Source organism: Amycolatopsis jiangsuensis (assembly GCF_014204865.1).
GTDB classification, from domain to species: Bacteria; Actinomycetota; Actinomycetes; order Mycobacteriales; family Pseudonocardiaceae; genus Amycolatopsis; species Amycolatopsis jiangsuensis.
This window is the reverse complement of the sequence record NZ_JACHMG010000001.1, coordinates 286,375-344,045: the sequence shown is the minus strand read 5'-3', so window position 1 is coordinate 344,045 and position 57,671 is coordinate 286,375. Positions and strand designations below refer to the sequence as shown.

Annotated in this window: 50 protein-coding genes and 1 riboswitch (2 of these 51 only partly in view); of the genes, 11 read left to right on the top strand and 39 right to left on the bottom strand. The window is 72.3% G+C overall.

What is annotated here, in order from left to right; genetic code table 11:
• From BJY18_RS01475 to BJY18_RS01445, 7 genes are all read right to left on the bottom strand, one after another.
• Positions 1–17: the start of an RluA family pseudouridine synthase gene (locus tag BJY18_RS01475; RefSeq protein ID WP_184777003.1), read on the bottom strand. Its footprint begins 913 nt before the window's first position; the window shows 17 of its 930 coding nt (coding positions 1–17); it begins with the start codon at positions 15–17; its stop codon lies off the left edge, out of view.
• Positions 14–568, bottom strand: a complete 555-nt coding sequence (lspA, locus tag BJY18_RS01470; protein WP_376774749.1) for a signal peptidase II — start codon at positions 566–568, stop codon at positions 14–16. The genes BJY18_RS01475 and lspA overlap by 4 nt, the downstream gene beginning before the upstream one ends.
• A 214-nt stretch (positions 569–782) precedes the next feature.
• On the bottom strand, positions 783–2,105 hold the full coding sequence (locus BJY18_RS01465) for an aminotransferase class V-fold PLP-dependent enzyme (protein WP_184777002.1): 1,323 nt from the start codon (positions 2,103–2,105) through the stop codon (positions 783–785).
• Between the two features lie 39 nt (positions 2,106–2,144).
• Positions 2,145–2,259, bottom strand: a riboswitch (SAM riboswitch).
• Positions 2,260–2,358: 99 nt separating this feature from the next.
• Positions 2,359–3,837, bottom strand: a complete 1,479-nt coding sequence (locus BJY18_RS01460) for a potassium/proton antiporter (RefSeq protein ID WP_184777000.1) — start codon at positions 3,835–3,837, stop codon at positions 2,359–2,361.
• A 101-nt stretch (positions 3,838–3,938) separates the two neighbouring features.
• Positions 3,939–5,546 (bottom strand): penicillin-binding transpeptidase domain-containing protein, encoded by a 1,608-nt coding sequence (locus BJY18_RS01455; protein WP_184776998.1) that lies wholly within the window; start codon positions 5,544–5,546, stop codon positions 3,939–3,941.
• 89 nt (positions 5,547–5,635) lie between these two features.
• A complete protein-coding gene (ileS, locus tag BJY18_RS01450) occupies positions 5,636–8,815 on the bottom strand; it encodes an isoleucine--tRNA ligase (RefSeq protein ID WP_184776996.1) in 3,180 nt (1,059 codons plus the stop codon).
• Positions 8,816–9,048: 233 nt separating this feature from the next.
• A complete protein-coding gene (locus BJY18_RS01445; protein ID WP_221457477.1) occupies positions 9,049–10,392 on the bottom strand; it encodes an MFS transporter in 1,344 nt (447 codons plus the stop codon).
• Between the two features lie 67 nt (positions 10,393–10,459).
• Here BJY18_RS01445 and BJY18_RS01440 point away from each other — a divergent pair, with 67 nt between their 5' ends.
• Positions 10,460–11,200, top strand: coding sequence for an ArsR/SmtB family transcription factor (locus tag BJY18_RS01440; protein ID WP_184784344.1), 741 nt, complete (start codon positions 10,460–10,462; stop codon positions 11,198–11,200).
• A 46-nt stretch (positions 11,201–11,246) separates the two neighbouring features.
• On the opposite strand, the gene BJY18_RS01435 is transcribed toward BJY18_RS01440, so the two are convergent.
• The 11 genes from BJY18_RS01435 to BJY18_RS01385 all read right to left on the bottom strand — a co-directional run bounded on the left by BJY18_RS01435 (position 11,247) and on the right by BJY18_RS01385 (position 20,533).
• On the bottom strand, positions 11,247–11,861 hold the full coding sequence (locus BJY18_RS01435) for a hypothetical protein (RefSeq protein ID WP_184776992.1): 615 nt from the start codon (positions 11,859–11,861) through the stop codon (positions 11,247–11,249).
• A gap of 158 nt (positions 11,862–12,019) precedes the next feature.
• A complete protein-coding gene (wag31, locus tag BJY18_RS01430; protein ID WP_184776990.1) occupies positions 12,020–12,871 on the bottom strand; it encodes a DivIVA-like cell division protein Wag31 in 852 nt (283 codons plus the stop codon).
• Between the two features lie 55 nt (positions 12,872–12,926).
• Positions 12,927–13,202 (bottom strand): YggT family protein, encoded by a 276-nt coding sequence (locus BJY18_RS01425; protein WP_098515255.1) that lies wholly within the window; start codon positions 13,200–13,202, stop codon positions 12,927–12,929.
• A gap of 115 nt (positions 13,203–13,317) precedes the next feature.
• The gene (locus tag BJY18_RS01420) at positions 13,318–13,905 is read right to left on the bottom strand and encodes a cell division protein SepF (RefSeq protein ID WP_184776989.1); all 588 of its coding nucleotides are present in this window, start codon (positions 13,903–13,905) and stop codon (positions 13,318–13,320) included.
• A 72-nt stretch (positions 13,906–13,977) separates the two neighbouring features.
• Positions 13,978–14,709, bottom strand: coding sequence for a YggS family pyridoxal phosphate-dependent enzyme (locus BJY18_RS01415; protein ID WP_184776987.1), 732 nt, complete (start codon positions 14,707–14,709; stop codon positions 13,978–13,980).
• A gap of 166 nt (positions 14,710–14,875) precedes the next feature.
• Positions 14,876–15,589 carry a peptidoglycan editing factor PgeF gene (pgeF, locus tag BJY18_RS01410; RefSeq protein ID WP_184776986.1) on the bottom strand — a complete coding sequence of 238 codons (714 nt, stop codon included), beginning with the start codon at positions 15,587–15,589 and terminating at the stop codon, positions 14,876–14,878.
• 25 nt (positions 15,590–15,614) lie between these two features.
• A complete protein-coding gene (gene ftsZ / locus BJY18_RS01405) occupies positions 15,615–16,934 on the bottom strand; it encodes a cell division protein FtsZ (RefSeq protein ID WP_184776985.1) in 1,320 nt (439 codons plus the stop codon).
• Positions 16,935–17,174: 240 nt separating this feature from the next.
• Complete coding sequence (locus tag BJY18_RS01400) at positions 17,175–17,945, bottom strand: anti-sigma factor (protein WP_184776984.1); 771 nt, start codon at positions 17,943–17,945, stop codon at positions 17,175–17,177.
• On the bottom strand, positions 17,942–18,547 hold the full coding sequence (gene sigK, locus BJY18_RS01395; protein ID WP_184776983.1) for an ECF RNA polymerase sigma factor SigK: 606 nt from the start codon (positions 18,545–18,547) through the stop codon (positions 17,942–17,944). Before sigK ends, BJY18_RS01400 begins: the two co-directional genes overlap by 4 nt.
• Positions 18,540–19,274: a DUF1365 domain-containing protein gene (locus tag BJY18_RS01390; protein WP_184784343.1), complete on the bottom strand. Its 735-nt coding sequence runs from the start codon at positions 19,272–19,274 to the stop codon at positions 18,540–18,542. Before BJY18_RS01390 ends, sigK begins: the two co-directional genes overlap by 8 nt.
• A complete protein-coding gene (locus BJY18_RS01385; protein ID WP_184776982.1) occupies positions 19,268–20,533 on the bottom strand; it encodes an NAD(P)/FAD-dependent oxidoreductase in 1,266 nt (421 codons plus the stop codon). The genes BJY18_RS01390 and BJY18_RS01385 overlap by 7 nt, the downstream gene beginning before the upstream one ends.
• Before the next feature lie 98 nt (positions 20,534–20,631).
• On the opposite strand from BJY18_RS01385, the gene BJY18_RS01380 reads away from it, so the two are divergent.
• Entirely contained in the window at positions 20,632–21,894 is a 1,263-nt protein-coding gene (locus BJY18_RS01380) for an SAM-dependent methyltransferase (RefSeq protein WP_184776981.1), read from the top strand.
• Complete coding sequence (locus BJY18_RS01375) at positions 21,885–22,679, top strand: DUF1295 domain-containing protein (protein WP_184776980.1); 795 nt, start codon at positions 21,885–21,887, stop codon at positions 22,677–22,679. The genes BJY18_RS01380 and BJY18_RS01375 overlap by 10 nt, the downstream gene beginning before the upstream one ends.
• Here BJY18_RS01375 and BJY18_RS01370 read toward each other — a convergent pair.
• Positions 22,666–23,139: a DinB family protein gene (locus BJY18_RS01370; protein WP_184784342.1), complete on the bottom strand. Its 474-nt coding sequence runs from the start codon at positions 23,137–23,139 to the stop codon at positions 22,666–22,668. The genes BJY18_RS01375 and BJY18_RS01370 overlap by 14 nt on opposite strands.
• Positions 23,140–23,367: 228 nt before the next feature.
• Here BJY18_RS01370 and BJY18_RS01365 point away from each other — a divergent pair, with 228 nt between their 5' ends.
• Entirely contained in the window at positions 23,368–23,802 is a 435-nt protein-coding gene (locus BJY18_RS01365) for an OsmC family peroxiredoxin (protein WP_184776979.1), read from the top strand.
• A 91-nt stretch (positions 23,803–23,893) separates the two neighbouring features.
• Here BJY18_RS01365 and BJY18_RS01360 read toward each other — a convergent pair whose 3' ends face one another.
• The 13 genes from BJY18_RS01360 to mraZ form a co-directional block, all read right to left on the bottom strand.
• Positions 23,894–24,727: an NAD(P)H-binding protein gene (locus tag BJY18_RS01360; RefSeq protein ID WP_184776978.1), complete on the bottom strand. Its 834-nt coding sequence runs from the start codon at positions 24,725–24,727 to the stop codon at positions 23,894–23,896.
• A 79-nt stretch (positions 24,728–24,806) separates the two neighbouring features.
• Complete coding sequence (locus tag BJY18_RS01355; protein WP_184776977.1) at positions 24,807–25,667, bottom strand: cell division protein FtsQ/DivIB; 861 nt, start codon at positions 25,665–25,667, stop codon at positions 24,807–24,809.
• Entirely contained in the window at positions 25,664–27,088 is a 1,425-nt protein-coding gene (gene murC / locus BJY18_RS01350; protein ID WP_184784341.1) for a UDP-N-acetylmuramate--L-alanine ligase, read from the bottom strand. Before murC ends, BJY18_RS01355 begins: the two co-directional genes overlap by 4 nt.
• A gap of 64 nt (positions 27,089–27,152) precedes the next feature.
• Complete coding sequence (gene murG / locus BJY18_RS01345) at positions 27,153–28,274, bottom strand: undecaprenyldiphospho-muramoylpentapeptide beta-N-acetylglucosaminyltransferase (RefSeq protein ID WP_184776976.1); 1,122 nt, start codon at positions 28,272–28,274, stop codon at positions 27,153–27,155.
• The gene (gene ftsW, locus BJY18_RS01340) at positions 28,271–29,746 is read right to left on the bottom strand and encodes a putative lipid II flippase FtsW (RefSeq protein ID WP_184776975.1); all 1,476 of its coding nucleotides are present in this window, start codon (positions 29,744–29,746) and stop codon (positions 28,271–28,273) included. Before ftsW ends, murG begins: the two co-directional genes overlap by 4 nt.
• Complete coding sequence (murD, locus tag BJY18_RS01335) at positions 29,733–31,148, bottom strand: UDP-N-acetylmuramoyl-L-alanine--D-glutamate ligase (protein ID WP_184776974.1); 1,416 nt, start codon at positions 31,146–31,148, stop codon at positions 29,733–29,735. Before murD ends, ftsW begins: the two co-directional genes overlap by 14 nt.
• A gap of 7 nt (positions 31,149–31,155) precedes the next feature.
• Positions 31,156–32,238, bottom strand: a complete 1,083-nt coding sequence (gene mraY / locus BJY18_RS01330) for a phospho-N-acetylmuramoyl-pentapeptide-transferase (protein ID WP_184776973.1) — start codon at positions 32,236–32,238, stop codon at positions 31,156–31,158.
• Positions 32,235–33,770 carry a UDP-N-acetylmuramoyl-tripeptide--D-alanyl-D-alanine ligase gene (locus BJY18_RS01325; RefSeq protein ID WP_184776972.1) on the bottom strand — a complete coding sequence of 512 codons (1,536 nt, stop codon included), beginning with the start codon at positions 33,768–33,770 and terminating at the stop codon, positions 32,235–32,237. The genes mraY and BJY18_RS01325 overlap by 4 nt, the downstream gene beginning before the upstream one ends.
• Positions 33,767–35,335, bottom strand: coding sequence for a UDP-N-acetylmuramoyl-L-alanyl-D-glutamate--2,6-diaminopimelate ligase (locus BJY18_RS01320; RefSeq protein ID WP_184784340.1), 1,569 nt, complete (start codon positions 35,333–35,335; stop codon positions 33,767–33,769). The genes BJY18_RS01325 and BJY18_RS01320 overlap by 4 nt, the downstream gene beginning before the upstream one ends.
• Positions 35,336–35,570: 235 nt before the next feature.
• On the bottom strand, positions 35,571–37,490 hold the full coding sequence (locus BJY18_RS01315; protein ID WP_184776971.1) for a peptidoglycan D,D-transpeptidase FtsI family protein: 1,920 nt from the start codon (positions 37,488–37,490) through the stop codon (positions 35,571–35,573).
• Positions 37,490–38,191 (bottom strand): cell division protein FtsL, encoded by a 702-nt coding sequence (gene ftsL, locus BJY18_RS01310; protein ID WP_184776970.1) that lies wholly within the window; start codon positions 38,189–38,191, stop codon positions 37,490–37,492. The genes BJY18_RS01315 and ftsL overlap by 1 nt, the downstream gene beginning before the upstream one ends.
• Positions 38,188–39,138, bottom strand: a complete 951-nt coding sequence (gene rsmH / locus BJY18_RS01305; protein ID WP_184776969.1) for a 16S rRNA (cytosine(1402)-N(4))-methyltransferase RsmH — start codon at positions 39,136–39,138, stop codon at positions 38,188–38,190. Before rsmH ends, ftsL begins: the two co-directional genes overlap by 4 nt.
• A 184-nt stretch (positions 39,139–39,322) precedes the next feature.
• Positions 39,323–39,754 carry a division/cell wall cluster transcriptional repressor MraZ gene (gene mraZ / locus BJY18_RS01300; protein WP_184776968.1) on the bottom strand — a complete coding sequence of 144 codons (432 nt, stop codon included), beginning with the start codon at positions 39,752–39,754 and terminating at the stop codon, positions 39,323–39,325.
• 736 nt (positions 39,755–40,490) lie between these two features.
• Between mraZ and BJY18_RS01295 the strand changes: the two genes are divergently transcribed.
• On the top strand, positions 40,491–41,675 hold the full coding sequence (locus BJY18_RS01295; protein ID WP_312873698.1) for a glycosyltransferase 87 family protein: 1,185 nt from the start codon (positions 40,491–40,493) through the stop codon (positions 41,673–41,675).
• A 4-nt stretch (positions 41,676–41,679) separates the two neighbouring features.
• Here BJY18_RS01295 and BJY18_RS01290 read toward each other — a convergent pair whose 3' ends face one another.
• The 4 genes from BJY18_RS01290 to BJY18_RS01275 all read right to left on the bottom strand — a co-directional run bounded on the left by BJY18_RS01290 (position 41,680) and on the right by BJY18_RS01275 (position 43,872).
• The gene (locus BJY18_RS01290) at positions 41,680–42,387 is read right to left on the bottom strand and encodes an ESX secretion-associated protein EspG (RefSeq protein WP_184776966.1); all 708 of its coding nucleotides are present in this window, start codon (positions 42,385–42,387) and stop codon (positions 41,680–41,682) included.
• Complete coding sequence (locus BJY18_RS01285; RefSeq protein ID WP_184784339.1) at positions 42,384–42,908, bottom strand: PPE domain-containing protein; 525 nt, start codon at positions 42,906–42,908, stop codon at positions 42,384–42,386. The genes BJY18_RS01290 and BJY18_RS01285 overlap by 4 nt, the downstream gene beginning before the upstream one ends.
• A 69-nt stretch (positions 42,909–42,977) precedes the next feature.
• Positions 42,978–43,520, bottom strand: coding sequence for a DUF3558 family protein (locus tag BJY18_RS01280; protein WP_312873697.1), 543 nt, complete (start codon positions 43,518–43,520; stop codon positions 42,978–42,980).
• On the bottom strand, positions 43,513–43,872 hold the full coding sequence (locus tag BJY18_RS01275) for a hypothetical protein (RefSeq protein WP_184776965.1): 360 nt from the start codon (positions 43,870–43,872) through the stop codon (positions 43,513–43,515). The genes BJY18_RS01280 and BJY18_RS01275 overlap by 8 nt, the downstream gene beginning before the upstream one ends.
• 269 nt (positions 43,873–44,141) lie before the next feature.
• Here BJY18_RS01275 and BJY18_RS01270 point away from each other — a divergent pair, with 269 nt between their 5' ends.
• The 3 genes from BJY18_RS01270 (at position 44,142) to BJY18_RS01260 (ending at position 49,554) form a co-directional block, all read left to right on the top strand.
• Positions 44,142–45,200 (top strand): AAA family ATPase, encoded by a 1,059-nt coding sequence (locus tag BJY18_RS01270; RefSeq protein ID WP_376774630.1) that lies wholly within the window; start codon positions 44,142–44,144, stop codon positions 45,198–45,200.
• Between the two features lie 30 nt (positions 45,201–45,230).
• Positions 45,231–46,496, top strand: a complete 1,266-nt coding sequence (locus BJY18_RS01265; protein ID WP_184776964.1) for a DUF58 domain-containing protein — start codon at positions 45,231–45,233, stop codon at positions 46,494–46,496.
• A 469-nt stretch (positions 46,497–46,965) separates the two neighbouring features.
• Positions 46,966–49,554 carry a transglutaminase TgpA family protein gene (locus BJY18_RS01260; protein WP_184776963.1) on the top strand — a complete coding sequence of 863 codons (2,589 nt, stop codon included), beginning with the start codon at positions 46,966–46,968 and terminating at the stop codon, positions 49,552–49,554.
• Between the two features lie 776 nt (positions 49,555–50,330).
• Here the strand turns inward: BJY18_RS01260 and BJY18_RS01255 are convergent.
• From BJY18_RS01255 to BJY18_RS01245, 3 genes are all read right to left on the bottom strand, one after another.
• Positions 50,331–50,735 (bottom strand): SCO2097 family morphological protein, encoded by a 405-nt coding sequence (locus BJY18_RS01255; protein WP_184776961.1) that lies wholly within the window; start codon positions 50,733–50,735, stop codon positions 50,331–50,333.
• A gap of 899 nt (positions 50,736–51,634) precedes the next feature.
• Positions 51,635–52,852 (bottom strand): DNA polymerase IV, encoded by a 1,218-nt coding sequence (gene dinB / locus BJY18_RS01250; RefSeq protein ID WP_184784336.1) that lies wholly within the window; start codon positions 52,850–52,852, stop codon positions 51,635–51,637.
• A gap of 110 nt (positions 52,853–52,962) precedes the next feature.
• Positions 52,963–53,694, bottom strand: coding sequence for a methyltransferase domain-containing protein (locus BJY18_RS01245; protein WP_184776960.1), 732 nt, complete (start codon positions 53,692–53,694; stop codon positions 52,963–52,965).
• Between the two features lie 112 nt (positions 53,695–53,806).
• On the opposite strand from BJY18_RS01245, the gene BJY18_RS01240 reads away from it, so the two are divergent.
• The 3 genes from BJY18_RS01240 to BJY18_RS01230 all read left to right on the top strand — a co-directional run.
• Positions 53,807–54,655 (top strand): ParA family protein, encoded by an 849-nt coding sequence (locus BJY18_RS01240; protein WP_184776959.1) that lies wholly within the window; start codon positions 53,807–53,809, stop codon positions 54,653–54,655.
• A gap of 3 nt (positions 54,656–54,658) precedes the next feature.
• Positions 54,659–55,459 carry a DNA-formamidopyrimidine glycosylase family protein gene (locus BJY18_RS01235; protein ID WP_184776958.1) on the top strand — a complete coding sequence of 267 codons (801 nt, stop codon included), beginning with the start codon at positions 54,659–54,661 and terminating at the stop codon, positions 55,457–55,459.
• Between the two features lie 1,512 nt (positions 55,460–56,971).
• Positions 56,972–57,671, top strand: partial view of a quinone-dependent dihydroorotate dehydrogenase gene (locus tag BJY18_RS01230; protein WP_184776956.1) — the 5' portion only. It continues 332 nt past the right edge of the window; only the first 700 of its 1,032 coding nucleotides appear in the window; it begins with the start codon at positions 56,972–56,974; its stop codon lies beyond the right edge, outside the window.

Sequence of the window (57,671 nt, the reverse complement as noted above, 5' to 3'; positions counted from 1 at the left end):
AGCATGCGCGCGCTCACGCGGCGTCCTTCTTCGTGCGCGTGGAGGTGCCGTCGTAGTCCTTGCCGAGCAGGGACAGCAGCACGATCAGCGCACCGCCGACGCAGATCGCGGAGTCGGCGATGTTGAAGATCGCGAAGCCCTCGCCGTTGGGCGCGAAGGCGGAGATGAAGTCGACGACATGACCGCGCAGCGGGCCCGGCGCACGGAAGATGCGGTCGGTCAGGTTGCCGAGCGCTCCCGCGAGCACCAGGCCCAGCCCGATCGCCCAGCCGACCGAGCGCAGCCGGCGCGACAGCCAGATGATCGCCACCACCACGGCCGTGGCGACCAGCGCGAGCAACCACGTCATGCCGGTGGCCATGGAGAACGCGGCACCGGAATTGCGGATCACCTGCAGGTAGATCAGGCCGCCGAGGACACGCACCGGCTCCTTGCCCTCGATGTTGGCCGTGACCAGGTTCTTCGACACCAGGTCGATCACCCAGAGCACCACGGCGACGGCGAACACCAGGCCGATCCGCCGCTTGGGCAGGGCGGGCGCGGGAGCCGCGGACGCTTCCGGCTCCACCCCGCCAGGCTCGGACACAGCAGGTTCGGACCCCGCGGGTTCGCTCGCAGCGGACTCCGACACACCGGACTCGGGCACAGCGGGCTCGGGCACAGCGGGCTCGGACCCGTCCGGCACGGACACAGCAGGCTCGGACACGTCGGATTCGGACGAGGGCTCGGTGCTCACTCCCCCATTGTCCACGTCCTGCTCCGGGCGGGTCCCGGCACCGCCGTCAGACGCAGAACGGGGGCAGTTCGCGGGGGTCGCCGATCGGGGCCCAGCGGCCGTCGGCCTTCGCGTACTCCCAGCGGGCGCCGCGGGCGATGATCTGGCGCAGCGCGAGCAGGAGCCGGTCGATGTGCTCGGCGGTGCTGCCCAGCCCCAGGCTCACGCGTACCGCCTGCTGTCCCTCGGCGCCCACCTCGCGGATGAGCCGGCGCGTGGCCACGTGCGCGCAGAACGCGCCGTCACGGACCCCGATGCCGTACTCGGCCGACAGCACCGCGGCGAGCCAGCCAGGGTCGAACCCGTCGACCACGAAGCTCACCGTGCCGACGCGGTCCACCGGGGCGTCGAACAGCCGCAGTTCCGCACAGCCGGGCAGACCGGCAAGCCCCTTGCGCAACCGTTCGAGCAGCTCGGCCTCGTGCGCACCGACCGCGTCCCAGTTCGCGGCCAGCTGCGCGCAGGCGACACCCAGCGCGTACACACCGACGGTGTTCGGCGAACCGGCCTCGTGCCGCTCCGGCCCGGAATTCCAGACCACGGCGTCTTCGGTGACCAGCTTCGACGCACCGCCACCGGCGAGGTACGGATCGGCCGCGCGCAGCCAGTCGCTCCGGCCGATCAGCGCGCCGGCGCCGAACGGCGCGTAGAGCTTGTGCCCGGACAGCGCCACGTAGTCCACGTCGAGCTCACGCAGCGAGATCCGCCGGTGCGGCGCGAGCTGGGCGGCGTCCAGCGCCACCCGGGCGCCGTGTTCCCGCGCCACCGCGGCGATCTCGGCCACCGGCAGCAGCTCACCGGTCACATTGGACGCTCCGGCGACGACCACCAGCCGCGGCCCCTGCGGGCACGCCGCGAGTGCTTCGTCCACAACGGACACCGCGGCCAGCCGGGTGCGTGGCAGCCGCACCCGGCGCACGTTCGGGCCGCGCCACGGCAGCAGCGCGGCGTGGTGCTCGGTGTCGAACACGACCACGGAAGTCGTGCGCGGCAACGCTTTCGCCAGCAGGTTGAACGAGTCGGTGGTGTTGCGGGTGAACACCACGGTGTCGGTGCCGCGGGCGTCGACGAACCGGCGCAGCACGTCGCGGGTGCGCTCGTACAGCTTCGTGGAGACCTGGGAAGCGAAGCCCGCGCCGCGGTGGACGCTGGCATACCAGGGCAGGAATTCGTCGACCGCGGAGCGAACGGCGTCGAGACACGGCGCGCTGGCCGCGTGATCGAGGTTGGCGTACCCGATGTCTCCGCCGGTGACCAGCGGCACCCGCAGTGCGGCACCGGCCACCGGGGGAACCGGGGTTTCCGTGGTCGGTTCGAGTGCGAGAGTCATGACGCTGCCTCCTCGGCATTCCGGGGGACCCCGGCGAGGGGCCCGCGCTTGCCTGCCGCACTGCGCGACCGGCCCGGTCCTCACCCGGGGCACCCCACCGCGGTAGGAGGGTTGCCGGCCAGCAAGCCGGGGCTTCGCGCTGGCACTCATGACCTGACGACGAAGGTAACCGATCACCCGGCCGTGGCGCCAGTGCCGTCCCGTGATCTGAGACGTCCGTCACCGACTTCGTCCACAGTGGACGGCCGAAGGGTCAGCGGCCGGATTCCCCGCGCCAGCGCGCCAGCCGGCCGGCCCGGTCCACCGCGCGGATGCGCCGCTCGGTGGCCTCGCGCACGCGTTCGGTGGTGACCACGAGCAGCTGGTCGTTTTCCTGCAGCCGGCTCGTCTTCTGCGGGGTGAACCCGGCCCCCTCGCGGACCACGAGGCTGACCGTGGCACCCGTGGGCAACCGCAGTTCGGACAGGTACACGCCGTGCAGCTTCGAGCCTTTCTGGATGCGGACCTGCAGCAGCTCCGCGCCCAGCTCGTCGAGCGGGGCCGCGTCGACCTCGATCTCCTGGGGCTGCGCCGACCGGTCCAGCCGCAGCAGCCGGGCGAGCGGGCCGAGGGTGGAACCCTGCAGCAGAGTCAGCACGATGACGAGCACGAACACCGCGTCCACCAGCCGCTGCGCGCCCGGCACGCCCTGGGACAGCGGAATCATCGCCAGCACGATCGGCACCGCGCCGCGCAGCCCCGCCCAGGACAGGAACGCCTGGTCCCGCCAGGGCAGACGGAACGGGAGCAGGGACAGCGCCACCGACAGCGGCCGGGCGAGCAGCAGCACCACCGCGCCCGCGACGAGCCCCGGCACCAGTGCCTCGAGCAGCCGGCTCGGCGAGGCGAACAGGCCCAGCAGCACGAACAGGCCGATCTGCGCGAGCCAGCCCAGTCCCTCGGCGAAGGAGAGGGTGTCCGACCGGTGCGGCAACTTCGCGTTGCCGAGCACCAGCCCGGCGACGTAGGTGGCGAGCAGGCCGGAGGCGTGCGCGAGCTGCCCCGAGGAATAGGCGAGCACGCACACCGCGACCGTGGCGAGCGGGTAGAGACCGGTCGCCGGCAGTGCGGCCCGGCGCAGCGCCTGCGCGCCGAGCCAGCCGAACGCCAAGCCCAGCACCAACCCGACGGACAGTTCGTAAATCACCACCAGTGGCAGCGACCAGTCAACGGCTTCCCCCGACGCGAGCACCACCACCGCGATGTAGGCGGGTGCGTCGTTGATCCCGGACTCGAGCTCCAGCGTGCCGGACAGCTTGCGGCCGATCCCGGCCGAACGCAGCACGGAGAACACCGCCGCGGCGTCGGTGGAGGCGAGCACCGCGCCCCACAGCAAGGCCAGCCGCCAGTCGAGGCCGAGCAGCCAGTGCAGGGCGGCGCCGGTGACCGCGACACTGATCACCACGGCCACTGTGGACAGCGCGATTCCGGGCCCCAGCGAGGCTTTCACCGACGGCCACCGGGTGGTGAGCCCACCTTCGGTGAGGATCAGCACCAGCGCGGCCAGGCCGAGCGACTGGGTGAGCGACGGATTGTCGAAGTGGATGCCGAGACCGGACTCCCCGAGCGCGACGCCGATCGCGAGGTACAGCAGCAGCGAGGGAAACCCGAGCCGGATGGACACCCGGACCGCGAGCACGGAGGAGAGCAGGACCAGGCCGCCGATGCCGAGAAGCACGGGAAGTTCGTCCACGTCCGCCTCCCCTCCCGCGATCCCCAGTGCACCCAGGATAGTGGGAGGGCGGTGCGGCCACGCGCACCGGGCCGGACCGTCCTAACCGGACAGTGCGGTGCTCACCGCAGCTCGGCGACGAATTTCGCGCCGACGGCGACCGCCGGGCCGGAATCGTTCGCGCCCTCCAGGAAGACCGAGAACGCCACGTCGCCGCGATAGCCGACGAACCATCCGTGCGCCTCGGCCCCGTCGCCGAACTGCGCGGTGCCGGTCTTGCCGAAGACCGTGCCGGAGTGCGCGAGCCCGGTGGCGGTGCCGCCGGTGACCACCTCGCGCATCATCGTGCGCAGCGGCGCCAGCACCGAGCCGGACGGCGCGGAGTAGGGCGTGGTGACGGTGGTGCCGCCGTCCGCCCACAGCCGCGGTGTGATCGCGTGGCCACTCGCCACGGTCGCCGCCATGACCGCCGCACCGAACGGGCTGACCTGCACGGTGCCCTGGCCGATGCCGTCCTCGACCTGCTCGTCCGCGCTGCGCGGCGGGTCGACGCGGCCCAGTTCCGTGCTCAGGCCGGGAAGGTCGAAGTCCGCGTTGAGCCCGTACTGCCCGGCGGCCTTCACCAGCCCGTCGGAAGGCAGCTGCGAGGCAAGCCTGCCGAAGGTGGTGTTGCACGAGCGCGCGAAAGCGCGGTGCAGCGTGGTGGTGCCGAGGCCGAAGCCCTCGTTGGACAGCGTCCGCGTGCCGATCCGATCGGTGAGCGGACAGGCCACCGGCGAATCCACCGTGACCAGGCCGGCTTCGAGCGCGGCGGTCGCAGTGACGATCTTGAACGTGGAACCGGGGGCGTACTGGCCGCTGAAGGCCGACGCCGCGTTGTCCACCCTGCTGTTCTGCGCCACCGCCAGCACGTCGCCGCTGGAGGGCTGGAGCGCGACCAGTACGGCCTTGCCGCGGTAGCCGTCGACCGCGGACTGCGCGGCGGTCTGGACAGCCGTACTGACGCTGCTGGTCACCGGCTTGAGGGTGGCGCCGGTGTGCCCGAACAGGGTCTCGAGGTTCTTGCCGGAACTGTCCACTCGCTCCACCGCGAACGCGTCCCCGGACGACGACTGCGCGTGCGAGGTGAGCGCCGAACGCAGGAGCGGGAAAGCCTGGTCGTCGGCCGGGTGCAGACCGCCGGCCCCGGACAGCACGACCGGCTTGCCGTCGCGGTCGAGCACGGCCGGAACGTCCGAGGCCGCGGTGGCGGCCACCAGCCGCTGCCCGGCCTGCAGCTTCGGATGCACCACGGAGGGCGCCCAATGCACACGCCAGCCGTCCGGCCCACGAACGATGTCGAAGCTTCCCGGGTACGACCACACCCGGCCGGGCCCGAAGGTCCAGGTGAGTGTGTACGAGGCGGCCGCGCGCTCCCCCGCCGGTGTGCCGATCTTGTCCAGCTTCGCGCTGACCTCGCGAGGCTTAAGCGTGGACCAGACGTCGCGCACCGCGGACAGCGCGGCTTGCGGTGCGTCGGTCAGCGCGCTCGCGCTGTCCGCGTCGCCGGCGGCAAAGGCGGCGAGGTACCGGCGCGCCGCCGACCCGGGATCGACCGGCCCGGCCTGCGCACTCCGGCCCGGAGCCGGCGCCGGCGAACCACCGGCCAGCACCACGACGGCGGCCGCCACGATGGCGACCACAGCCAGCGCGCCCCCGATCAGGACGCCCTTCTTCGCGGCAGGACTCACCGGCGTCCCCTCCGGGCCCCGCGGCACACCCGCGCCCGGCCCAGCTTGCTCATCGCAAGCCGGCGCCGGGCGTTACCGGGAAGCAGGCCTCAGGCCTTCGCGACCGCCACGCGGACCTTCACACCCTCGCCCACGGTGCCCTCGAAGCCGTCGGTCACCTCGCCGTAGGACACGGCGGTGGCGAGCGTTTCCGCGGCGATGAACTGCTCGTGCTTGCGCGCCGCCGCTGCCACCCCGGCGGGCGCGTCGGCCACCAGGGTGATCCGGTCCGCGACGTCGAGACCGGCGTCCCGGCGGGCCTGCTGAACGACCCGGACGAGGTCGCGGGCCACGCCCTCGTCGGCCAGGTCCGCGGTGACCTCGGTGTCGAGCACGACCAGTCCGGTGCCGCCGGGCAGCTCCGCCGCCGCGCCGCCGCCCGCGGCGACCAGGCGCCGTTCGTACTCGCCCTCGGCCAGCTCGACCCCGGCCGCGACCACGGCGCCCGACTCGTTCGTGGTCCACTCCCCGGCCTTGACCGCCTTGATCACCTGCTGCACGGCCTTGCCCAGCCGCGGCCCGGAGGCCCGCGCGTTCACCGCCACCTCGAACGTGCCGTGCGCGGCGACGTCGGTGGTCAGCTCGACCGCCTTCACGTTCACCTCGTCGCGCAGGATGTCGGTGAACTCGCTCAGCGGCGCCACATCCTCGGCGTCCCCCACGGCCACCAGCAGCTTCGCCAGCGGCAGCCGCACCCGCAGCTTGTTCGCCTTGCGCAGCGCCAGCGCCGACGACGCCACCTGCCGCACTCGGTCCATCGCGGTGACCAGCGCCGCGTCCGCGGGCAGGTCGAGCGCGTTCGGCCAGTCGGTCAGGTGCACCGAGCGCGCACCGGTCAGGCCGCGCCACACCGTCTCGGTGGTGAGCGGCAGCAGCGGCGCGACGACCCGGCAGGTCACCTCCAGCACGGTGTGCAGCGTGTCGATCGCGTCCTGCTCGCCGACCCAGAACCGGTCCCGGGAGCGGCGGACGTACCAGTTGGTGAGCACCTCGAGGAAGTCCCGGACGGTCTGGCAGGCGCCCGCGATGTCGTAGCCGTCCAGCGCGGACTCGACGTCGGTGACCAGCTCGTGCGTCTTCGCCAGGACGTAGCGGTCGAGCAGATGCTTCGAATCCGTGCGCCAGACGCCCTGCTTGCCTTCGGCGTTCGCGTACAGCGCCAGGAAGTAGTACGAGTTCCACAGCGGCAGCACGGCCTGGCGCACCGCGTCCCGGATGCCCCGGTCGGTCACCACCAGGTTGCCGCCACGCAGGATCGGGCTCGCCATCAGGTACCAGCGCATGGCGTCCGAGCCGTCGCGTTCGAAAACCTCGTTGACGTCCGGGTAGTTGCGCAGCGATTTGGACATCTTCTGCCCGTCCGACCCGAGCACGATGCCGTGCGACACGCAGTTGCGGAACGCGGGCCGGTCGAACAACGCGGTGGCCAGCACGTGCAGCAGGTAGAACCAGCCGCGGGTCTGGCCGATGTACTCCACGATGAAGTCGCTCGGGTAGTGGTGCTCGAACCAGTCGGCGTTCTCGAACGGGTAGTGCACCTGGGCGTAGGGCATCGAGCCGGAGTCGAACCACACGTCCAGCACGTCCTCGACCCGGCGCATGGTGGAGCGCCCGGTCGGGTCGTCCGGATTGGGCCGGGTCAGCTCGTCGATGTGGGGACGGTGCAGATTGTCCAGCCGCACGCCGAAATCACGCTCCAGCTCGGCGAGCGAGCCGTACACGTCGATGCGCGGGTGGGCCGGGTCGTCCGAGCGCCACACCGGGATCGGCGAGCCCCAGTACCGGTTGCGCGAGATCGACCAGTCCCGCGCGTTCTCCAGCCACTTGCCGAACTGGCCGTCCTTGACGTTCTCCGGGTACCAGGTGATCTGCTGGTTCAGCTCGATCATCCGGTCCTTGAACTGGGTGACCGCGACGAACCAGGACGACACCGCGCGGTAGATCAGCGGATTGCGGCAGCGCCAGCAGTGCGGGTACGGGTGTTCGTAGGTCTCGTGCCGCAGCAGCAGCGCACCCTGGCGGGCCGCGGAACCGGTGCCGTTCTTGAGGTCGCGAATGATGTTCGGGTTCGCGTCGAAGACCAGCTGGCCCTCGTAGTCCGGCACGGTGGCGTCGAAGCGCCCCTGCGCGTTCACCGGCGTTACGGGGGTGATCCCGGCCGCGTCGGTGACGACCTTGTCCTCTTCACCGTAGGCGGGCGCGATGTGGACGACGCCGGTGCCGTCCTCGGTGGTGACGTAGTCCGCGGACAGCACGCGGTGCGCGTTCTCCGTGCCGGTGAAGTACGGAAACGGTGGGGCGTAACGGGTTCCGAGCAGTTCGCCGCCGGTGTACCGGGCGACGACGGCGGGCTCCTCGCCCAGCTCGCGCGCATAGGCGGCCACGCGGGCCTCGGCGAGCAGGAACCGCTCGCCGGGGAAGTTCTCGCTCTCCACCACGACGTAGCGCACCTCGGGGTGCACCGCGGTGGCCAGGTTCGACGGCAGCGTCCACGGCGTCGTCGTCCAGATCAGCAGGTAAGTGCCGTCGAGCTCGTTCCCGTTGCCCTGCAGGCGGTATCCCACCGTGACCGCGGGATCCTGGCGGGTCCGGTAGACGTCGTCGTCCATCCGCAGCTCGTGGTTGGACAGCGGGGTCTCGTCGCGCCAGCAGTAGGGCAGCACGCGGTAGCCCTCGTACACCAGACCCTTGTCCCACAGCTGTTTGAACGCCCAGATCACCGACTCCATATAGGACACGTCGAGCGTCTTGTAGTCGTTTTCGAAGTCCACCCAGCGGGCCTGGCGGGTGACGTAGTCCTGCCATTCGTCGGTGTAGCGCAGCACGGCTTCGCGGGAGGCCGCGTTGAACTCGGCGATTCCCATCGCCTCGATCTCGGCCTTCTCCGTGATGCCGAGCTGGCGCATCGCCTCCAGTTCGGCGGGCAGCCCATGGGTGTCCCAGCCGAACCGGCGCTCGACACGGCGGCCCTTCATCGTCTGGTAACGCGGGACGATGTCCTTGACGTATCCGGTGAGCAGGTGCCCGTAGTGCGGCAGGCCGTTGGCGAAGGGCGGGCCGTCGTAGAAGACGTACTCGTTGTCCCCGCGCTCGCCCGCGGCGCGCGCGTCGATCGAGGACTGGAAGGTGCGGTCGGTCTCCCAGTACTCGAGGACGTGCTTCTCCAGCACGGGAAACGACGGCTGGGCCGGGACCGAAGCCTGCCCGTCCAGCGAAACCTGGGGGTACATCCGGGTGCTCCTCGCATTCGTCGCGCGCGTACGGGCGACCGGCCGGTCACCCGCACGGGGACGAGACGCTCGCGCGTCACGCGGTACCACCCCGCTTGCCCGGACAGCGCGCCCGGGCCTCTCGTTCGGCGGCGATGACGGGCCGCACCCGTCCGGTTCTACTGGGGGCCTGCGGCCCTGTTCTTCCGGAAGCTCCCCGGTGATGGCCGGATCGACGCTGTGGTCTCACCAGGTTAACCCGCTGCCACGGACGGGTTCCGCGAGCCCCGGCGGCGCGTGCACACCACCGCCAGAACCACGCCCGCCAGCCACAGTCCCGCGGCGAGTGAGCCGAGCAGGTGCAGGCCGTGCACGAATCGTACGGGCGCGTCCGGTTCCCCGGTCACCGCACCGAACACCGCCACGCCGAGCGCACCTCCGGCCTGCCGGGCGGCGTTGTTCATCCCCCCGGCGATGCCCGCCCGCCCGGCCGGCGCGCCGTCGACCGCGGCCGTCACCACCGCGGCGGTCAGCAGGCCCATTCCGAGGCCCAGCCCGAGCAACGTCGGCAGCACCTCGGCGTACCCGCCGGACGGGGCCAGGCGCAGCAGGTTCAGCATGCCGAGTGCACCGAGGACGAGTCCGGCGAGCATCGGCGGAAGCGGGCCGAACCGCGCGGTGAGCCTGCCGCTCACCGGACCCAGTACCGCCAGCGGGACGAACAACGGGAGCAGACCGGCCGCGGCGTTCATCGGCGTGGCCCGCAGGACACCCTGGAGATACAGCGTGAGCACCAGGATCGAGCCGAGACCGACGAAGTTCATCGCGGCGGACACCACGTTCGCGCCCGTGGTCTGCGGGGATCGCAGCAACGCCGGCGGGAGCATCGGCTGGGCGGACCGCCGTTCCACGACCACGAACGCCACCGCCGCAGCCACCGCGAGCAGCGCGACCGGGATCGTTCCGCCGATCACCGCGTACACCCCGGCCCCGAGGGCGACCGCCGCGCTCACCGCTCCGGGAACGTCGATGCGGCCCGGTTTCCGGACGTCCGGCGGCACCAGCCGGAGCGTCGCCACGGCGGCCGCGGCGACGATCGGGACGTTGAGCCAGAACACCGGACGCCAGCCCACCGCGGTGACCAGCGCGCCGCCGAGCAGCGGGCCGGCCGGCAGCGCGAGAGCCGACGTGCCCGCCCAGATCCCGAGCGCACGGGCCCGTTCCCTGCGGCCACGGAACGTTCCGGTGAGCACCGCGAGCGTCCCCGGCAGCACCAGCGCGGCACCGATCCCCTGCGCGACCCGGGCTCCGACCAGCCAGCCCGCCGACTGCGCCAGCCCGCACGCCGCGGAGGCGGCGCCGAACACGGTGAGCCCGGCGAGCACCACGCGGCGGTGACCGAGAACGTCACCGAGTGCTCCGCCGGTCAGCAACAGGGCAGCCAGCACCACGGAGTAGCCGTCGACCACCCACTGCAGGCCGGCGAGATCGGCGTGCAGCTGCGTGCCGAGCGTGGGAAGGACGACGTTGACGACCGTGACGTCGAGCTGCACCAGGAACATCCCGGCGCACAGGGTGAACAGGACCGCGGAGCGCATGCCTCCAGCAGACCCTGCGGACATTTCCGTCGCGGTGGAAGTGTCCACGGGGCATGCTGGGCACGTGCTGGAAGGAGACGCCGACATCGCGCGGACCGCGGCGCTGTTCGCCGACCCGGCCCGGGTGCGGGTGCTGCTCGCGCTGGGCGACGGCCGGTCACTCGCCGCCTCGGTGCTGGCGGGCGAGGCCGGGCTGTCCGCGCAAGGCGTGAGCGCGCATCTGGCGAAGCTGCGGGAGGCCGGGCTGGTGACCGCCGAACGTTCCGGCCGGCACCGGTTCTACCGGCTGGCCGGCGGGGCGCCGGAGCTGCTGGAGACCCTGGCGCGACATTCACCGGCCCGGCCGGTGCGCTCGTTGAAGGAAGGCACCCGCGCGGAGGCCCTGCGCACCGCCCGCACCTGCTACGACCACCTCGCCGGAAAGCTCGGTGTGATGATCACCACGGCGCTGCTGGAGCGCCGCGCACTGGTCACTGTGGATGGTGAGCCGACCACCCGCCGTCGCGAGCGGGACCGGATTTCCGCACCGCTGCGGGACCATCCGTACGAGCTGGGGCCACGAGCGTCCGAAGTGTTCGGTGCGCTCGGCGTGGATCTGGCCGCCGCGCGCGCGAACCGGCGTCCGCTGCTGCGTTTCTGCCTCGACTGGAGCGAGCAGCGCCACCACCTCGCCGGCGCACTCGGCGCGGCCCTCTCGGACCGTCTGCTCGCCGAGGGCTGGCTGCGCCGCCGCACGACCGCGCATCGCGCCGTCCAGGTGACCGAAGCCGGCCGCTCCGGACTTCGCGATGTTCTCGGCATCACCTGACGACGCCGCCGCGCGCTCGGAACGGCCGTGAAGGTCCGAAGCGGGGTCAGCGGTGCGCGGCAGCCAGTACGGCGTCCGGTCCGCAACGGGCGCACGGGCTGAAGCCCAGCTGCCGTGCCTCGCCGACGGCGATCGGGATCGAGTCGCGGCCGGAGAGCCAGCCGCAGTCGACCAGATGGTAGCGCGGGTACTCGTCGACGACCACGACCTCGTCCTCGAGGTCCCTGACCAGCTCGAGATCCTCCTCGGCGGTGTCCTCCTCGCCGGGCGGGGTGTCGCGGACGGCTTTCGCCTCCGCCTTCGCGTCCTCGGGGGCCGGACCCGGTTCGGCGTCCGGCTCTCCGGCCGGCGCCGGGTCGCTCAGCTCACCCGTCGCGGGCAGCAGTTCGGTCTGCTCGGCAGCTTCCTCGCCGTCATCCTCCGGCTCGGTGTCGCTCTCCGACTCGGCGTCACGGTCCGGCTCGCCCGCTTCGGCCTCGTCCGCGGGCGGCTGCTCCGGCCCGCTGGAGCGCCGGCGCCGAATCCAGTCGACGAGCAGCAGCAGGCCGGCCAGTACGGACAGGCCGATCGAGATCCAGGCCCACAGCGAGGTGGCCGTGATGAGGGCCGTGACGAGCAGCGCGAGCGCCGCCACCACCAGTACGAGGACGATGTAGAGCACGCTGAATTACAGCACGGGGACGCCGGTTCGGGCGCACGACCCGCCCACGCGGCGTACCGTGACGGCTCCCGAGCGTGGCGAAAGATCACCGGGCACGCCGATGCCCCGCCGGTCGCTGACGCATCCGGCGGGGCGGGACGGACTTCGGCGCCCGGGGCTCAGCCCGCTTCGGCGCGCGGACCGAAGGAGTAGCCCTGGCCGCTGCTCGACGAGGAGGCCTGGCCCGATCCGGACGAGGCTGTGGCCGGGGCGGCCGACCCTCGATCGTCGAGCTCACGCAGCTGGGACTCCAGGAATCCACGCAGCCGCGTGCGGTACTCCCGCTCGATCGTGCGCAGCTCCTCGATCTTCTTGCCGAGAGCGCCCTTCTCGGCGTTCAGGCTGTTCATCGTCTCGGTGTACTTGCGCTGCGACTCGCGTTCCATGGTGGTCGCCTTGTCGCGGGCCTGGCGCTCCAGCGTCTCGGCCCGGGTGCGCGCGTCGTTCAGCATGGTCTCGGCACGCGTGCGGGCCTCGTTGACCATCGAGTCGGACTTGGCACGAGCGTCGGAGAGCAGCTGCTCGGACTTGGTCCGGGCCTCGGCCAGCATGCCGTCGGACTCGGTCTTGGCCTCGGCGGTCAGCCGGTCGGCCATCTCCTGCGCGAGGCCGAGGACCTTGGCGGCCTGCACGTTCGGCTCGCTGCTGTCCGCACCGACCATCGAGTGCGCCTGGGTCTGTTCCATCGCCGACGCGGGCGGCGGAACCGGAGCCAGCCGGCGCGAGGGCTCCTCGCGGGCGGGCGGCGGGCCGGCCACCTTGGCGCTCTCCAGCTCGGAACGGGTCGACTCGAGTTCCGTGTCGAGCTGCTCCATCTGCTGGCGCAGCTCGTTGTTGTCCTCGATCAACCGGGCAAGCTCGGTCTCCACCAGGTCGAGGAACGCGTCCACCTCGTCCTCGTTGTAGCCCCTCTTGCCGATGGGCGGCTTGCTGAACGCGACGTTATGCACGTCAGCGGGGGTCAACGACATCAGATCACCTCACGCACTCCATGGCCTGCAGGTTCCACCCGGGTGTCCCCGATCATCACCTGGGTGTCGCCAGCTGCATCCCGAAGAACACAACCAACAGCAGCACCATAATCGACAAGTCCAGTCCCATCCCTCCGATGCGAACCACGGGAATGATTCGCCGGAACAGCCGCACCGGTGGGTCGGTCACTGTGTAGATGGTCTCGAGTGTCACCGCAACCCCTCCGGCAGGGCGCCACTCCCGTGCGAACGTCCGCACGAGCTCGATCACGATACGGGCGGTCAGCAACAGCCAGAACGCGAACAGCACGTACCAGACGACCAGCCACACAGCATTCACGGCGACCACTCTAGCGGGGGACGGCGGCGAAGTGGGCAGCCCACGGCGTGCCGCGGCGATGAGTCGACAAAATCACGTCTGCGTGCGCTCAACGGTCCGGTGTGCTTCAGCCGCGCAGGAACAATCCGCCCTCGGCGATCCGCCTGCGGTCCTCCGCCGTCACGTCGACGTCCGGCGGTGAGAGAAGGAACACCTTGTTGGTGACCTTGTCCATCGACCCGCGCAGCGCGAACGCGAGCCCGGCGGCGAAGTCGACGAGCCGCTTGGCGTCCGCGTTCTCCATCTCGGTGAGATTGATGATCACCGGGATGCCCTCGCGGTAGTGCTCGCCGATCGCCCGCGCCTCGACGTAGCTCGTCGGGTGCAGCGTGGTGATCCGGCTGAGCGGATCACGCACCGCCGGCTCGGCCACCGGGCGCAGCCGGGCCACCGGGTCCGGCTGCCGGTCCACGGCGAGCGCGCCGTGCGTGGCCGGCTCCGCCGCGGTCACCGAACGTGACCGCAACCGGGGCGCGGGCTCATCGTAGGTGTCCGCGGGCTCGCGGTAGCGTCCGCGGGCGCGAGCCGGGGGCTCCTCGTAGCTGTCGTACTCGTCCTCGTAGTCACGGCGGTAGTCGTCTTCGTCGAGGTCGTAGCCGTCCTCGTCCGCGGGCACCATCCCGAAGTAGGCCTTCAGCTTCTGCAGCGCGCTCATGCCTTCCCCTTTGCCCTCGCCACTCCCGCTCCAAACCCGGCCGGACACGATCCGTGACCAGCGGGCGCTCCCTTAGGGCGAGGCTAAACCGCGCCCGCCGAGCAACGCGGTTCCGACACGCACACAGGTGGAGCCGTAGGTGATCGCCGATTCCAGATCATGGCTCATGCCGGCGGAGACTTCCACCGCTTCGGGATGATCCGCGCGCACTTCCTCCGCAGCTCGGGCCAGCCGCTCGAAGGCGGCGCCGGGATCCTGTCCGAGCGGCGCGACGGCCATCACGCCCCGCAGTCGCAGCTCCCCCGTGTGGGTGAGGTGGTCGGCAAGGGCGGGAAGCTCGGCCACCGGGATGCCGCCGCGGGCGGGATCCGCGTCGAGGCTCACCTGGATCAGCACGTCGAGCGGGCCGGTGCGCTCCCCCGCTTCCCGGGCGGCGGCCACGGCGCGGTCCAGCGCGTCGGCCAGCCGGATCGAATCGACCGACTGGACCTCGGCGGCCCAGCGCACGACGGACCGGGCCTTGTTCCGCTGCAACCGCCCGACCAGATGCCAGCGCGGCGCCGCGTCCGGACGCAGCGTGGTCACCTCGGCGACCTTCGGCCCGGCTTCCTGGTCCCGGTTCTCGGCGAGGTCGAGCAGACCGAGGTCGGTGAGCGCGGCGGCGTCGGCGGCCGGGAATGTCTTGGTCACCCCGAGCAGCCGCACCTCCTCCCGAGCCCGCCCGGCCGCCTCGCAGGCCGCGGCGATCCGCTCCCGCACGGCCGCCAGCGAAGCGGCGAGTTCTTCCCGCCGGTCGCCGGTCACGCGGTACCCCGGGTGTCGAGGGCTCCCGCGGGAGCCGGGGCTCGGCCGAACCGGATCGCCGGCCGCGCGCCCACGCGGCGCCGGACTGCCCGCCACGCGCCCACGCGACCGAGCCGGATCGCCCGTCGCGCGCTCACGGGACCGGACCGGACTGCGCGCCACGCGCTCACGCGGCCTCCTCTTCGAGCCAGGTGATCCCGGCGATGCGGCCGGTGGTGCCGTCGCGGCGATAGCTGAAGAGGGTCTTGTCCTCGGCGGTGCAGCGCGGGTCGGCGCCGATGCGGCCGACGCCCAGGCCGGCCAGCTGGCGCCACAGGCCGGCACGCAGGTCCAGGCCGGTACTGCCGGTCCGGGTGCGTGACGTGCTGCCGGGCAGGTGCCGTTCGACGTCGGCGGCCATCGCGGCCGGGACCTCGTAGCACTCGCCGCAGATGGCCGGGCCCAGCAGGGCTTCGACACGGGCCGGGTCGGCGCCCAGGTCACGCATCGCCTCGATCGCCGCCGGGACCACGCCGACGCGCGCACCCACGCGGCCGGCGTGCACCGCGGCCGCGACGCCTGCTTCCGGGTCGGCCAGCAACACCGGGACGCAGTCGGCGACCAGGACGACCAATGCCAGCCCGGGACGGTCGGTGACCAGCGCGTCGGTCGCCTCGGCAGCAGCGGTCTCGCTGCCGTCGACGACCGTCGCGGTGCGGCCGTGCACCTGTTCCATCCACGCCAGCCGCTGCTCGGTCAGTCCGAGCTCCGCGGCGAGCCGCTTGCGGTTGGCGTACACGTCGCCCGCGTCGTCGCCGACGTGGTCACCGAGGTTGAAGCTGTCGTACGGCGGGCGGGAAGCCCCGCCGGCCCTGGTCGTGACGATCCGTCGTACTCGCACCCCGCCATCCTGCCAGGGCAGGTGCTCAGCGCCGCATGAACGGCGGGACGTCGACCTCGTCGTCGTTCGGATCGTCGTGCACCGTCGCCGGACGGCTGGGCAGCCCGCCGGACGCCGACCCGGAACCGAGCGGCGAGTAGCCACGCGAACCGCCACCGGGCTGCGGCAGCCCGCCCGGCGGAGTGCCGCCCGCACCGGGCTGCGGCAGCGGCGGCCGGGGCGGCACCGGCGGGTAGCCGTTGCCGCCCGCCGGCGGTACCGGCGTGGCACCCCCGGCCGGCGGGGCCGGCGGTGGCGCCGGGGCCGAGCCGCCGACCTGTCCGGCCGCGGCCGAGGCGGTGCCGCCGCCGTTCTGCCGGGAGCCGAACGCGGGCGGGTCCAGCTTCTTGTGCGTGGGCGCGCCGGCGTCGAAGCCGGCCGCGATCACCGTGACCCGGACCTCGTCGCCGAGCGAATCGTCGATGATCGTGCCGAAGATGATGTTCGCCTCCGGGTGCGCGGACTCCTGCACCAGCGAGGCGGCCTCGTTGATCTCGAACAGTCCCAGGTCCGACCCGCCGGCGATGGACAGCAGCGCGCCGTGCGCCCCGTCCATCGAGGCCTCCAGCAGCGGGGAGTTGATCGCCTTCTCCGCGGCCTGGATGGCCCGGCCCTCCCCGCGTGCGGAGCCGATGCCCATCAGCGCGGAGCCCGCGCCGGACATCACGCTCTTCACGTCCGCGAAGTCCAGGTTGATCAGCCCGGGCGTGGTGATCAGGTCGGTGATGCCCTGGACACCGGAGAGCAGCACCTCGTCCGCCGAACGGAACGCGTCCATCAGCGACACGCCGATGTCACCGAGCTGCAGCAGCCGGTCGTTCGGGATCACGATCAGCGTGTCGCACTCGTTGCGCAGCTGCTGGATACCGTCCTCGGCCTGCTTGCCGCGGCGCTTGCCCTCGAAGGTGAACGGGCGGGTCACCACGCCGATGGTCAGCGCGCCCAGCTTCCGGGCGATCTGCGCGACCACGGGGGCGCCACCGGTGCCGGTGCCACCGCCCTCACCGGCGGTCACGAACACCATGTCGGCGCCCTTGATGACCTCTTCGATCTCTTCGCGGTGGTCCTCGGCCGCCTTCTGCCCCACCTCGGGGGCGGCGCCCGCACCGAGGCCGCGGGTCAGTTCGCGGCCGATGTCGAGCTTGACGTCGGCGTCGGACATCAGCAGTGCCTGTGCGTCGGTGTTCACCGCGATGAACTCGACACCCTTGAGGCCGACCTCGATCATCCGGTTCACGGCGTTCACGCCGCCGCCGCCGATGCCGACGACCTTGATCACCGCAAGGTAGTTGTGCGGGGGCGTCATCGGGTCCGCCTTCCTGATCGTGATGTGCACGTGCTGCCCGCCGGGGAGGAAAACCCTCAACCTCAACCAGAGACTGAGAGTTATGTCAACCACCGGCGTCAAGGCAGGACGGTAGGCACCGGGCAGGCGCTAATCCAGTAGGCACGCCGTGCGCGGCAAAGGTGTTTTGCCACAACGCGAACCCGCGCGCAAGACGGCGGATCCGCGGCACCCCCGGAAAACCCGGGGATGCCGGATCTGCTAGGCGGGCATGTCGGCGACCAGCACGACGTCCCCGGTGGGTGCCCCGGTGGGCGATCCGCCCGCGGGTTCCACGCTGAGCGCGAACTGCTCGGCACCGGAGAGCCCGTCGGCGACCACGAGCGATCCGGACGGCCCGCCGGGCAGCAGCCCGGCCGGGCGCGGCGCCAGCTGCGGGCCCATCAGCCAGGCCTGGTAGACCCGGCCGGAGGCCACCGTCGGCAGCTGGGCCTCCTGGAACATCATCCGGTCCAGCAGCCGCGAGGCGAGCACCGTGCCACCGGCACCGCTGGGCGAGGTGACGTGCTCGCTGCGTACGTCCGGCGCGGCCAGCAGCTCCGCCACCGGCTGGTAGTGGTCGCGGGTCCGGCTCAGCTCCGACTGCGCGGTGTCCAGCCGGTTCTGGGTGTGCAGCGCGACGCCGCCGAACACCCCGGCAGCGGCGAGCCCCACGACCGCGGCCGCGGCCGCGGCGGTGATGATCATCGGACGGCGGCGCGGGGTGCGCACCCGCTCCCCCTGCTCGTGCCGCGACCGCGGCGGCAGCTGACGGGTGGTCCGCATCGCCGCGATCACCTGCTGTTTCAGCTCGGGCGGCGGTTCCTCGGCCATCGCGGCACCGAGCCGGGCCGAGGTCGCGGTCAGCTCCCGCACTTCCTGGGCACAGGCCTCGCACTGCTCCAGGTGCCTGCCGAACTGGGCGCGTTCGAGCTCGGACAGCGCGCCGAGCGCGTACGCCCCGGTCAACGTGTGCATTTCCGGCGTGGTCATGCCGTCACCCCCAGGCAGTCTCGCAGGCGGATGAGCCCGTCACGCAGCCTCGTCTTGATCGTCCCCTGCGGCGTGGACAGCACGTCGGCGACCTGCCGGTAGGTGTATCCCTGGTAGTAGGCCAGCAGGACGGACTCCCGCTGCAGCTCGGTGAGCGTTTTCAGGCAGCGGCGCACCTGCGAGCGCTCCAGCCGCGACGCGACGGACTCCGCCACCTCGTCGAACGGCCGTCCACGGGCGGCCTCGAAGGTCGCTTTGTGCTCGCGTTCGGTGGTGGCTCTCGCCGACCGGACCCGGTCGACCGCGCGGCGGTGCGCCAGTGTCATCGCCCAGTTCAGCGCGCTGCCCTTGTCCGCGGAGTAGCGCGGGGCCGTCTTCCACAACTCCACCAGCACTTCCTGGGCGACCTCCTCGGACTGCGCGGTGTCGCGCACGATCCGGCGGACCAGCCCGAACACCGGTCCGGCGAGCTGGTCGTAGAGCTGCTCGAAGGCTCGTTCGTCGCCTTTCGCGACGAGCGTCATCAGGTCCTCGGCGGTGGGCCCGGGCGCTCCGGCGGACGGCACCGCGGAGATCGGCCGGGGACGGGCGCTCTCATCCATTCAGGGCTCCTGCGGTGTTCTGCCGGGTCCGGGGGGTCATCGCGGCCTTGCGCCGCCAGAGCGCGATGCCGTGCCGGCGGATCAGCGCGGCGACCCGCTGCGACTGCAGTGGCCTGCCCAGCAGCGAACGGACGAGCACGCGTCCGCCGGCCGGCCGGCGGACACCGCGCAGCGTGGCCACCAGCGGCGTGTCGCCGCCGTGGTGCAACTCCACGGTGAGCGCCAGCAGCGAGTCCGGGACCGGCAGGTGCATCCGGTACTGCCCGGTCAGGTCCTGGAACGGCGACACGTAGAACTCCTTGTCCACCTCGGCGCCGGCCTGTTCGTCCAGCCGCACGAGGTACGCGTGCCGTCCGCGGTAGGTGTTGTGCACCTCGGCGACGACACAGGCGAGCGCGCCGTCGGGAGTGTGGCACCAGTACACCGTGATCGGGTTGAACACATACCCCAGTGTCCGCGCCGAGGCGAGCATGACGACCCGGCCGCCGTCCAGATTCACCCCCCTGGCTGCCAGCCATCGGTCGAGCTTGGCCCGGATGCTGCCCGGCTCACCGGGTTCGAAGTGGTCGCGCCCGTCGAACCGCGCGAAGGGCCGCAGCCACCGCGGAAGCCGCGGCAGGTCGTCCAGGTCGGTCAGCCACACGTACATGCGGTGCGCGAAGGAGTACGGCGGATCGGCCCGGCGCACGTGCGCCACGGTGGAGTCGTACAGCGCGGCGGTCACCAGTCCACCCCGAAACTGGCTGCCGCGCGTGCCCCGGAGGTGCAGCCGTCCTCGTGGAACCCCCAGCCATGGTAGGCACCGGCGTAGGCCAGGACGCCGTCGTTCAGCTCCGGCAGACGCCGTTGCGCACCCACGGATTCCGGCGTGTAGATGGGATGTTCGTAGGACATCCGGGCGAGGACGGCCCCCGGCGCCGAACCGGGGTTCAGCGTGACGACGTAGCGGGTGGCCTCGTCCAGCCCCATCAGCTGGTTGAGGTCGTAGCTCACCTGGACCGCGCCGGTGTCGGACCCGCACTCGGGGGTCCGGTAGTTCCAACCCGAGCGGGCCGCCTCCACGGTGGGCAGCACCGTGGCGTCGGTGTGCAGCAACGCCTCGTTGCGGGAGTAGCGGAACGCGCCGAGGAGTTCCTTCTCCGCCGGGGTGGGGTCGGCGAGCAGGCCCAGCGCCTGGTCGGCGTGCGTGGCGACCACGACCCGGTCCACCCGGTGCGGCGTGTCCGCGTCGTCGCGCACCTCGACACCGCGGGCGGTGCGCAGCACGGAGCGGACCGGAGTGGACAGGTGCACGGCGGTGAGCTGCTTGGCCGCCCGCTCCACGTACTCGCGGGAGCCGCCGACCACCGTGCGCCAGGTCGGTGAGTTCTTGACGGTCAGCATGCCGTGGTTGCGGAGGAACTCGAACAGGTACCGCGCGGGATACTGCATCGTGTCGGTGCGGTCGGCCGACCACACCGTGGACACGAGCGGCAGGACGAAGTGGTCGGTGAAGTACTGCGAGAAGCCGCCGATGGCGAGGAAGGCGCCGAGCGGGACGTCACCGGACTCGGGGTGGGCCAGCAGCCGCGCAGCCTGCCGGTGGAATCGTTTGACCTCGGCGAGCATCAGCAGGTAACGCCGGGAGGTCAGGTTGCGCGGCTGGGCGAACAGGCCGCGCAGACCGCGGGCGCCGGAGTACTGCAGCCCGCAGCCGTCACAGCGGATGCTCATCGACATCTCGGTGTCGCGGGTCTGCACGCCGAGCTCCCCGAAGAGCCGGATCAGCGTGGGATAGGTGCGCTCGTTGTGGACGAGGAACCCGGAGTCGACGCCGATCGTCCCGCCGTGCGTACTCGGCACGTCGTGGGTGTGCGCGTGCCCGCCCAGCCGGTCGTCGGCCTCGAACAGCAGCACTTCGTGGCGGCGCTGCAGCAGGTAGGCGGCGGTGAGGCCGGCCACCCCGCTGCCGATGACGGCGATGCGTTGTCCCGTGGTCTGGTGCACGCCGGTGATTCGGCGCCCCGGCCGGGGTGGATTGGTCCCGGACAGCCGGTGTGACCCGGGCGACCCATCCACGGGCCGGTGCACACCGAATCAAGGGTATGCCGAACACCAACGCCACCCGTCTGGCCGCTTTCGTCGAGCGTCTGCTCGGTACCTCGCTACCGGTGGCCGTCCGCACCTGGGACGGCGACCGCGCCGGTCCCGACGGCCCCACCGTGGTCCTGAAGAACCGCCGCGCGCTGCGCTGGCTGCTCTACACACCGGGCGAGCTCGGCCTCGCGCGCGCGTACGTGTCCGGCGACCTCGACGTGGAGGGCGACCTGGCCGAGGGCTTCCGGCGGATCTGGTCGCTGACCCGCTCCGGCGAGCTGAGCGGCGTACGGCTGTCGGCCCGTGACCGGGCCGAGGCGGCGGGTCTCGCGGTCCGGATGGGCGTGCTCGGGCTGCCCCCGAAGCCGCCTGCCGAGGAGGCGCGGCTGAACGGCACCCTGCACACCCTGCTGCGCGACAAGTCGGCCATCTCGCACCACTACGACCTGTCGAACGCCTTCTACCAGCTGCTGATGGACGAGTCGATGGCGTACTCGTCGGCCTACTGGACCTCCGGAACCACCGACCTGGCACAGGCGCAGCACGACAAGCTGGAGATGATCTGCGCGAAGCTCGGCCTCCGGCCGGGGATGCGGTTGCTCGACGTCGGCTGCGGCTGGGGTTCGCTGCTGGTGCACGCGGCCAAGCACCACGGGGTGCAGGCGGTCGGCGTGACGATTTCCGCCGAGCAGGTGCAGCACGTCAAGGCGCGCCTGGCACAGCACGACCTGGACGACCGGGTGGAGGTGCGCCGGCAGGACTACCGCGAACTGGCCGGGGAACCGTTCGACGCGGTCGCCTCCATCGAGATGGGCGAGCACGTCGGCGAGGACAACTACCCCACCTACGCGAGCACGCTGCTGCGCATGCTCAAGCCCACCGGACGGCTTCTGCTGCAGCAGATGTCCCGTGGCGCGGTGGCTCCCGGCGGCGGCGCGTTCATCGAGCGCTACATCGCCCCGGACATGACGATGCGCCCGCTGAGCCGCACCTTGGGACACCTGGAAACGGCCGGTTTCGAGATCCGCGACGTGCACGCGCTGCGCGAGCACTACCCGCCCACCGTGCGCGCCTGGGCCGACACGCTGGAACAGCACTGGGACGAAGCCGTGGCGCTGATCGGCGAGTCCGGCGCCCGGGTGTGGCGGCTGTATCTGGTCGGTGGCGCACTGGCGTTCGAGGAGAACCGGATGGGCGTGGACCAGATCCTCGCCGTGCACCCCTCCGTGGACGGCGACAGCGGCATGCCCCTGAAGCGGGAGTGGATGTGATCGGACTCGGCCCGCTGGCCGCGCTGACCGCCGGGGTGACCCTGGTGGCGGTCACCGCGACGTTCGGCGTCGCGCGGCTGCGCGGACGCTACGACACCATCGATTCCTTCTGGGGTCCGGGATTCGCGCTGATCGCGGTGGTGGCGTTGCCGTTCGGTTCGGCACCGCCGGCGCTGCGGCTGGTGGTCGCCGCGCTGACCGTGGTGTGGGGCCTGCGGCTGGGCATCCATCTGCATCTGCGCAACCACGGCAAACCGGAGGATCCGCGCTACCAGCGGATGGTCGAACGGGCCGGTCCACGCCCGGCGGGACGGCTGTTCGTGCGGGTCTACCTCCTGCAGGCGGTCATCCTGTGGTTCGTGTCGCTGCCGGTGCAGTTCGCCATGTACGGCACGGGTTTCGGCGTCACGGCCTGGCTCGGCGTCGTGGTGTGGCTGGTCGGGTTCGTCTTCGAGGCAGTGGGTGACGAGCAGCTGCGCCGGTTCCGCGCCGACCCCGCCAACCGCGGCGGCCTGCTCGACACCGGGCTCTGGCGCTACACCCGGCATCCGAACTACTTCGGCGACGTCTGCGTGTGGTGGGGCCTCTACCTGCTGGCCTGCTCCTGGTGGCCAGGGGCGGCGACGGTGCTGTCGCCACTCGTGATGACGTTCCTGCTCGTGCGCGGCACCGGCAAGCCGATGATGGAGGCGAGCCTGCGCCAGTCCCGGCCGCAGTACGCCGACTACGTGGCGCGCACCAGTGGTTTCCTGCCGCTGCCACCGAAGCGGCTCACTCCCCGGTGAGTCCGTCGGTGAGTTCGCGCAACAGGTCGAAGTGGCCGAGGTGCCGCGCGGTCTCCTCGATCATGTGCGTGACGACCCAGCGCACAGTCAGCGGATCTCCTTGGTACTGCACGGTGTCGTCGAACCCCCGCGCGGTGACGACCGCCCGGCTGCGGTCGGTCTCGGCGCGGTAGTCGGCCAGGAGGCGGTCGATCGGGGTCTCCAGCGCGACGCGGAATTCGGCGTCGCGGTCGCGTTCCAGAGCCTCGGCCCAGCGATCCGGCTGCCCGTCGAGGACGACGCTGAACCAGTAGTCCTCGACCAGCGCAAGGTGACCGAGCAGGCCGGCGATCGTGGTCAGCTCGCTGGGCACGTGGGACCGGCGAGCCTGCTCGTCGGTCAGCCCGGAGCACTTCCACAGCACACTCGCGCGAAGGAAGTCGAGAAACCCGGTGAGCTGGGCACGTTCGTCCCCGGCCATCGGCGGCTCGGGCCGCTCCGGCGCGGTCGGGGTGGCCGGCGTGCTGGGTGTTCCGTGCCCGGTCGGCGTCGCGCGGGGCGTGTCCGGTGCGGTCGTCATGGCGCGAATTGTGCCGGATCGGACCTGCCGGTGACGACGACTTTTCCGGACCTGCGACCAGTTAACTTGTGCACAATGTAGTTGTGCGCTATGTTTGTCGGGTCAGCATTCGATCACAAGGAGGCGTTCATGCCCAGCCGCGACGCGAGTACCCACTGGACCGGCGGACTGCAGAAGGGCAACGGCGCGGTCACGCTCGACTCGTCGAACTCCGGCACGTTCACCGTCTCGTTCCCGACCCGCTCGGGCAATCCGGACGGGCAGACCAGCCCGGAGGAGCTGATCGCCGCCGCGCACTCGTCCTGCCTGGCGATGAACCTGTCCGGCACCCTGGAAGCCCAGCAGCTCGAGGCGGAGTACATCGACGTCTCGGCGGAGGTCACCCTCGGCCCGGCCGACGGCGGCGGCTTCGAGATCAGCGGCATCGCGATCACGCTGCGCGCGAAGCTCGACGGCGTGAGCCCCGAGCAGTTCGCCGAGCTGGCGAGCACCGCGGAGAAGACCTGCCCGGTGTCGAAGGCCCTGTCCGGCACCACGATCACCCTCGACGCCGCACTCGCCTGACGACTCGGCAGTGCCCGTCATGCCGTGAAGGCCTCCTGCAGGGCACCGGATCCCCGGCAGGAGGCCTTCACCGACTTTCGCGCGGAGAGGGTCAGGAGAACGCCGCGACGTTCGCCTTCGCCCATTCACGGTGGCTGACCCCCGGGCGCCCGAGCAGGTCCTCGACCACGCCGGTGGGGGCCTCCGGCTGCGCCACGGCCTGGGCGTAGGTCTCGACCAGCCAGCTCGCGACGTCGGCCGGCATGCCGTAGCCGACCCATTCCGCGACCTGCTCGTCCGGGGCGAGTTCCACGAACGGCAACTCCCTGCCCAGTGCGTCGCCGATCGCCGCGGCCAGTTCGCGCAGCGGAACCGACTCCGGTCCACTGAGGACATACGTCCGGCCTTCGTGTCCTTCCGTGGTCAGCGTGTGCGCCGCCACCGCCGCGATGTCGCCCAGGTCGATCGGGGTCTGGGCGGCCTCGCCGTAGGCCGAACGCACCTCGCCGCGCTCCCGCACGGCCGGCGCCCAGCCCAGCAGGTTCATCAGGAACGCCCCCGGCCGCAGGAACGTGCGCGCCAGCCCGGCCGCGTCCACCGCCCGTTCGACCGCGGCGAACCCGTGTCCGCTCGACCCTTCGTGCACGTCGCCGACACTGCTGCCGGACAACGCGACCACCCGCGGCACTCCCGCCTCGCGGATCAGCTCGCAAACCCGCGGCGCGGTCCGCTCGTACGGCGCGAGGTACACCGCCTCGACGCCCTCGAGCGCGGGCGCCAGCGTCGCCGGGCGGGCGATCGACCCGACCACCACCTCCACCCCGGACGGCAGTGCCGCCCGCTGCGGATCCACCGTCAGCGCCCGCACACCGGCGCCGCGCGCCACCAGCTCGTCCACCACGAGGCGGCCCACGTTTCCGGTCGCCCCGGTCACCAGGATCGTCATGCCCCCACCAATCTCGTATGCCGTACGGAGCTGTCGAGCGTACGGCATACGGGAAACCAGTGCCAGTGAGAAAAGCGGGTCAGGAGGTGACGGTGGGCAGTTCCGGCGCGGACACGTCGTAGACCTTGCCCGGCCGGGTGAGCAGGGCGGCGAGCACCTTCGCCTTGCGGTCGGTGTCCTCCGCGTCGCCCCAGCGCACGGTCTTGCCGGTGGACAGGGTGAACTCGACGCTGGCCGGAGTCTTCGCCGTCGCCGTGGTGACCTGCTTGCGCATCGTCTCCGGGATCACGCCGAGCACCGCGGTGACCGCGCGGGTCACCGGGTCGTCCGCCGACACCTTCGGCAGCTTCAGCTCCGGCAACCCGGCCGGACGGGACTTCACCGTCTTGAACACCACGCCCCCGCCGTCCACGAGGTGCACGCCGTCGCCGCCCGGGCCGCTGTCGAAGAACGCGATCGCGGTCCGCTCGGTCACCGCGATCTCCAGCGTGCTCGGCCACGACCGGGACACGTCGACCGTCGCGATCCCGGACAGCTGCGCCACCCGGTCACGAATCCCGTCGACGTCCACCCGCAGCATCGGCTGCTCCGCCGGCACCCCGGCGGTGGTGCGGATCCGCTCCACGGGCACCGTTTTCGCGCCCTGCACCGCCACCGTCTTCACCGCAAGCACCGAACTGAAGAACAGCAGATACCCCAGAGCGAGCACGGTCACCACGGTCAGCAACGCCACCCAGCGGCGGCGGAGCTCCTTGCCGCGGGTGGGCCGGGACCGCCGGCTGGAGCGGCGCGACGGCTGCTGCTGCGTGGGCCGGCGGGAGCGCGTCCGGCGACGATCCTCCTCGGAACGCCGCCCGCGCCGTTCCCGTACCAGGGCGGCGCGCTCGTCGGCGTCCAGCTCAGCCGAGGAGGGGCGACGGCGCTGCCTGGTTCCGGTCATGCGCCCGCGGTCCGCCGGTCCAGCTCGGCCAGGATCTCCGGGCCCAGCTGCGTCACGTCGCCGGCGCCCATGGTCACCACGAGATCGCCCGGCTTCACCAGGTCCACGGCCAGCCCGGCGGCCACGTCGAACGCGGGCTGGTAGTGCACCGGGACCCGCACCTTCTCGGCGATCAACGCACCGGTGACGCCCGGCACCGGCTCCTCGCGGGCGCCGAAGACGTCGAGCACCACGACCTCGTCGGCCAGCGACAGCGCCTCGGCGAACTCGGCCGCGAAAGTCTGCGTGCGCGAGTACAAATGCGGCTGGAACAGCACCACGACCCGGCCGGCACCGGCAGCGGTGCGCACGGCCCGCAGCTGCGCGTCCACTTCGGTCGGATGGTGGGCGTAGTCGTCGTACACCCGCACGTCGCCCGCGCGGCCCTTGAACTCGAACCGGCGGCGCACCCCGCCGAACGCGGCCAGCCCCTCGCCCAGCCGCTCGGCGGGCGCACCCAGCTCGAGACCGGCGAGCAGCGCGGCGACCGCGTTGAGCGCCATGTGCTCACCCGGCACCGCGACCCGCAGCTCGCGCTCCACGCCGTCGAGCGCGATCCGCACCACGCCGCCGTCCGGAGCGGGCGTGTAACCGAGCACCCGCACGTCACCCTCGCCGGTGGCGGCCCGGCCGTACCGGCGTACCCGCGCGCCGGCCGCCGCGGCCTCGTCACCGAGCCGGCTCGCACCCGGGTCGTCGGCGCACACGATCAGCAGCCCGCCCGGTTCGAGCCGGCCGGCGAACTCGCCGAACACCTTCACGTAGGCCTCGGCCGTGCCGTGGTGGTCGAGGTGGTCGGGCTCCACATTGGTCACGACCGCCACCGACGGCGTGTAGGTCAGGAACGATCCGTCGCTCTCGTCGGCCTCGGCCACGAAGATCCCGCCACCGCCGTGGTGGGCGTTGGCGCCGGATTCGTTGAGGTCGCCGCCGATCGCGAACGACGGGTCCAGCCGGCAGTGCTGCAGCGCCACGGTGAGCATTGACGTGGTCGAGGTCTTCCCGTGCGTGCCCGCGATGCAGGCGACCCGGTGCCCCGCCATCAGCCCGGCGAGCGCCTGCGCCCGGTGCAGCACCGGAATGCCCTGCGCGCGGGCCTCGGCCAGCTCGGGATTGGTCTCCTTGATCGCGGTGGACACCACCACCGCGGACGGCGGCTCGGCCAGTGCGCCGAGGTTGTCCCCGCGCTGCCCCACGAACAACGTGGCACCCTGCGCCCGCAACGACAGCAGGGCCCGCGATTCCTTGGCGTCCGATCCGGACACGAACGCACCGCGGGCCAGCAGGATCCGCGCGATGCCGGACATCCCGGCGCCGCCGATCCCGATCAGATGCGCACGACGCAGCTGTGCCGGCAGCTCCGGCTCACCCGGGCGCGGCAGGGACCCGGGCAGCGGCGAATCCGGCCGTGTCGAACCAAGCGGTGGCGAGTCAGGCAGCGGCGAGTCAGGCACGGGCGGCCTCCAGCACGATCCGGGCGAGGGCTTCGTCGGCCTCGCGGTGGCCCAGCCCGACCGCGGCCGAGCTCATTTTCGCGATCCGGTCGGCGTTGGCGACGAGCGGGACCACCAGTTCGGCCACCTTCGCCGGGGTCAGCTCACCGTCCGGGACCATCAGCGCGGCCCCGGCGTCCACCGCGGGACCGGCGTTGACCGCCTGTTCGCCGTTGCCGTGCGGCAGCGGGACGAACACCGCGGGCAGCCCGACCGCGGACACCTCGGCCGCGGTCATCGCGCCGGAGCGGCAGACCACCGCGTCCGCCGCCGCGTAGGCCAGGTCCATCCGCTCCAGATACGGCACCGGCACGTACGCCGGGCCGGGGAACTCCTGCACCACCAGCGTGTTCTTCGGACCGTGCGCGTGCAGTACGCCGATCCCGGCACCGGCCAGCTCCTTCGCCGCGCCGGACACCGCGGTGTTGATCGACTGCGCACCCTGCGAACCGCCGAACACCAGCAGCGTCGGCGCGTCCGGGTCGAGGCCGAAGTGCTCGCGGGCCTCGGCACGCAGCGCGGCACGGTCGAGCGTGGTGATGGACCGGCGCAGCGGGATCCCGACCACCTCGGCCTTCGGCAGCGACGTACCCGGCACGGCCACCGCCACCCGTGCGGCGAACCGGGCGCCGACCTTGTTGGCCAGCCCGGCGGACTTGTTCGCCTCGTGCACCACGATCGGCGTGCGGCCGCGGGCGGCGAGGTAGGCCGGAAGCGCGACGTAACCGCCGAAGCCGACCACCACGTCGGCCTTCACCCGGTCCAGCACCGCACGGGTGCGGCGGACCGCATCGCGCACCTTCAGCGGCAGCCGGACCAGCTCCGGCGTCGGCTTGCGGGGCAGCGGCACGGGCGGGATCAGCTCCAGCCGGTACCCGCGCGCGGGCACCAGCGTGTTCTCCAGGCCGCGTTCGGTGCCCAGTGCCACCACTTCCGCGTCCGGGCGCAGCCGTTTCACGGCGTCGGCCACTGCGAGAGCGGGCTCGATGTGTCCCGCGGTACCACCGCCGGCGACCACCACCACCGGCGCCCGGCCGGCGGCGGACCGCCCTGTTCCCTTGACGGGCTTGCTCACCAATGACCTCTCCGGTTCGCGGTGCCCCGGGCACCGCGGTTCGCTGTCGTCCGCGTCGCCGGCTGCCGGACCGACCGGCGGCGTTCGGGTGCCGGTGCGGGCCGGGCCGCCCGCGGCGCCGGCCGGGCCGCCTTCGTCCCCGAGCCGCCGCGCGCCCCGGACTTGCGGGGAGCGGGCGGACGGTACGGATCGGGTGCGGGCAGCCGCAGCAGGCGTCCGAATTTACCCGGGCCGTGCGAACGCAGTGCGGCCACCGCCTCCGGTTCGTGCCGCGCGGCGTTGGCCAGCACACCCATGATGAGCATGGTGATCACCAGCGACGTGCCGCCGTAGGAAATCAGCGGCAGGGTCACGCCGGTGACCGGCAGCAACCCCACCACGTAGCCGATGTTGATGGCGGCCTGCGCCACCAGGAACAGGGTCAGCGTGCCGGCCACGATCCGGATCCACGGGTCGATGTTGCGGGTGGCGATGCGCAGCCCGACCACGGCCACGCCGGCGAACAGCGCCAGCACCACCGCACAGCCGACGAACCCCAGCTCCTCGCCCACCAGCGCGAAGATGAAGTCGTTCTGCACGTTCGGCAGGTAACCCCAGTTGGACGCACCCTGGCCCAGCCCCTTGCCGAACAGCCCGCCGTCGGCGAGCGCGAGCTTGGCCTGGTTGGCCTGGAACCCCTCGGCCGAGGTGTCGGCGTCCGGCGAGAGGAACGCCATCACCCTGGCCAGCCGGTAGGGCGCGATGATCGCGAGGACCAGCACCCCGGCCAGTCCCCCGGCCAGGATCACGCCGAACAGCCGTTTCGGCGCACCGGCGAACCACAGCAGGGCCAGCAGCACCACGGCGAGCGTGATCGTGCCGCCGAGGTCCGGCTGCAGCATCACCAGCGCGAACATCACGAGCGCGACCGGCACCACCGGCACCAGCAGATGCCGCCACTGGTGGATCACGTTGTACTTGATCACCAGGATGTGCGCGCCCCAGAAGGCCAGCGCGACCTTCGCCGCCTCGACCGGCTGGAAGGTGAACACGCCGAGCTTGAACCAGCCCTGCGAACCGTTCACCGTGGAGCCCAGCGGCGTGAGCACCAGCATCAGCAGGCCCAGGCTGAGCACCACCATGGTGGCCGACATCCGGCGGACCCGCTCGAGCTTGATCCGCAGGCCGAACCAGAACACGATCGCGCCCAGCGCGACGAACATCAGGTGCTTGAAGAACAGCGCGTACACACCGCTGCCGGTCTTCGGGTCGTAGGAGGCCACCGAGGAGGCCGACAGCACCATCACGATGCCGATCGCGGTGAGCACCCCGGTGAGCGCCAGCACCAGGTGGAACGACGCGAGCGGCCGCGAAAGCCACGCGGTCAGCGCGGTGCGCAGCGCGACGAACGGGCTCTCCGTACGCTGCCGCCTCCGCCGTGGCGGACGCGCGGTACCGCGGTCCCGGCCCTTTTTCTCGTCAACGACCGTCATCGGCCGCCTCCGCCGCGCCACCGGCCAGGTTCCGCACCGCCGCGGCGAACGCGTCACCGCGCGCGCCGTAGTTCGGGAACATGTCCAGCGAGGCGGCGGCGGGCGCGAGCAGCACCACGTCACCCGGACGAGCCAGCGCACTGGCCGCATTCACCGCCGCAGTCATGGGCTCATCGTCACCCGGCGGCAGGCGGTTGCACGGGACATCCGGCGCGTGTCGCGCGAGAGCGGCCTCGATCACGGGCGAATCGACGCCCAGCAGCACGGCACCGCGCAGCCGATCCGCGGCCGCGGCCACCAGCTCGTCCACCGAGGCACCCTTGAGCTGGCCGCCGGCGATCCAGACCACGCTCTCGTGGGCGAGCAGCGAACCGACCGCGGCGTGCGGGTTGGTCGCCTTCGAGTCGTTCACGTAGCGGACTCCGCCGATCTCGGCGATCTCCTCGGCGCGGTGCGGTGCCGGGCGGTAGGCACGCAACCCCTCGCGTACCGCCGCCGGCGGCACGCCGTGCGCCCGCGCGAGTGCGGCGGCGGCGAGCGCGTTCGCCACGTTGTGCGGCCCGGGCGGGCGCACGTCGGCGACCGCGGCCAGCTCCTCCGCACTCGTCGCCGGATCGGCCACGAACGCGCGGTCCACCAGCAGGTCCTCGACCAGCCCGAGGTCCCCGGCCGGCGGGGTGTCCAGCCGGAAGCCGATCCGGCGGGCGTGCCCGGGCGCGTGCTCCCGCGCGATCCGGGTGGACCAGTCGTCGTCCGCGTTGTGCACGACCGTGCGGGAGCGGTGGTGCACCCGGCCCTTCGCCGCGGCGTACTCCTCCATCGAACCGTGCCAGTCGAGGTGGTCCTCGGCGAGGTTGAGCACCACCGAGGCGTCCGCGGCGATGGTGGACGACCAGTGCAGCTGGAAGCTGGACAGCTCGACGGCCAGCACCGGGTGCCCGCCGCGCACCGCGTCCAGCACCGGGTAGCCGACGTTCCCGCAGGCCACCGCGTCCGCACCGGCGGCGCGCAGGATCGATTCCAGCATGCCGACCGTGGTCGTCTTGCCGTTCGTCCCGGTGATCACCAGCCAGGACGGCGGATGCTCACGCAGCCGGCCGATCCGCCAGGCCAGCTCGACGTCCCCGATCACCTCGATGCCCGCCTCCGCCGCGGCCACGAGCAGTGGCGCGGTCGGCCGCCAGCCGGGGCTGGTCACCACGAGGGCGGTGCCGGGCGGCGGCGCGGTCAGGCCGGGCACCAGCTCGGCCCCCAGGCCGGTCAGCTCGGCCAGCCGGTCGGCGTTCCCGTCGGTGACCGTGACGTGCGCGCCGAGTTCGCGCAGCACCGGCACCACCGAGGCCCCGGTGACACCCGCGCCCGCGACGAGCACGCGGCGGTCGGTGAGATCGGTCCGGTCCATCGCCGGATCAGTTCCCGACGCCCAGCTGCTCGCTGTAGAAGAGCCCCAGCCCGAACATGCAGCAGATCGCCGACAGCAGCCAGAACCGGATGATCACCGTGGTTTCCGCCCACCCGGCGAGTTCGAAGTGGTGGTGGAACGGGGCCATCCGGAACAGCCTTCGCCGCGTCGTGCGGAACACCGCGATCTGGGTGACCACCGAGATCATCTCGACCATGAACAGGCCCCCGATCACGATCGCCAGCAGTTCGGTGCGGGTGGTGATGGACAGCCCGGCGACCAGGCCGCCCAGCGCCAGCGACCCGGTGTCCCCCATGAAGATCTTCGCCGGGGCGGCGTTCCACCACAGGAAACCGACGCAGGCGCCGGTGGCCGCGGCCGCGACCACCGCGAGGTCCAGCGGGTCGCGTACGTCGTAGCAGGCCGGCACCGGCTGCTCCGAGCAGGAGATGCGGGCCTGCCAGAACGAGATGACCACGTAGGTGGCCAGCACCATCGAGGAGGCGCCCGCGGCGAGACCGTCCAGGCCGTCGGTGAAGTTCACCGCGTTCGACCAGCCGGAGATCACCACGTAGCAGAAGATCACGAACACGATCGACGGGAACGTGATCAGCGAAAGGTCGCGGACGTAGGACAGGCTCTGCGAGGACGGGGTGAGCCCGTGCTCGTCGGCGAACTGCAGCGACAGCACCGCGAACAGCACGGTGATCACGAGCTGGCCGACCAGTTTGGCGGTCTTGTTCAGGCCCAGGTTGCGCTGCTTGCGGATCTTGATGAAGTCGTCGAGGAAACCGACCACGCCGAGCCCCACCGCGAGCAGCAGCACCAGCAGGCCGGACGCCGAGGGCCCGGCGCCACGCGAGTTGCCGAGCCAGGTGATCAGGTGCGCCGCGAAGTAGCCGACGACCATCGCGATGATGATCGCGACGCCACCCATGGTCGGGGTGCCGCGCTTCGACTTGTGCCCCTGCGGGCCTTCTTCGCGGATCTCCTGGCCGAAACCCTGCCGGGAGAAGACCCGGATGAGATACGGCGTGAGGAGGATCGAGACCAGCAGGCCCGCCGCGGCCGCGATCAGGATGTTGATCACGCGTGACCACCGTTCGAGGGTTCGGAGGAGGGTGGGAGTGGCGTCCCGGGAGCAGCGGCCGGACCGGTGCTTCCGGGGCCGGTCAGCAGTGCCTCGGCCACCCGCCAGAGACGGGCCGCCTTGGACGCCTTGACCAGCACCACGTCCCCGGGACGGAGCTGATCATGCAGCAGCGCGACGGCGGACTCGGCATCGGGTACCAGCACCGACTCCTCGCCCCAGGAGCCCTCCTGGGTCGCGCCCTGGTGCATCGCGGCGGCCTCGTTCCCGACCACCACCAACCGGTCGATGTTGAGCCGGACCACGAGCCTGCCGATCCCGTCGTGCGCGGTCACCGACTCCTCGCCCAGCTCCCCCATCACGCCGAGCACGGCCCAGGCGCGCCGGCCGGACGAGCGGCTCATCGAGGCCAGCGCCTTGAGCCCGGCACGCACCGATTCGGGATTGGCGTTGAACGAGTCGTTGAGCACGGTGACGCCGTCGGGGCGGGTGGTGACCTCCATCCGGCGGGCGGACCGGCGCTGCAGTGCCGACAGCCGCTGCGCGATCTCCTCCGGCGTCGCGCCCAGTTCCAGCGCGATCGCGGCCGCGGACAGCGCGTTGCCCACGTGGTGCTCGCCGTGCAGGGGCAGGGTGACCGGGGCTTCGCCGGCCGGGGTGACCAGCCGGAACGACGCGCGGACCTCCGCGTCCAGGGTGATGTCCGCGGCCCGCACCTGCGCCGAGGGGCTCTCCCCCACGCCGGCGACCCGGGCGCGGGTCCGGCTCGCCATCGCGGCGACCAGCGGATCGTCGAGGTTGAGCACCGCGAGGCCGTCCTCCGGCAGTGCCTCGACCAGTTCCCCCTTGGTCTTCGCGATGCCCTCGCGCGAGCCGAACTCGCCGACGTGCGCACTGCCCACGTTGAGCACCGCGCCGATCCGCGGCGGCGCGATCGCGGCCAGTTCGGCGATGTGCCCGGGCCCGCGGGCCGACAGCTCCAGCACCAGGTACTTCGTGTCCCGGCCCGCCCGCAGGGCGGTCCACGGGTGGCCCAGCTCGCTGTTGAACGAACCGGGCGGCGCGACGGTGGCTCCCATCGGCTCGAGCAGCTGCGCGATGACGTCCTTGGTCGAGGTCTTGCCGGACGAACCGGTGATCCCGACGACGGTCAGCCCGCCTGCGGCCAGCATGTCCACCACGTACCGGGCCAGCTTCGCCAGCGCGGCCAGCACCGCGGCGCCGGACCCGTCGGTGTCGCCGGCCAGCGCCACCGACCGCTCGTGCGCCCGGCCCCCGGGCAGCGGCGGCACGACGATCGCCGGGGCGTCCACCTCGCGTGCGGCGAGCACGCCCACCGCACCGGATTCGACCGCGCGCGCGGCGAAGTCGTGGCCGTCGACGCGTTCCCCGGGCAGCGCGAGGAACAGCCCGCCCGCCCCGAGTTCGCGGGTGTCGAACTCGACGCTGCCGGTGACCACCGGAGAGCCGTCGGTGCGGTGCAGCCGGCCGCCGACGACGTCGGCGATCTCGGCAAGGCTGAGTTCGATCACGCGGTCACCTCGAGACGCTTGCGGATGGCGGCCTCGAGTTCGTCGCGGTCGGAGAACGGGTGCACGATCCCGTGCGCCTCCTGGCCGGTCTCGTGGCCCTTGCCGGCGATGAAGACGATGTCGCCCGGTGCGGCGAGCGCGACCGCGTGCGCGATGGCCTCGCGCCGGTCGCCGACCTCGAACACCTCGCCGCCCTGCGCCGGGCCGACCCCCCGCGCCCCGGCCAGCATCGCGGCGCGGATCGCGGCCGGATCCTCCGACCGCGGGTTGTCGTCGGTCACGATCAGCACGTCGCTGCGACGCACCGCGGCCTCGCCCATCACCGGCCGCTTCGCGGTGTCCCGGTCGCCACCGCAGCCGAGCACGGTGATGATCCGGCCCTCGGTGCGGGCCCGCAGCGCGTCCAGGCCCTGGGCGACCGCGGCCGGCTTGTGCGCGTAGTCGACCACCGCGGTGAACTCCTGGCCGAGGTACACCCGCTCCATCCGGCCGGGCACCTCGACCGCGGCCAGCCCGGCCACGATGTCGTCGGCCGAGACGCCCGCGCTGCCCAGCATCGCCGCCGCGAGCACCGCGTTGGCCACGTTGAACGTGCCGGGCAACGGGATCTTCGCGGCGCGGACGAGCCCGCCGGGGCCGTGCAGGGTGAAGGTCTGCTCTCCGGCCGGGGTCGCCGCGATGTCCGAGGCACGCCAGTCGGCCTCGGGGGAGACGGTGCCCGGCTCGATCGACACGGTCACCGTCTGCGGGGTGAGCAGGGCCTGTCCCCACGCGGTGTCCACGACGACGACCTCGGTGGTGGAGCGCCCGTCGAAGAGCTTCGCCTTGGCCGCGAAGTACTCCTCCATGTCGTGATGGAAGTCCAGGTGGTCCTGCGAGAGGTTGGTGAACGCGCCGACCGCGAACCGGGTGCCGTTGACCCGGCCCAGCGCGAGCGCGTGGCTGGAGACCTCCATCGGCACGTGGGTGACGCCCTGCTCCAGCATCACCGCGAGCAGCGCCTGCAGGTCCGGCGCCTCCGGGGTGGTGAAGCCGCTGGCCAGCCGCTCCCCGGCGATCCGGGTCTCGATGGTGCCGATCAGGCCGGTGGTCAGCCCGGCCGCACGCAGCCCGGCGTCCACCAGGTAGGAGGTGGTGGTCTTGCCCGCGGTGCCGGTGACGCCCAGCACGGACACCTGCAGCGAGGGCTCGCCGTAGATCCACGCGGCGATCTCGCCGAGCGCGTCCCGCGGGTCCGGGTGCACCAGGATCGGCACGCCGGCGTCGCGCAGCGCGGGCCGCTCGGCGCCCGCCGGGTCGGTCAGCACCGCGGCCGCACCGGCCGCGATCGCCTGGCCGCTGAAGTCGGCGCCGTGGGCGCGGGCGCCGGGCAGTCCGGCGAACAGGTCGCCGGGCAGCACGTGCTGCGCGCGCAGGGTGCTGCCGGTGACGGTGAGATCGGCGGCCTCGGGCCGGTCTGCGATCAGCCGCGCACCCGCGCGGGCGAGCAGGGTGGCCAGCGGGACCGGTTCGATCCGGGCCGGGCGCGGCGGCGCGGCGACGACTTTCGCCGGGCTGTCGGGCAGCGAAGCGGCGACCGGCCCGCTCTGGGGCTGGGACGAGGACACGGACACGCCGGAGAGGTTACCGAGGCCGTGTCCGGGTGACCCAAGCCGGTACGGCGAACGCGCGGCGGTGCCCCGCGTGTGCTAAAGGAGCGGCACTCGTCGTTGTGCCGCAAAGCCTTTCCCGCCCGCACGGCCCATGTGGACGTTGCTGCGGGCGGGAAAGCGGCTCCCCGGCGGCGAAACCGGCCGGGACTCAGGAAACGACGAGCGGGACCACCGGCGACTCCGCGCCGGACACCGGGATCTGGTAGCGCTGCGCGAGGTAGGAGGCGATCGAGTGGAACAGCGGTCCCGCCGAATGCCCCGCGGGCAGCGTGGTGTCCGGCGCGTCGAGCCGGATGCCCACCACGAACCGCGGATTGTCGGCGGGCAGGATGCCGGCGAAGGTGATGTTCGCCAGGCTGCCGCTGTAGGCCTTGGTGCGCGGGTCGATCTGCTGACCGGTGCCCGTTTTGCCGGAGATCTGGTAGCCCTCCAGCGCGGCCGAGGGCGCCGTGCCCGCGTTCGGGCTCTTGGCGTTCTGCACCACCGCGCGCAGCATGTCACGCACCGTCTTCGCGGTCTGCGGGCTGACCACCTGCTCGGTCTTCGGCGCCGGTTCGGGCACCACCGAGCCGTCCGGCTTCTTCTCCGACTTCACGATCCGCGGTGGCACGCGCAGCCCGTCGTTCGCGATCGCCTGGTACATCCCGGCCATCTGCACCACGGTCATCGACAGGCCCTGCCCGATCGGCAGGTTGCCGAAGGTCGAAGCCGACCACTGGTCGCGCGCGGGGACGTACCCCGAGCTCTCGCCGGGCAGTCCGATCCCGGTCCTGGCCCCGATGCCGAACTTCTTCAGCATCTCCAGGTACTTGTCCGGCCCGACCTTCTGCGCCAGCTCGAGCGTGCCGACGTTGGACGACTTGGCGAACACGCCGGTGGTGGTGAACGTCTGGGTACCGTGCGTCCAGGCGTCGTGCACCGTCCGGTCGGCGATCTTGATCGTGCCGGGGACCTGCAGCGTCGAGGTCGGCGAGGCGATCCCGCCGTCGATCGCCGCGGTCGCGGTCACCACCTTGTTCACCGAACCCGGTTCGTAGGGCGTGGTCACCGGGCGGTTGTTGAGCAGGTCGTTCTCCAGCGTGGAGGGATCGTTCGGGTTGAACGTCTTGGCGTCGGCCAGCCCGTAGACCTCACCGGTCTTCGCGTCCATGACGACCGCCTGGCCGCCCTTGGCGTTCGACTGCGCGACGTAGTCGCTCAGTTGCCGCTGCAGCTCGTACTGCACGTCGGAGTCGAGCGTCAGCTCCAGGTCGGAACCCGGCACCGCGGCCTGCAGCACGTGCTCGGTGCCGGGCAGGTACAGGTTGTCGTTGCCGTTCTGGGTGTTCACGATCTCCCGCCCGGGCGTGCCCGCCAGCGCGTCGTCGCGGGAACGCTCCAGCCCGACGACCCCGTGCAGGTTGTGCTTGGACACGTCGGGGTCGTCCATCCGCCAGTTCGCGAGGCCGACGATGTTGGAGCCGAGCGTGTCCCCCGGGTACTCGCGCTTGGCGCGGTTCTCCACGCTGATCCACGGGTACTGCTCCACGATGTCGTCGGCCACCGACGGCTCGACGTCGTCGACCAGGTAGGTGAACGACTGCGGCTTGTGCAGCAGCTTCAGCTGTTCCTGCTCGGTGGTCAGGTTCGGCACCTTCTGCGCGATGAGCTTCGCCGCCGCGGTGACCTCGGTCTCGAAGGTGCGGCCCTTCTGCGGGTGCTCCTTCGCGTACTCGTCCATCGACTTGTGCAGTGCCCGCAGGTTCACCGACAGGGTGCGGGTTTCCACGCTGAACGCCAGCTTCGCCCCGTTGCGGTCCACAATGGACCCGCGCTCGGCCGGGATGTCGATGGTGAGCGTGCGCTGGCGTTCGGCGGCGGCCGACAGCGCGGGGGCCTCGAACCACTGGACCTGCACCAGTTTCGCGCCCGCGACGACCATGATCACCACCAGCAGGATGCGCACCGCGGAGTACCGGCTGCGTTGCCCGCCGTTACCGCGTTTCGCGACCGCGCGACGGGTGCCCGCGGCGTAGGTGCGCCGCGCGCTGCCGGTCGCCCGTGCCCGGCGCTGCCCGCCTGCCGCCATCACTGCCCTGCCTCGGTGCCGGCCGGGGTGCCCGCCAGATCGCCTTCGATCCCGCCTTCCTGCGGTCCGGCGGCGGGCGGCGCGGACGGCGGAGTGCCGACCTCACCCGGAGTCTGGGGCTGCGCCTTCTGCGGGTCGCCGACGACGCGGGTCTTGCCGTCCGCGCCGACCACGATGCGTGCCGGGTCCCCGGCGGGCACCATGCCGAGCGCCTTGGCGGCGGGGGCGAGCGAGGCCGGCGACTGGGCCTTGGCTACCTCGCGTTCGAGCCGGTCCTTCGACTCGGCGAGCCCGGCGTTGGTGGTCCGCAGCTGCTCCAACCGGTAGGAATCGGCGATCGCCTGCGTGGTCAGCCACAGCGTGGACACCACCCCTGCCGCGAGCAGCCCCATCATGATCAGCACGAACGAGGCGCGCGAACTCGGCCAGCGCAGCTTGAGCCGGGTACGGACCCGCTTGGGCTGCACCGGTTGCGGCTCGGCTTCGGGCTTCCTCGCCGGACGCTGACGCAGCAGGTCGGCACGCTGCGCGCGGCGCGCGTACGCCCGCTCGGCAGCCGTGGTGCGCCCGCGCGACGCACGGCGCGGCGAGACCGCCGGCTGCGCGGTGGTGGTCCGCGGTTCCGGCTCGACCGTGGTCCCCGCCTGGGCACGCCGCCGGGTCGCCACGCCGGGACGGCGGGACTTCGTGGGTGCGGTCATCGCGGCTCTCCGATCCGTTGTGCTGCCCGCAGCCGCACCGAGGCGGCCCGCGGGTTGTGCTCGATCTCGCCTTCGGCGGCCTTCTCGGCGCCCCTGGTCAGCAGCCGCAGCTGGGGGCCGTGCCCGGGCAGCTCGACCGGAAGCCCTTCCGGGGTCCGGGATTTCGCCAGCCCGGCGAGCGCCTGCTTCACCAGCCGGTCTTCCAGGGACTGGTAGGACTCGACGACGATGCGGCCGCCCATCGCGAGCGCCCCGAGTGCCGCGGGCAGTGCCCGGCGCAGCACCTCCAGTTCGCCGTTGACCTCGATCCGCAGCGCCTGGAAGGTGCGCTTGGCCGGATGCCCTCCGGTGCGCCGGCTGGCCGCGGGCACGGCCGCGTACAGCAGCTCCACCAGCCGCCCGCTGCGGGTGAAGGGCTCCTTGTCCCGCTCCGCCACGACCGAGCGCACGATCCGCTGCGCGAACCGCTCCTCGCCGTAGTCGCGCAGGATCCGGATCAGCTCACCCGGCGGGTAGGTGTTGAGCACGTCGGCCGCGGTGAACCCGGTGGTCGGGTCCATCCGCATGTCCAGCGGCGCGTCCTGGGCGTAGGCGAACCCGCGTTCGGTGCGGTCCAGCTGCATCGACGAGACGCCGAGATCGAACAGGATGCCGTCCACCGTGGACAGTCCCAGCCCGGCGAGCGCCTCGGGCAGGCCGTCGTAGACGGTGTGCACGAGGTCGACCCGGTCACCGTGGCGCGCGAGCCGCTCACCGGAGCGCTCCAGCGCGGCGGGATCCCGGTCGAGACCGACGAGCCGCAACCGGGGGAAGGCTTCGAGGAGGGCGTCGGCATGCCCGCCGAGCCCGACCGTCGCGTCCACGAGCACCGCGTCGCGCTCGGCCAGCGCCGGGGTGAAGAGGTCGACGATGCGTGCGGCCAGCACCGGTACGTGTTCGGCTGCCACAGACCTTCCCCCCTTTCGTGCTTCGCGCCGAGGGAAGATGCGGCGGATGCCGTCAGGTCCCTGCCCGCCCGCTTGCCGACCTGGCACCGGGGAAGGTGCGCCAGGGCCGTAGAGCGGACAGAGGCCTCACGGCATCCGCGAGGGCGACGTACCCGCGTCCCCCGACGACGCAGGTGCGCCTTTCCTAGAAGACGCCCGGCAGGACTTCCTCTCGAGCCTGTGCGTAGCTGTCCTCGTGTTCGTCCAGGTAGCCCTGCCACGCCTGGGCATCCCAGATCTCCAGCCGGGTGATCGCGCCGATCACCACGCATTCCTTGTTCAGCCCGGCGTACCTGCGCAGCTCGGACGCGATCGCGATGCGTCCTTGCCCGTCCGGGCGTTGTTCGTCGGTCCCGGCGAACAGATAGCGCTGGTAGGCCCGCACCGCCTCGTTCGTGAACGGGGCTTCGGCGACCTTCCGGGCCATCTGCTCGAACTCGGCACGGGGGAAGACGAAGAGGCAGTGGTCCTGCCCCTTGGTGATCATCAGCCCACCGGCCAAGGCGTCGCGGAACTTCGCGGGCAGCGCGAGCCGCCCTTTGTCGTCCAGCTTCGGGGTGTGGGTGCCGAGGAACACCGGCGTCCACCTCCCTACCGGTCCCGGCTGGCGAACCACCCGATCCCGGCCCCGGGGCTCCCTTCTGCCCCACTGAGCACCACCGTACCCCACTTTCCACCACAGTCAACGCGCTCCGCCGCGTTGTCGCCCTGTCGGGTCACGCGTTTGCGCTGGTCAGCGTCGTGGGTCCAGGTGGGGCCGGGTGGGGGCCGCGGTGGCCAAGATCCCCCATGGCGGGGTCCCGGGCAACCAGATCACCCCTGAAACGTCCGGATCACGGCACCGTGGGGACCACCGCCACCCGGCAGTGGGGACCGGTGGGGAGCCCGGGTGGGGTGGAGTGGGGGACGCAGGTGGGGCGCGGTGGGGAGCCGGGCAGGGCCCTGCACGGGCCCGTCCACCCACACCATCAGCCCGGCTCAGATCACGAGCCCGCCCACACCACCAGCCCCACTCACACCACGAGCCCGCCACTCACAGCCGAGCCCGTCCACTTGCGGCTCGAACCGTCCGTGCACCTCCGTCCGCCCGTAGCGATCTCCCAGCGGACCATGAAGGAGTGCTTGACCGAGCCCGATTCCGTCAGGGATGCCCGCACGGACAGCAGCTCCGTCAGGCCCCCGGTCACGGACACCTCCGTCAGGGCTCCGTGCCGTACTCCCGCCGTGCCGGCCGGAGGTGCCCCCGTGGCGGCGTGTGAGGGGCGGGACGGGATGATCTCGCGGTGATGCCGTCCGGGAGCCGAGCTGGCACGGTGTCCCCTGCCGTCGTGCTGCGGCGGTGGTTCGAGGCCGTGTCCGGGCGGCGCTGGGCGGTGTCGGCGCTAGTGCCGGCCGCGGTCGTGTTCGCCGCGGGTGTGCTGACCGCGGTCTGCACGATGTGGCCGGTGGACCTGGAGGTCTACCGGCACGGCGCGCAGGCGCTCGCGCACGGGCAGGACGTCTACGGCACGCTTCCGCCGACCCGGGCCGGGATGGTGCTGCCTTTCATCTACCCGCCGTTCGCCGCGGTCGCGTTCCTCGCGCTCGCGGTCCCGCCGACGCCGGTGGCCGCGGTGCTGATGCTCGGGATTTCCCTGACCGCACTGGGCACCACGGTTTACGTGGTGATCCGGCCGCACACCCGGCGCCGTGCCGCCGTCCTCGCCTCGGTGGTGGCCGGGGCCGCCGCGCTGGCGTTCGAGCCGGTCCGCGAGACGTTGTGGTTCGGCCAGGTGAACCTCGTGCTCATGGCCCTGGTCGTCGTCGACTGCCTGGGCCCCAAGACCCGCCTCCCGCGCGGAGTACTGGTGGGGCTCGCCGCGGCGGTGAAGATCACGCCGGCCGGGTTCCTGCTGTTCTTCCTGCTGCGACGGGACTTCCGGGCGGCCGGGACGACGGTCGCGACGTTCCTCGCGGCCGGGCTGCTCGGGTTCGCGGTGGCTCCCCGTGCCTCCGCGGCGTACTGGTTCGGCGGCGGGCTGACCGGGGCTTCCGGGATGAGCGGGTCGATCTTCGCCACCAACCAGACGATCCAGGGCGCGGTCAACCGGTTCGGGCTGCCGCACGCAACCGCGCTCGTGCTGATCGCGGTCGCCACCCTGGCCGCGTTGCTGCTCGCCGCCGCGGCCATGCGCCGGACCGACGCGCCGACGGCGTTCCTGCTGAACGCGGCGGCAGTGCTCGTCTGCTCCCCCATTTCGTGGTCGCACCACTGGGTGTGGATCGTCCCGGCGACCGTCCTGTTCGCCGCCCGGGCCACGAGCCGCACCGCGGTGGCCGGGCTGGCCGCGATCGTCGCGGTCTTCGTCGTGGCACCGCATTCGCTGCTGCCCCACCAGGACTTCCGCGAGCTGTCCTGGGGACCGCTGGAGCAGCTGGCCGGCAACAGCTATCTGCTGCTGGCGCTGGGGTTCCTGGCCTGGCACTTCGCCGGACGGCGCCGCGAAGCGCGGACCTGACCGGTCATCCGGCCGGGATCAGCGCCATCACGCGTTCGACCAGACGCGGGGCGTCGACCGGGGCGACGGTCACCCAGTCCTCGCCGCCGGCGCCGGGTGACTGGGCCGCGGAATAGGCGCCCGCGTCGGTGTCGAACCAGGTCACGCCCCCGGTACGGACGAGCCGGCCGTCGCGGTCGCGGACCCGGACGGTGAACTGCCCGGCCGCATACACCGGACGCGCCTGGATCGCCCGCAGTTCCTCGCCGTGGCGCCCGGCCGGCGGAGTCTCCGCGCCGGCCGCGGGCAGCCGGACCCCGTACCCGGGACCCGGCGCGAACTCCGGCAGTACGGCCACGATCTCCGAGGCCAGCTCGCTCTCGCCGATCCGCCGCACGCCGACCGTCCGCACCGGCTGGACGGCGAGCACCGCCTCCCGGCCCCGCAACGCGGAGACCGCGCGGAACGGTTCGTCCGCGGTCATGTCCGCGAGCACCTCGCACGAGAGGTACACCGTGCCCGAGGCCAGCAGCCGCAGCCGGCTTTCCAGTGCCGCGTCGAGGCGGCCGTCGAACAGGCCCCGTTCGCCCAGGTTCCGGTACACCTCGGCGCGGATCGCGGCCCGGTCGTCGACGGTCTCCCCGACGCTCGGCACCGCCAGCGGCGCCGGCGGACGGCCGAGCCCGAGGTCGTCCCAGACGACGTCGAACGCCGACGCGGACAGCCGGATCAAGCCGGCTCCGCGCCGAGCTGGGGGACCGCGGGGAAGTCCGCGCGCGGAACCAGCCCGTGCAACGCGGTGTCCCGCGTGCGCAGTACGTCGATCGCCTTCTGCCGGGCCGCCTCGGCGGCCTCCCTGCGCACGTCCATCTCGAACGACAGCCCGGCCAGCTCCAGCACGTTCCCGCTCGCCGCGGCGGAGCGGATCATGGTCGCCGGATCGAACTCGACCGGTTCCGGCATCTCCGCGCGCGCCCGCGCGGCGACCTCGGCCTGCCCGGTCACCGCATCACCGACCACAGTGGACATCGCGGAGGTCTCCCCCAGCCAGCCCGCCGCACGGGCGAGCACGGTCCGCATCGCGTCGCCCGCCTCGCCCTGCCAGCTTTCCCGGCTGCCGGCGGACAACGCGGTGAGGCTGCCGATCGACTCGCGCAGCCGCCCGGACAGCTCGGTCCAGCGCGCACCTGCCGAACCCGCGGCAGCCGGGTCGTTGCCGTCCAGCACCTGCGCGGCGAGCGCGGCGTGGCTCATCGCCTCGTAGCGGGCCACCGGTTCCGGGACGACCGGGGTATCGGGCACGGCACTCCTCCTCGCGGGGTTTCAGGGCAGCTTCGGTTCGACCAGCTCGGCCACCGACGACGCCCGGCGGCAGGCGAGCGGTACGTCGGCGAAGTTCGCGTTGCTCACGTCGACCTGCACGCTGGCCCGGCCGGCCACGCCGAGCAGCACGGCGCAGGTGCCGTTGCGGCCGGACACCTGCAGCGCCTGATGCGCACCGACCGTCTTCTTCGTCCGCTCGCCGGTGGAGACGTCGAGGTTGTCCAGGCCGTTCGTCTCGTCGAGGGTGACGGTGACGCCGTAGACCGACGGCACTTTCCAGTCGCACGCCCGCGCCTCACCGATCGTCTTCTCCTTGCCGAGCGCGGTGAACCCGACCGCCGAACGGTCCTGCGGGGACAACAGCTCGCACGGCTCCAGCCCAGCCATCGACAACGGCGCCGAAGCCGACGCCGGCGCACTGCTCGCGGGCGCCGCGGGCTGCGCGGCAGGCGCACGGCCACACCCGGTGAGCAGCAACAGCGACAGCACGGAGACGACCGCGAACTTCCGCCGCGCCTGCGGCGCGGTCACCGGATCAGCCACCGGCACAGTCCACCCCGTCCGCGGCGTTCTCGTCCTGCGCGCGGTACTTGTCCAGTGCGCCGGCGATGCGTTCGCGCAGCGCGGCGATCTCCCGGCCGAAGGCGGAGAGCTGATCGGCCACCGAGCCGTCCCGGCCGATGCCGTACTTCGCCATGAACGTGCCGATCTCGCCGGCGTACCCGCTGCCCAGCGGCACCGACCGGCCGAGCACCGCGGCCTCGCGGGCCATCTCGCCGACCACGTCGCCGAGTTCGCCCAGCTGCGCGTAGGTGGCGCCGGCCAGCTCCGGCGAGACCACGAACCGGCCGCCGGCCAGGCCCGGCACGTCGGGCAGGGCGTCGGTCTCGCTCATGCGGTTGCGCCTCTCCGTGATCAAGCGACCTCGACGAGAGAGCTTACGGCAGCGCGGACGGTCAGCGGACCCACCCGAAAATACTCGCTCCTCACCCGGATGCCGTAGCGGTCTCCATGGCACAGCGTCACCGGCGGAGGTTCGCGGGGTTGCGCCGCCGAGTTCGCCCGAGTTTGACACACTGGATGCGAGGCTGGGCGCGGCGCGGACCGCGAGCGCCCCGGCAGGTGCCGGAGGACCCGCTCAGCCACGCCCCACCAGGAGGTCGAGTGACGTCGAGAATCCAACCCGCTTCCGCTGCCGGGCCGCACGGGAACGGCCGGCCGCCGCACCCGGTGGTGGACTCCGCGGACGGGCTGGCGAGCCTCCCCGCGGCCGGGCTCGACGAACTGCACGACACCGCGCGGCGGATCGCCGCGAACGTGGAACGGGTCCTGGTCGGCAAGCCCGAGGTCGTCCGGATCGCGCTGGTCACCCTCCTGGCCGAGGGCCACCTGCTCGTGGAGGACGTGCCCGGCGTCGGCAAGACGTCGCTGGCCAAGGCGCTCGCCCGCTCGATCGACTGCACGGTCAGCCGCGTGCAGTTCACCCCCGACCTGCTGCCCAGCGACGTCACCGGGGTGTCCATCTACAACCGGCAGACCGGCGAGTTCGAGTTCCGGCCCGGCCCGGTGTTCGCGAACATCGTGGTGGGCGACGAGATCAACCGGGCCTCGCCGAAAACGCAGTCCGCGCTCCTGGAATGCCTGGAGGAACACCAGGTCACGGTCGACACGAGCACCTACCAGCTCGGCGCCCCGTTCATGGTGATCGCCACCCAGAACCCGATCGAGATGGAAGGCACCTACGCGTTGCCCGAGGCGCAGCGTGACCGGTTCACCGCGCGGGTGTCCATCGGCTACCCCGACCAGCAGGCGGAGCTGGCCATGGTCGACGAGCACGCCGGGCACGACCCGCTCGCCGAGCTGGCGCCGGTGTCCGACGGCGCGACCGTGCGGCGGCTCGCCGCGACGGTGCGCACGGTGCACATCGCGCCGGAGGTCCGCCGGTACGCGGTCGACCTGGTCGCCTCGACCAGGCAGGTGCCGGAGATCCGGCTCGGCGCTTCGCCGCGCGCGACGCTGCACCTGGTGCGGGCCGCGCGGGCGCAGGCGGCGCTGTCCGGCCGCGACTACGTGGTGCCCGACGACCTGCACACCGTCGCGGTGCCGGTGCTGGCCCACCGGCTCGTGCTGACCACCGAGGCGCACGCCGCCCGCCGTTCGGCGACGGACGTGGTGCGGGCCGTCCTGCACCGCGTTCCCGTCCCCCAGGGCTCGGCCCGCTGAGCCGTCCCGCTACCCGATTCGAGAAACCGCATGCTGCGCGCGCTGTCCGGCCTCACCACCCGTGGCCGTTGCCTGCTTGCCGCCGGGATCGCGGCCGCGGTGTGCTCGCTGGTGCTCAACGAACGCGATCTGCTGCGCGTCGCCGTCTTCGTGGTCGCGCTGCCGCTGCTGGTCGCCGCGTACATCGCGGCCACCCGGCTGCGGCTGGGCGCGGCGCGCGCGCTGCACCCCGAGCGGATCGCGGTCGGCTCGACCGGCGAGGTGCACCTGGAGCTGTGGCGCAGTGGCCGGCTGCCGGGCGGTGAGGTGCTGCTCGAGGACGGGGTGCCGTACCCGCTGGGTACCCGGCCGCGGTTCGTCGTCGAACGCCTTCCCCACGACCGGCGGGTGCTGCTGCGTTATCCGCTGCGGCCGGGGCTGCGCGGGATCCAGCAGGTCGGGCCGCTGCGGGCGACGATCACCGATCCGTTCGGGCTGTGCGAGTTCGACCGCGAGCTGATCGGGCATTCGCGGCTGGTCGTCGTGCCGCAGGTGGTTCCGTTGTGGGGGCTGCCTGGCGGCTCGGGGGTGGGCGCCGGCGAAGACGGCAGCGTCCGGCTGCACTCCGGGCAGGGCGAACCGGACGTGATCGTGCGGCACTACCGCACCGGCGACGACATGCGGAAGGTGCACTGGCGCTCGACGGCCCGGCGGGACGAGATCATGGTCCGGGTGGAGGAACGCCCGTGGCGCGGTGGCACGACCGTGCTGCTGGACCACCGTGCCGCCGCCCACCACGGCAGCGGACCGGAGGCGAGCCTGGAATGGGCGGTGTCGTTCGCCGCGTCGGTCGCCCTGCACCTGCGCCGCGCCGGCCACCGCGTACGACTGGTGACCGAGCACGGCCTCACCCTGACCGACATTCCCGGCGGGAGCGGGGAAGGTCACGACAACGTCGTGCTCGACACGCTGGCCGCGCTGCCGGCCGCCCACCAGCGCGACGTCACCCTCGGCCACGATCCCGCGGAAGGACAGGAACTGATCGCGGTACTGGGCACGGTGAGTGCGGAGTCGGTGCACGAGCTGACGAGGTACCGCCCCCGCGGAACCCGCAGCCTCGCGGTCCTGCTGGACACGCCGAGTTGGGCGGGGACCGCCCCGGACCACCTGACCGCGGCGACCGAGGATTCGGCCGCCCTGCTGCGTGCCGCCGGCTGGGGAGTCGTGGTCGCCGGCCCCCGGACCCCGATGCCGGAGGTATGGGCCGACCTGGGCCGCACCGGCACCCGCACCTCGGTGGCCGGAGGCACCCGATGACCACCCCCACCGCGGCCTCCCGGCCCACCCAGCCGAGCGACGAGCACGACCGGGGCCCTGTCGGGGTTGGGCTTGTCCCGCCGCACCTCCAGCTCCGCACGACTGATCGTGGCCTCGCCACGCTGTACCGCCACCACACGACCATCCACGCCACTCCGCCGCACAGCCACCACGGCACGGTCGGCTATCGACTCCCCCAGCCGCACTACGACCACCGCACGGTCGGCCATCCAGTCGCCACGCCGCGCTGCCACCACATGACCAGCCACCCCACACCGCCGCACAGCCACCACCAGCGCACACCCGGCCACACCGTTCCCACCACGCCGCTGCCGCCGGCCGCCCCGCCGCACGACCACCACCACACCAGCCACAGCCAGCGCACACCCGGCCAAGCCGTTCCCGCCACGTCGTCGTCGGCTGGGCGTCCCGGGCAGGCGGGCCGGGCACGCGCGGACGGAGGGGCCCGATGACCGCCACTGCGTCCCGGCCGCCCGCGTCGCCGCCTATCCCCCATACTCCTGCGCCACCGCCGCCCGAACCGCCCGCGGCGTGGGCGAGCAGTCTGCTCGCCCCAGTCGCGGCCGGGGTGGCGACGCTTTGCGCCGCCACTTCGCTGACCAGCGTGGTGGCCGGGTGGGCGTGGTTCGGATATCTGTTCGTCGCGGTCGTGCTCGTCGCCGCAACGGGGCTGGCGCTGCGCTCGTTGCGCGCGCCGATCGTCGTGGCCGGGCTCGGGCAGTTGCTCGTGCTGCTCTTCATGGTCACCGGGGCGTTCACCACCCAGGGCGTGCTCAAGATCATCCCCGGGCCCGCCGCGTTCGGGGAGCTGCAGGCCACGCTCGCCGCGTCGGCCGAGCAGATCCGCACCGGGCTGCCGCCGGTCGAGGGCACCCAGCCGATCCTGTGCCTCGTCACGATCGCGATCGGGCTGGTCGCCGTGCTCGTCGACACGCTCGCGGTCGCCGCCTCGGCGCCGGCGGCCACCGGGCTCGTGCTGCTCTGCGTGTACGCCGTGCCGGCGGCCCTGTCCGAGGACATGCTGCCGTGGTGGACGTTCCTGCTCGGCGCGGCAGCGTTCGCCGGTCTGCTCGCGCTCGACGGCAACCATCGCCACCGCAGCTGGCGCAACCGCGAAGCATCCGGCGCCCCCGGCCGGGCCAGAGCGTTGCAAGCGCCGGTCGCTGTGGTCAGCGCCGCGGTCGTGCTCGGTCTGCTCGGCGGCGGGGTCAGCTGGGTCGGCACGGTCGGCAAGATCCCGTTCGGGTCCGGCCCCGGCGGGGGTGGTGACGGCACCGGCGGCTTCGGCGTCGCGCCGTTCACCCAGCTGCGCGGCCTGCTCGACCAGGGCGACAACACCGAACTGTTCCAGGTCCGCGGCCTCGGCCCGGAACGGCGGCTGATGCGGGCGTTCACCCTCGACAGCTACACCCCCAACAAGGGCTGGGGCCTGCGCAGCGGTGGCCAGGCGCAGACCGGCGTGGTCGCGAACAGCACCCTGCCCGCCGCCCCCGGCGATGACGGCACGGGCGCCTCGCAGCAGATCCGGATCCAGCCGACGCGCTGGGTCGACAACTGGCTGCCGATCTACGGAGCGCCACGGGCGTTGCGCGGCGTCCCTCCGCAGTGGCTGTACGACCGGATGAGCGGCGCCGTTTTCACCACGAAGAGCGAACCCGCGCCGCCGTACGTGGAGACGGCGTCGTTGAAGGAACCGAGCGCGGCGGAATTGCGCACAGCAGCGCCGAAGTCCGACGAGGTGCCCGCGTTCTACACCCGGCTCGACGGCGTCGACCAGCGGGTGGTCGACAAGACCGGCCAGCTCATCGCGGGCAAGAACAACAACTTCGACCGGGCGACCGCGTTGTGGCAGTTCTTCAGCACGCAGAACGGTTTCGTCTACGACACCAAGACCGCGGACGCCACCGACGCGGACGCGCTCGCCGACTTCATCCTCAACGGCAAGCGCGGTTACTGCGAGCAGTACGCCTCCGCGATGGCCGTCATGCTGCGGGTCGCGCACATTCCGGCGCGGGTCGCGATCGGCTTCACGCCGGGTGTGCAGAAGGGCGACTACCAGTCGATCAGCTCGCAGGACGCGCACGCCTGGGTCGAGGCGTACTTCGGCGACAAGGGGTGGGTCAGCTTCGACCCGACGCCGCTGGCCGACGGGCGCGGCATCGTCCCGCCGTATCTGCAACAGAGCAACCAGAACCAACAGCAGCCCGACGCGACCGAAGACCTGCCCACCGCGCCCCGCACCACCGCTCCCTCGACCGGTGCCGCGCCGGACCAGCAGCAGGACCAGGCCGCTCCGGCGAACCCGGCCGACACCGGCCCGGACAACGGCTGGCTCGGCTGGCTGGCGCTGGCACTGGCAGTACTCGGGGCGGCCGCGGTGGTGACGTCGTACCTGCTGCGCCGGCGCCCGGAGGCCGGTGGGGGCACCGTGTCCGGACTCCCGCCGCCACCGCCCGGCCCGGAGGGCGACCTGCTGGTGCGCAGCCCGGCCGTGGCCGCGCCCGCACCGGCGCGGACGGCGGTGCTGTGGCTGCCGCCGGTCGCGTGGGGGTTGTTCGTGGCCGCGATCGGGTTCCTGGCCGGCTTGGTGGCCTGGTGGTTCGCGGTGCTGGTGGTGCTGGTGCTGGTGGCCGTCAGCGCGCCGGCCGTCGTCCGGGACGTGGTCCGCCGCCGCCATCTGCAGACGATCACCGCGCACACCCCGGACTCGGCCGACGCCGCGTGGCGTGAGCTGAAGGCCGAATGCGCCGACCGCGGCCTGCCCCTCCCGGAAAGCGACACGGTCCGGGTGTCGGGCGGCAAGATCGCCGAACACCACCACCTGGACGACGAGGGCCGGGAAAGCCTGCGCACGGTCCTCGGAGCGGTGGAACGCAGCTGGTACAGCGACGCGTCCACACCGGATCCGGATTTGGCACCAGCCTTCGACCGCCTCCGGGGCGGCCTCCGCCGCACCGCGCCACTCCCCCTGCGTGGACGGCTGTTCCCGCGCTCAGTACTGCAGCGGGACCGCGAAGGGAATGCCGGACGGAGGTAACTGGGCGCATTCCGGTCGGTCACCCGACGAACGGCGACTGCACTGCGGGCTTCCGGCGCACACTTTCCACGGTGACCGGCGGACACGGTGACGCGGCCGCGGTGGGATGTCGGTTTGCGGGAGAACCCTCGTCCAGCCTGTGCTCTGGTCGTCCGGAGAGTAGGGGGGTCGCCACGGTTACGGCAGTCACGGTCGCGGCAGCCGCGGTCGCGGCAGCCTGTTTGCCGCCGCACTGCTCGCGCAGGCCGCCGCATTGCACGGCGCCGCACCGCTCGGCCTGGCACCGCTCAGTGCGGGCCCCCATACCGCTCGGCGCGGCAGCCGGTCACCGCAGCACCAGTCCACCACCACAGCCGGGCGCCGCAAGACGAGCCAGCTTCTCAACGCGGGCACCGAATTGCCGTAGTGCTGCTCACCGCAGCCAATCACCTCAGCATCGGCTCGTCCCGCAGGCAGTCGAAGCAGCCGATCACCGCTCGACGCGGCAGCCGTCACCGTGATTGCCGCAGCGCCGACCGCCACGCCAGCCGTGCACCGCAGCCGGGTCGCCGCTGCGTCCCCGTCGCAGCAGCCTCACCACCGCAGCATTCTCGCCGCAGCAGCTCCGCCGTGGTAGCCGGGCACCGGAGCAGCCGGTCGCCGCTGTTGCCCGCGGCGGGCTGGTCGAATCCGGGCGCGGCCTCGACCGTTTCGCGGCCTGACTCCGGGCCGGCGGGGCCGCGTACGAGAAACCGCGCCTCACCTGGGAGTGAAGCGCGGATCCCGGACGTCGGGGGTTACTGCTCTTCGAAGCGCTGGCGGAAACGTTCTTCCATGCGCTGGGTGAACGAGCTCTTGCGGCCCGGCTGCTTCCCGCCGCCGCCACCGCCGCCGCTCTGCGTGTTCGTGCCGCTGTCGCCCTGGCGCAGGGACGTGACGGCCACCATGACCCCGAAGAACATCACGAGGAACCCGAGCACGCTGACCACCGGGATGTCGGCGACCCGCAACACGGGCAGCACCACACCGAGCACCAGTAGCGCGACACCCACCACGAAGAGGGCTATTCCCTGGACGCGCCGACGACGCGCGGGACGGCGCAACCGGGTGCCACGCACCGTGGATGCGAACTTGGGGTCCTCGGCATAGAGCTCGCGCTCGATCTGGTCGAGCAGCCGCTGCTCATGCTCGGAGAGTGGCATCTTTCCTCCTCCGGCACAGCTGTCGCGGGCGCCGGGCCGCGCAACGTCCTGGACCCAACAGCCAACCCCAGGCGGGGTGGCACTGTCCAGGATACGAGCCCCGCGCTCGTCCGACTACCCGATCCCGTATCCGGAACGGATCGAATCGGGGGAAATCCGTCACGACCGGGGTTGACGCTGGGTCACCAGGCCCCACCCGGCCTCCCGCGGCAGGCCACCCGCCACTCCGGCAATGGTCCGAACCGCACTTCCGCGCTCCGGCGAGCACACTGCGCGACAGCCGGCCTCGTCCCGGAACAGGTGCCAGCCACCGCGTGCCCAGGCGCGAGGACGGGCACGCGGACACTGCTGCCTTCAAGCCAACGCCCGCTTGGGCAGCCCCCGGCCGCGCGCCGCCTCCGCCGACCCAACCACCACTTCCCCGAGACACCAGCCACCACTTCCCCGAGACAACTGCGCAACCAGCCCCGGGACAACCGCCAGCCAGCCAGCACCCTCCCAGGACAAGTGCCCAGCCAACCACCACCTCCCCCGCACGACCTCTTGCACGCGGAGCGTGCGCCCAGGCAACCACGACGTTCCCGGGAGGACCGCCCAGCCAGCCGCCACCTCCCCCAGGACCACCGGCCAACCAGCCACCACGCGGCCCAGCCACATCCCCTGGGCGACCACGCGGCCCAGTCACTTCCCCTGGGCGACCACCCAGCCAACCACCACGCTCCCGGGACAACCGCCCAGCCAGCCATCACGCGTCCCAGCCACCTCCCCGGGACGACCACCCGCCAACCACCACTCGTCCCAGCCAGCGCCAGGCCACCAGACCCACACGTGCCCGCGGCCCTCGTCAGCCGCCGACCTGCCAGATCAACCCCTGCCTGCTCAACCCGGCTCGCCCCCTCTCACTCACCCTCCTTCGGCGACAGCAGCGACGCCGGGCGGATCGCGGACTTCCCGAAGCGGGAGCGGGCCACGTCAGCGGCCAGTTCGGCGTCTCGCCAGCGGGGTTCCGGGGAGTCGAACGCCAGCTGCTCGCCGTCCACGCCGGTGTCCAGGCTTTCCACCCGGACGCCGATCAGCCGGACCGGGCCGGTGGGGGCGTGCTCGGTCAGCAGGTCCACGGCGGAGCGGTGGATCTCGCGGGCGACGTCGGTCGCGGCGGGCACCGTGCGCGCCCGGGTGATCGTCCGGAAGTCGTCGAAGCGGACCTTGATCGACACAGTCCGCCCGCGCAGGCCACGGGACCGCAGCGTGGCGCCGACGCGCTCGGACAGCCGCAGCAGTTCGACGCCCAGCTCCGCCCGGTCGGCCACGTCGACCTCGAACGTGTGCTCCGCGCCGATCGACTTCTCCGCCGACTCCGGTACCACGGCCCGGTCGTCGTGTCCGTTGGCCAGCGCCCACAGGTGCTCGCCCATGGCCCGGCCCAGCGCCCGCCGCAGGCGCGCGGGCGGGGCCGCCGCGATGTCCGCGATCGTGTACCAGCCGTGGCGCTGCACCAGCTCCTCGGTGCGCTTCCCGACGCCCCACAGCGCCGACACCGGCAGCGGATGCAGGAACGGCACCGTCTCGGCCGCGGGCACGACCACCATGCCGTCCGGTTTCGCCATCCCGGACGCGAGCTTGGCCACGAATTTGACCTTCGCCACCCCTACCGAGCAGCTGATCCCGTGTTCGGCCCGTACCCGCTCCCGGATCCGCGCGCCGAGCCGCACCGGGGTCGTCCCCAGCCGCCGCAGCGCGCCCCCGACGTCCAGGAAGGCCTCGTCGAGGCTCAGGGGTTCGACGAGCGGCGTCAGCTCCCGGAAGATCCCCATCACGCCCCGGGAAACCTCGCCGTACAGCCCGGGCGTCGGCTGGATGCACACCAGCCGCGGGCACAGCCGCTTCGCCGTGGCGAACGGCATCGCCGAGCGCACCCCGAACCGCCGCGCCGGATAGCTGGCCGCGGCCACCACCGACCGCGGCCCGCCGCCGGACACGACCACCGGCAGCTCCGCCAGCTCCGGCCGCGTGCGCAGCTCACAGGCCACGAAAAAGGCATCCATGTCCACGTGCAGGATCACGCACCCGCTGTCGTCCGGCACTGGCTCTCCGGCGGTGACGCGGTAGCGGGCCATCCCGCTCGGCAGTTCGGTGTTTCTCCCCACGTCCGGAACGCTACCGGCGACCTCCGACAATTTCCGGACCGCCGGGACCCGCGACCCTCCTGATCAGCGGAAAGCCCGGGTCAGGCGCGGCGGGCGATCGCGTGCAGTCGGCCGGCGACGTCGCGCAACGCCGGCACCGCGGCCGCGGTCAGTTCGAACTCCGCCAGCTCGTCTTCGCGCACCTCACCGGTCACCACGTCGGCGATGATCCGGTCACCCTGCAGCAGGGTCACCTCGAGGCCCGCAGCGTTCAGTGAGTCGGTCAGCCCGGCACTGTCGTACCGGCGCAGTACGGTGTCGCGCTCACCCGGCACCACGCCGTCGGCGTCCGCGAGAAGCCGCTGCGCGTCGGCGAGCCGGCCCGCGAGCGCGCGGTGCAGCACGGCCGCGTTGCGGTTGGCGACCAGCACCGACACCGCCCCACCCGGCGCCACCGCGGCGGCCAGGGCATCGAGCACGGCGCGCGGGTCGTCCACGACCTCGAGCAGCCCGTGGGCGAGCACGAGGTCGGCAGAACCGGACGGCACATGCGCGGCGAGCGCGTCGGAGTCCTCCGGGACGACCGTGATTCCCCTCGCCACGCCCTCCTCCTCAGCGCGACGCAGCAGGGTCGCGCGGGCGTTGGGGTTCGGTTCGACGACGGTGACGAGGCATCCCGCCGACGCGAACGGCACCGCCCAGCCGCCGCTGCCGCCACCGACGTCGACGACGACCGGCTGCTCCACGCCGCGCGTGCGCGCCGCCCGCAGTTCCGCCTCGAGCGCCCGGCGAACGGCGCCCGAGCCCCGGGCGGCGACGGTGTCCGTCTTCATGGCCGACAGGGTAGTGGCCACCGGTCACCCGCCGTGATCCGCGTGGGCGTCGAAGCGGCGTTCGCCACCTTCCCGGCTACCGTTCCGCCGTACGGGCCGTAGGCTGTGTCGAGTGCACACGGTCGCCGTTCTCAGCCTCAAGGGTGGCGTCGGTAAAACGACGGTCGCGCTCGGTATCGCGTCGGCCGCTCTGCGTAGGGGCACCCGCGCGCTCGTCGCGGACCTCGACCCGCAGGGCAACGCCACCACCTCGCTCGATCCGCCGTTCACCGACGCGACGCTCGCCGACGTACTGGAGACTCCCGCCCGCGCCGTCCTCGAGCGAGCGATCGCGCCCAGCGTGTGGAGCGAGCAGATCGACGTGCTGGTCGGCGCGGAGGAGCTGGAGCAGCTCAACGAGCCGGGCCCGGACGGGCGCCGGCTGGAGAACCTGTCCCGCGCACTCGACGAACTGCACCAGAATCCGCTCCGCGACGAACCTTACGAACTGGTGATCATCGACTGCCCGCCGTCACTCGGCCGGTTGACGAAATCCGCCCTGGTGGCCGCGGACACCGCACTGATCGTCACTGAACCCACGATGTACGCGGTGGCCGGCGCGCAGCGCGCGCTGGAAGCGATCGACCGGATCAGGCAGGAGCACAACCACGCGCTGCGCCCGCTCGGCGTGCTGGTGAACAGGCTGCGCGTGCGCTCCTACGAGCACCAGTTCCGGAGCGCGGAACTGCGCGAGAACTTCGGCTCCCTGGTGATGCCGACCGCGATCCCGGATCGCCTCGCCGTGCAGCAGGCGCAGGGCGCGTGCAGCCCGATCCACGAGTGGCACTCCCCCGGTGCACAGGAGATCGCACTGACGTTCAACATGGTGCTGGCGAAAATCCTGCGCTCCACCCGCGCCGGGCGCCACCGCGTGCACGGCACGGACGAGGCCCCCGCGGAAGTGTCCGGGAACGCGGGCTGAACGGTGCCCGAAGGCGACACGGTCTTCCTCGCCGGGAAGCTGCTGAATCGGGCACTGGCCGGGAAGACGTTGGTACGCGGCGAGTTTCGTCATCCTGAACTGGCCACTGTGGACCTTGTCGGACATACGGTGCGTGAGGTCGCGACGGTCGGCAAACACCTGTTCACCCGGTTTTCCGGGGACCGCACGCTGCACAGCCACCTGCGGATGGACGGCAGCTGGCGAATCCATCCGGTCGGCGCCAAATGGCCGATGGCCGCGCACCACGCCCGGGTCGTGCTGGCGACCGCGGAACTGGAGGTCATCGGTTTCCGTCTGCACGACCTGAAGTTACTCCCGACGGGCGAGGAATCCGGGCTCGTCGGGCACCTCGGGCCGGACCTGCTCGATCCACTGTGGACGGACGAGCACACGGCGACGGCCACGGCGCACCTGGCCGCGCGGCCGGATCGGGAACTCGGCGACGCCCTGCTCGATCAGCGTGTACTGGCCGGCGTGGGCAACCTGTACAAGACCGAGATCTGTTTCCTGCTCGGCGTTTCCCCGTGGACGCCGGTGTCCGGAGTGGACCCGGCACGCGTGGTGGCGCTCGCCCGGAAACTGCTGCTGGCCAACGCGTGGCGGCACGAGCAGATCACCACCGGCGACCCGCGCCGAGGCCGGCGCAACTCGGTGTACGAGCGCACCCGGCAGGGCTGTTTCCGCTGCGGGGGCACGGTACTGGTGCGCCCGCAGGGCGACGGGGCGTACCAGCGGCCGACGTGGTTCTGCCCGCGCTGCCAGCCCGGCCCCTCGCCGGAGTGAACGCCGCGGTCTTCACGGGGGTGTTCGCCGGGTCTCCGCCGGGGTGTTCGCGTCCGGCGAACGTGGCCGGGGTGGCGGACAGAACCCCGAAATGATGTTGCCGGACGGCGCGGTTCGCGGTTAGCGTGGCAGTACACGGGAAAGGAGGTGGTCCTCAGTTGTATTCACACAGGACTCGTGAGGTGGCTGTCCGCTAGCGGATAGCACGCGCAAGGGACTTTGAGCAGCGATACAACCCGAGCCACCTTCGGCTCATCGCCTGCTTCGCGTGCTGCCTGAGAGCGAATACCAGGCAGTCACCGGGCTCCCGGGGTTCTCGAGCACCAGTCCGGCTCGAGCCTGGACGCGTGACGGCGTCCAGGAGGCACCCCGGGGGCTACCACTATTTTCGACGGTGTTCTCCCCGTTTGTCGGACGCTGGCTGGGGTTGCGACGTGTTGGCCTGGCTCCTGGCGCGGCGCCCGGATTTGGTTGGTATCGCGGCACCTTGGTTTGGCTGCCAGTGCGGGCGCCGGTTGGCGTCTCGGATCCTCGGCCCGGTTGCCACTGCTGCATCGGGGATCCGTTGGCGTCGCGCATCTCGGCCCAACAGCCACTACAGCACTCGCGAACCCGTCGACCTCACGACACCTCGGCCCAACAGCCACTACAGCACTCGGTCGCATCTCGGCCCGGCCGCCACCCCAACACCAAGGCGCGGCTGACGTCGCAACACCCGGCCCGGCCACCACCGCCACGCCCTGGCCCGGCTGACGTGGCAACACGTGAGCCTGGCTAGCGCCGCAACGCCTGGCGCAGCTGACGCTGCAACACCTCAGTCCAGCCGCCACCGCGACAGCCGCACGCGGCTGATGTGGCGGCACCCCGTCCCAGCCACCACCGCAACGCCCTGGCCCGGCTGGCGTGACAACACCTCAGCCCGACTGACGTGAACAACATCTTGGCCCGGCGGCGCTGCAACACTCTGGGGCGGCCACTACCGCAACACCCGGACGGCGGCTGACGTGGCAGCATCCCGGTCCGGCTGGCGCTGCAGCACCTCGGCGCGGCCACCACCGCAACACCCGGGCGCAGCTGACGCCGCAACACCCCAGCCCGGCCGCCGCCACCGCGACACCCGGACGCGACTGATGTGGCAACACCCCGTCCCAGCCACCACCGCAACACGCGGGCGCGGACGGCGAATCCGACCGCCCGTCAGGCCGAGGCATCCCCGCTCAGTCGGCACTGGGCGGGGACGATCCGGCCGTTCCGGGTCGGAGCGTCTGCCTGCTTGCCGATGGCGAACCCGCGGGCGGCCTCCACCTCGTCCGGCGCTCTTCGGTGACGGGGCCGCCGGTCGCCTGCCGCCCGGTCGGTCGGGAGTGTGCGCGTCAGCCAGCGATGTCGCTCACCGACCCGACCGCGGCGAGGCTCGTCGTTCGCCATCGGGCACCGGGCCGGCCGCGATGGGCGCCACATCGGGGGGTGGGTCCGCAGGCCGCCGGGGCGTGGATGGGGCAGCATGGGCGCGTGCTCTTCGACCGGATCGTCCGTCCCTCGTTGTATCGGCTGGCTTATCACGACCCGGAGGTCGCGCACGAGCGGACCGTGGCGTTGCTGGGCCGGCTCGGGAGCGCGGTGGCGGCAGTCGCGCCGCTGTACCGCACCGACGATCCGGTGACCGTGCTCGGGATGCGGTTTCCGCATCGCGTCGGGCTCGCTGCCGGGATGGACAAGAACGGGCGGGCGCTCGCCGCGTGGCCGGCGCTCGGGTTCGGGTTCGTCGAGGTCGGGACGGTCACCCGGCATCCGCAGCCGGGCAATCCGAAGCCACGGCTGTTCAGCCTGCCCGCCAGCGACGCGGTGCTGAACCGGATGGGCTTCAACAACGACGGCGCCGCGGCGCTGGCCGAACGGCTCGCCACGGACGGGAAACCCCCGGTGCCGCTGGGGATCAGCATCGGCAAGTCCAAGGTCACGCCGCTGGCCGAGGCCGTCGAGGACTACCGCTGGTCGCTGCGCATCCTGCACCCCTACGCCGACTACTTCGCGATCAACGTCAGCTCGCCCAACACCCCGGGCCTGCGTGCGCTGCAGGACAGGACCGCGCTCGCCGAGCTGCTCGCCGAACTGCGTGCGACCGGCGCCGAACTCGGCGGCGACACCCCGCTGCTGGTGAAGGTCGCCCCGGACCTGACCGACCACGCCCTCGCCGAGCTGCTCGAGGTGT

Coding starts and splice junctions, on each gene's coding strand:
- BJY18_RS01465 (WP_184777002.1), bottom strand. CDS start 2,105: ATGACTCTCGCACTCGAACCGACCACGGAAACCCCGGTTCCCCCGGTG.
- ileS (WP_184776996.1), bottom strand. CDS start 8,815: ATGTACCCCCAGGTTTCGCTGGACGGGCAGGCTTCGGTCCCGGCCCAG.
- BJY18_RS01445 (WP_221457477.1), bottom strand. CDS start 10,392: ATGCGCTCCGCGGTCCTGTTCACCCTGTGCGCCGGGATGTTCCTGGTG.
- wag31 (WP_184776990.1), bottom strand. CDS start 12,871: ATGTCGTTGACCCCCGCTGACGTGCATAACGTCGCGTTCAGCAAGCCG.
- BJY18_RS01420 (WP_184776989.1), bottom strand. CDS start 13,905: ATGAGCGCGCTGCAGAAGCTGAAGGCCTACTTCGGGATGGTGCCCGCG.
- ftsZ (WP_184776985.1), bottom strand. CDS start 16,934: ATGACGCCCCCGCACAACTACCTTGCGGTGATCAAGGTCGTCGGCATC.
- BJY18_RS01400 (WP_184776984.1), bottom strand. CDS start 17,945: ATGACCACGCCGGAAATGCACACGTTGACCGGGGCGTACGCGCTCGGC.
- sigK (WP_184776983.1), bottom strand. CDS start 18,547: ATGGATGAGAGCGCCCGTCCCCGGCCGATCTCCGCGGTGCCGTCCGCC.
- BJY18_RS01380 (WP_184776981.1), top strand. CDS start 20,632: ATGCCGAACACCAACGCCACCCGTCTGGCCGCTTTCGTCGAGCGTCTG.
- BJY18_RS01370 (WP_184784342.1), bottom strand. CDS start 23,139: ATGGCCGGGGACGAACGTGCCCAGCTCACCGGGTTTCTCGACTTCCTT.
- BJY18_RS01365 (WP_184776979.1), top strand. CDS start 23,368: ATGCCCAGCCGCGACGCGAGTACCCACTGGACCGGCGGACTGCAGAAG.
- BJY18_RS01360 (WP_184776978.1), bottom strand. CDS start 24,727: ATGACGATCCTGGTGACCGGGGCGACCGGAAACGTGGGCCGCCTCGTG.
- BJY18_RS01355 (WP_184776977.1), bottom strand. CDS start 25,667: ATGACCGGAACCAGGCAGCGCCGTCGCCCCTCCTCGGCTGAGCTGGAC.
- ftsW (WP_184776975.1), bottom strand. CDS start 29,746: ATGACGGTCGTTGACGAGAAAAAGGGCCGGGACCGCGGTACCGCGCGT.
- murD (WP_184776974.1), bottom strand. CDS start 31,148: ATGGACCGGACCGATCTCACCGACCGCCGCGTGCTCGTCGCGGGCGCG.
- BJY18_RS01315 (WP_184776971.1), bottom strand. CDS start 37,490: ATGGCGGCAGGCGGGCAGCGCCGGGCACGGGCGACCGGCAGCGCGCGG.
- ftsL (WP_184776970.1), bottom strand. CDS start 38,191: ATGACCGCACCCACGAAGTCCCGCCGTCCCGGCGTGGCGACCCGGCGG.
- BJY18_RS01285 (WP_184784339.1), bottom strand. CDS start 42,908: ATGAGCCACGCCGCGCTCGCCGCGCAGGTGCTGGACGGCAACGACCCG.
- BJY18_RS01275 (WP_184776965.1), bottom strand. CDS start 43,872: ATGAGCGAGACCGACGCCCTGCCCGACGTGCCGGGCCTGGCCGGCGGC.
- BJY18_RS01265 (WP_184776964.1), top strand. CDS start 45,231: ATGCTGCGCGCGCTGTCCGGCCTCACCACCCGTGGCCGTTGCCTGCTT.
- BJY18_RS01260 (WP_184776963.1), top strand. CDS start 46,966: ATGACCGCCACTGCGTCCCGGCCGCCCGCGTCGCCGCCTATCCCCCAT.
- BJY18_RS01255 (WP_184776961.1), bottom strand. CDS start 50,735: ATGCCACTCTCCGAGCATGAGCAGCGGCTGCTCGACCAGATCGAGCGC.
- dinB (WP_184784336.1), bottom strand. CDS start 52,852: ATGGCCCGCTACCGCGTCACCGCCGGAGAGCCAGTGCCGGACGACAGC.
- BJY18_RS01245 (WP_184776960.1), bottom strand. CDS start 53,694: ATGAAGACGGACACCGTCGCCGCCCGGGGCTCGGGCGCCGTTCGCCGG.